The organism is Bradyrhizobium tropiciagri (assembly GCF_001189845.1).
GTDB lineage: Bacteria > Pseudomonadota > Alphaproteobacteria > Rhizobiales > Xanthobacteraceae > Bradyrhizobium > Bradyrhizobium tropiciagri.
In genome coordinates this window covers 1-56730 of record NZ_LFLZ01000006.1, presented here as the reverse complement: position 1 = coordinate 56730, position 56730 = coordinate 1, and the positions used below count along the sequence as shown (strand labels likewise).

54 protein-coding genes and 2 pseudogenes (1 of these 56 only partly in view) are annotated in these 56730 nt (G+C 65.0%); 24 read left to right on the top strand and 32 right to left on the bottom strand.

Annotated elements, in window-relative coordinates; all coding sequences use genetic code 11:
* The 3 genes in view from otnK to ltnD are tightly spaced (at most 12 nt apart) and all read right to left on the bottom strand, a layout consistent with a single transcriptional unit that may run on beyond the window.
* Positions 1–862, bottom strand: the 5' portion of a protein-coding gene (gene otnK / locus AKN84_RS07250; RefSeq protein ID WP_050420065.1) for a 3-oxo-tetronate kinase. The gene continues 428 nt to the left of window position 1, outside the view; 862 of the gene's 1290 nt are visible here — the first part of the coding sequence; the start codon lies at positions 860–862; its stop codon lies off the left edge, out of view.
* Positions 859–1641: a 2-oxo-tetronate isomerase gene (gene otnI, locus AKN84_RS07245; RefSeq protein WP_050420064.1), complete on the bottom strand. Its 783-nt coding sequence runs from the start codon at positions 1639–1641 to the stop codon at positions 859–861. Before otnI ends, otnK begins: the two co-directional genes overlap by 4 nt.
* Before the next feature lie 12 nt (positions 1642–1653).
* Positions 1654–2565 carry an L-threonate dehydrogenase gene (gene ltnD, locus AKN84_RS07240; protein WP_050420063.1) on the bottom strand — a complete coding sequence of 304 codons (912 nt, stop codon included), beginning with the start codon at positions 2563–2565 and terminating at the stop codon, positions 1654–1656.
* A gap of 185 nt (positions 2566–2750) precedes the next feature.
* On the opposite strand from ltnD, the gene otnC reads away from it, so the two are divergent.
* Together otnC and AKN84_RS07230 are read left to right on the top strand one after the other, a co-directional pair.
* Entirely contained in the window at positions 2751–3407 is a 657-nt protein-coding gene (gene otnC, locus AKN84_RS07235) for a 3-oxo-tetronate 4-phosphate decarboxylase (RefSeq protein WP_050420062.1), read from the top strand.
* A gap of 35 nt (positions 3408–3442) precedes the next feature.
* The gene (locus AKN84_RS07230; protein WP_244484972.1) at positions 3443–3727 is read left to right on the top strand and encodes a hypothetical protein; all 285 of its coding nucleotides are present in this window, start codon (positions 3443–3445) and stop codon (positions 3725–3727) included.
* Positions 3728–3907: 180 nt separating this feature from the next.
* Here the strand turns inward: AKN84_RS07230 and AKN84_RS07225 are convergent, their stop codons facing one another.
* The 6 genes from AKN84_RS07225 to AKN84_RS07200 form a co-directional block, all read right to left on the bottom strand.
* The gene (locus AKN84_RS07225; protein WP_050420060.1) at positions 3908–4612 is read right to left on the bottom strand and encodes an ABC transporter ATP-binding protein; all 705 of its coding nucleotides are present in this window, start codon (positions 4610–4612) and stop codon (positions 3908–3910) included.
* Complete coding sequence (locus tag AKN84_RS07220) at positions 4596–5342, bottom strand: ABC transporter ATP-binding protein (RefSeq protein WP_050420059.1); 747 nt, start codon at positions 5340–5342, stop codon at positions 4596–4598. Before AKN84_RS07220 ends, AKN84_RS07225 begins: the two co-directional genes overlap by 17 nt.
* Entirely contained in the window at positions 5339–6316 is a 978-nt protein-coding gene (locus tag AKN84_RS07215; RefSeq protein WP_050420058.1) for a branched-chain amino acid ABC transporter permease, read from the bottom strand. The genes AKN84_RS07220 and AKN84_RS07215 overlap by 4 nt, the downstream gene beginning before the upstream one ends.
* Entirely contained in the window at positions 6316–7194 is an 879-nt protein-coding gene (locus tag AKN84_RS07210) for a branched-chain amino acid ABC transporter permease (protein WP_050420057.1), read from the bottom strand. The genes AKN84_RS07215 and AKN84_RS07210 overlap by 1 nt, the downstream gene beginning before the upstream one ends.
* A gap of 192 nt (positions 7195–7386) precedes the next feature.
* Positions 7387–8634, bottom strand: a complete 1248-nt coding sequence (locus tag AKN84_RS07205; RefSeq protein WP_050420056.1) for an ABC transporter substrate-binding protein — start codon at positions 8632–8634, stop codon at positions 7387–7389.
* Positions 8635–8719: 85 nt separating this feature from the next.
* Positions 8720–9538, bottom strand: a complete 819-nt coding sequence (locus AKN84_RS07200) for a putative hydro-lyase (RefSeq protein WP_050420055.1) — start codon at positions 9536–9538, stop codon at positions 8720–8722.
* Between the two features lie 119 nt (positions 9539–9657).
* Here AKN84_RS07200 and AKN84_RS07195 point away from each other — a divergent pair, with 119 nt between their 5' ends.
* From AKN84_RS07195 to AKN84_RS07185, 3 genes are read left to right on the top strand one after another with little or no spacing between them, the layout of a single operon-like run.
* A complete protein-coding gene (locus AKN84_RS07195; RefSeq protein ID WP_050420054.1) occupies positions 9658–10590 on the top strand; it encodes a LysR family transcriptional regulator in 933 nt (310 codons plus the stop codon).
* A 14-nt stretch (positions 10591–10604) separates the two neighbouring features.
* Positions 10605–11855, top strand: a complete 1251-nt coding sequence (locus AKN84_RS07190; protein WP_050420053.1) for a Zn-dependent hydrolase — start codon at positions 10605–10607, stop codon at positions 11853–11855.
* A gap of 31 nt (positions 11856–11886) precedes the next feature.
* On the top strand, positions 11887–12798 hold the full coding sequence (locus AKN84_RS07185) for an NAD(P)-dependent oxidoreductase (protein ID WP_050420185.1): 912 nt from the start codon (positions 11887–11889) through the stop codon (positions 12796–12798).
* A gap of 272 nt (positions 12799–13070) precedes the next feature.
* On the opposite strand, the gene AKN84_RS07180 is transcribed toward AKN84_RS07185, so the two are convergent.
* Complete coding sequence (locus AKN84_RS07180; RefSeq protein WP_050420052.1) at positions 13071–14144, bottom strand: tartrate dehydrogenase; 1074 nt, start codon at positions 14142–14144, stop codon at positions 13071–13073.
* A 168-nt stretch (positions 14145–14312) separates the two neighbouring features.
* On the opposite strand from AKN84_RS07180, the gene AKN84_RS07175 reads away from it, so the two are divergent.
* A complete protein-coding gene (locus AKN84_RS07175; RefSeq protein WP_050420051.1) occupies positions 14313–15089 on the top strand; it encodes an SDR family oxidoreductase in 777 nt (258 codons plus the stop codon).
* A 139-nt stretch (positions 15090–15228) separates the two neighbouring features.
* Here the strand turns inward: AKN84_RS07175 and AKN84_RS07170 are convergent, their stop codons facing one another.
* Entirely contained in the window at positions 15229–16080 is an 852-nt protein-coding gene (locus AKN84_RS07170; RefSeq protein ID WP_050420050.1) for an alpha/beta hydrolase, read from the bottom strand.
* A gap of 88 nt (positions 16081–16168) precedes the next feature.
* Between AKN84_RS07170 and AKN84_RS07165 the strand changes: the two genes are divergently transcribed.
* On the top strand, positions 16169–17590 hold the full coding sequence (locus AKN84_RS07165) for an amidase (RefSeq protein WP_050420049.1): 1422 nt from the start codon (positions 16169–16171) through the stop codon (positions 17588–17590).
* A 6-nt stretch (positions 17591–17596) separates the two neighbouring features.
* Here the strand turns inward: AKN84_RS07165 and AKN84_RS07160 are convergent, their stop codons facing one another.
* The 3 genes from AKN84_RS07160 to AKN84_RS07150 form a co-directional block, all read right to left on the bottom strand.
* A complete protein-coding gene (locus AKN84_RS07160; protein ID WP_050420048.1) occupies positions 17597–18232 on the bottom strand; it encodes a TetR/AcrR family transcriptional regulator in 636 nt (211 codons plus the stop codon).
* A gap of 128 nt (positions 18233–18360) precedes the next feature.
* Positions 18361–19386, bottom strand: a complete 1026-nt coding sequence (locus AKN84_RS07155) for a histone deacetylase family protein (protein ID WP_050420047.1) — start codon at positions 19384–19386, stop codon at positions 18361–18363.
* Positions 19387–19434: 48 nt separating this feature from the next.
* Positions 19435–20139, bottom strand: coding sequence for a GntR family transcriptional regulator (locus tag AKN84_RS07150; RefSeq protein WP_050420046.1), 705 nt, complete (start codon positions 20137–20139; stop codon positions 19435–19437).
* A gap of 148 nt (positions 20140–20287) precedes the next feature.
* On the opposite strand from AKN84_RS07150, the gene AKN84_RS07145 reads away from it, so the two are divergent.
* The 13 genes and pseudogenes from AKN84_RS07145 to AKN84_RS07085 all read left to right on the top strand — a co-directional run bounded on the left by AKN84_RS07145 (position 20288) and on the right by AKN84_RS07085 (position 34515).
* The gene (locus AKN84_RS07145) at positions 20288–21061 is read left to right on the top strand and encodes a class II aldolase/adducin family protein (RefSeq protein WP_050420045.1); all 774 of its coding nucleotides are present in this window, start codon (positions 20288–20290) and stop codon (positions 21059–21061) included.
* Between the two features lie 69 nt (positions 21062–21130).
* Positions 21131–22681, top strand: a complete 1551-nt coding sequence (locus tag AKN84_RS07140; RefSeq protein WP_050420044.1) for an ABC transporter substrate-binding protein — start codon at positions 21131–21133, stop codon at positions 22679–22681.
* Between the two features lie 71 nt (positions 22682–22752).
* Positions 22753–23724 carry an ABC transporter permease gene (locus AKN84_RS07135; RefSeq protein ID WP_050420043.1) on the top strand — a complete coding sequence of 324 codons (972 nt, stop codon included), beginning with the start codon at positions 22753–22755 and terminating at the stop codon, positions 23722–23724.
* Complete coding sequence (locus AKN84_RS07130; protein ID WP_050420042.1) at positions 23721–24560, top strand: ABC transporter permease; 840 nt, start codon at positions 23721–23723, stop codon at positions 24558–24560. Before AKN84_RS07135 ends, AKN84_RS07130 begins: the two co-directional genes overlap by 4 nt.
* A gap of 3 nt (positions 24561–24563) precedes the next feature.
* Positions 24564–26181 (top strand): annotated as a pseudogene (locus AKN84_RS07125) (ABC transporter ATP-binding protein).
* A gap of 3 nt (positions 26182–26184) precedes the next feature.
* The gene (locus AKN84_RS07120; protein WP_050420041.1) at positions 26185–27114 is read left to right on the top strand and encodes a 2-hydroxyacid dehydrogenase; all 930 of its coding nucleotides are present in this window, start codon (positions 26185–26187) and stop codon (positions 27112–27114) included.
* A 22-nt stretch (positions 27115–27136) separates the two neighbouring features.
* Positions 27137–28201, top strand: coding sequence for a phosphotransferase (locus AKN84_RS07115; protein ID WP_050420040.1), 1065 nt, complete (start codon positions 27137–27139; stop codon positions 28199–28201).
* Positions 28202–28205: 4 nt separating this feature from the next.
* Positions 28206–29477, top strand: a complete 1272-nt coding sequence (locus tag AKN84_RS07110) for an aspartate aminotransferase family protein (RefSeq protein WP_050420039.1) — start codon at positions 28206–28208, stop codon at positions 29475–29477.
* 200 nt (positions 29478–29677) lie between these two features.
* Entirely contained in the window at positions 29678–29884 is a 207-nt protein-coding gene (locus AKN84_RS07105) for a ferredoxin (RefSeq protein WP_038387982.1), read from the top strand.
* A gap of 73 nt (positions 29885–29957) precedes the next feature.
* Positions 29958–31184 (top strand): cytochrome P450, encoded by a 1227-nt coding sequence (locus tag AKN84_RS07100; RefSeq protein ID WP_050420038.1) that lies wholly within the window; start codon positions 29958–29960, stop codon positions 31182–31184.
* A gap of 84 nt (positions 31185–31268) precedes the next feature.
* Complete coding sequence (locus AKN84_RS07095) at positions 31269–32591, top strand: MFS transporter (protein ID WP_050420037.1); 1323 nt, start codon at positions 31269–31271, stop codon at positions 32589–32591.
* 12 nt (positions 32592–32603) lie between these two features.
* Positions 32604–33266, top strand: coding sequence for a sulfite oxidase-like oxidoreductase (locus tag AKN84_RS07090; RefSeq protein WP_050420036.1), 663 nt, complete (start codon positions 32604–32606; stop codon positions 33264–33266).
* A 28-nt stretch (positions 33267–33294) separates the two neighbouring features.
* Positions 33295–34515 carry a bifunctional alpha/beta hydrolase/OsmC family protein gene (locus AKN84_RS07085; RefSeq protein ID WP_050420035.1) on the top strand — a complete coding sequence of 407 codons (1221 nt, stop codon included), beginning with the start codon at positions 33295–33297 and terminating at the stop codon, positions 34513–34515.
* 216 nt (positions 34516–34731) lie between these two features.
* Here the strand turns inward: AKN84_RS07085 and pdxR are convergent, their stop codons facing one another.
* Entirely contained in the window at positions 34732–36189 is a 1458-nt protein-coding gene (pdxR, locus tag AKN84_RS07080; protein ID WP_128970520.1) for a MocR-like pyridoxine biosynthesis transcription factor PdxR, read from the bottom strand.
* Between the two features lie 90 nt (positions 36190–36279).
* On the opposite strand from pdxR, the gene AKN84_RS07075 reads away from it, so the two are divergent.
* Both AKN84_RS07075 and AKN84_RS07070 read left to right on the top strand, forming a co-directional pair.
* A complete protein-coding gene (locus AKN84_RS07075) occupies positions 36280–37179 on the top strand; it encodes a DMT family transporter (protein ID WP_050420034.1) in 900 nt (299 codons plus the stop codon).
* 291 nt (positions 37180–37470) lie between these two features.
* Positions 37471–38616: a tetratricopeptide repeat protein gene (locus AKN84_RS07070; RefSeq protein WP_162240847.1), complete on the top strand. Its 1146-nt coding sequence runs from the start codon at positions 37471–37473 to the stop codon at positions 38614–38616.
* 289 nt (positions 38617–38905) lie between these two features.
* Here AKN84_RS07070 and AKN84_RS07065 read toward each other — a convergent pair whose 3' ends face one another.
* The 17 genes and pseudogenes from AKN84_RS07065 to AKN84_RS06985 form a co-directional block, all read right to left on the bottom strand.
* Positions 38906–39961 carry a YeeE/YedE family protein gene (locus AKN84_RS07065; protein ID WP_050420032.1) on the bottom strand — a complete coding sequence of 352 codons (1056 nt, stop codon included), beginning with the start codon at positions 39959–39961 and terminating at the stop codon, positions 38906–38908.
* A 153-nt stretch (positions 39962–40114) separates the two neighbouring features.
* Positions 40115–41127 (bottom strand): annotated as a pseudogene (locus AKN84_RS07060) (quinone oxidoreductase family protein).
* 123 nt (positions 41128–41250) lie between these two features.
* Positions 41251–42681: an indoleacetamide hydrolase gene (iaaH, locus tag AKN84_RS07055; RefSeq protein ID WP_050420031.1), complete on the bottom strand. Its 1431-nt coding sequence runs from the start codon at positions 42679–42681 to the stop codon at positions 41251–41253.
* A 32-nt stretch (positions 42682–42713) separates the two neighbouring features.
* On the bottom strand, positions 42714–44045 hold the full coding sequence (paaK, locus tag AKN84_RS07050) for a phenylacetate--CoA ligase PaaK (protein WP_050420030.1): 1332 nt from the start codon (positions 44043–44045) through the stop codon (positions 42714–42716).
* 19 nt (positions 44046–44064) lie between these two features.
* On the bottom strand, positions 44065–44520 hold the full coding sequence (paaI, locus tag AKN84_RS07045) for a hydroxyphenylacetyl-CoA thioesterase PaaI (protein WP_050420029.1): 456 nt from the start codon (positions 44518–44520) through the stop codon (positions 44065–44067).
* Positions 44521–44609: 89 nt separating this feature from the next.
* Complete coding sequence (gene paaE / locus AKN84_RS07040; protein ID WP_193399634.1) at positions 44610–45692, bottom strand: 1,2-phenylacetyl-CoA epoxidase subunit PaaE; 1083 nt, start codon at positions 45690–45692, stop codon at positions 44610–44612.
* Positions 45693–45816: 124 nt separating this feature from the next.
* Positions 45817–46320, bottom strand: coding sequence for a 1,2-phenylacetyl-CoA epoxidase subunit PaaD (paaD, locus tag AKN84_RS07035; protein WP_050420028.1), 504 nt, complete (start codon positions 46318–46320; stop codon positions 45817–45819).
* Positions 46314–47090 carry a 1,2-phenylacetyl-CoA epoxidase subunit PaaC gene (paaC, locus tag AKN84_RS07030; protein ID WP_050420027.1) on the bottom strand — a complete coding sequence of 259 codons (777 nt, stop codon included), beginning with the start codon at positions 47088–47090 and terminating at the stop codon, positions 46314–46316. Before paaC ends, paaD begins: the two co-directional genes overlap by 7 nt.
* 143 nt (positions 47091–47233) lie before the next feature.
* Positions 47234–47521 carry a 1,2-phenylacetyl-CoA epoxidase subunit PaaB gene (gene paaB / locus AKN84_RS07025; RefSeq protein ID WP_024579339.1) on the bottom strand — a complete coding sequence of 96 codons (288 nt, stop codon included), beginning with the start codon at positions 47519–47521 and terminating at the stop codon, positions 47234–47236.
* Between the two features lie 12 nt (positions 47522–47533).
* Positions 47534–48526, bottom strand: coding sequence for a 1,2-phenylacetyl-CoA epoxidase subunit PaaA (paaA, locus tag AKN84_RS07020; RefSeq protein ID WP_050420026.1), 993 nt, complete (start codon positions 48524–48526; stop codon positions 47534–47536).
* 76 nt (positions 48527–48602) lie between these two features.
* The gene (gene paaX, locus AKN84_RS07015) at positions 48603–49472 is read right to left on the bottom strand and encodes a phenylacetic acid degradation operon negative regulatory protein PaaX (RefSeq protein WP_050420025.1); all 870 of its coding nucleotides are present in this window, start codon (positions 49470–49472) and stop codon (positions 48603–48605) included.
* Positions 49473–49701: 229 nt separating this feature from the next.
* Entirely contained in the window at positions 49702–50472 is a 771-nt protein-coding gene (locus tag AKN84_RS07010; RefSeq protein ID WP_050420024.1) for an esterase/lipase family protein, read from the bottom strand.
* A gap of 202 nt (positions 50473–50674) precedes the next feature.
* Positions 50675–51958 carry a DUF445 domain-containing protein gene (locus tag AKN84_RS07005; protein ID WP_050420023.1) on the bottom strand — a complete coding sequence of 428 codons (1284 nt, stop codon included), beginning with the start codon at positions 51956–51958 and terminating at the stop codon, positions 50675–50677.
* 218 nt (positions 51959–52176) lie between these two features.
* Positions 52177–52653, bottom strand: coding sequence for a phasin (locus AKN84_RS07000; protein ID WP_050420022.1), 477 nt, complete (start codon positions 52651–52653; stop codon positions 52177–52179).
* A 181-nt stretch (positions 52654–52834) separates the two neighbouring features.
* On the bottom strand, positions 52835–53431 hold the full coding sequence (locus tag AKN84_RS06995) for a GNAT family N-acetyltransferase (protein WP_050420021.1): 597 nt from the start codon (positions 53429–53431) through the stop codon (positions 52835–52837).
* Positions 53428–54510, bottom strand: coding sequence for a PHA/PHB synthase family protein (locus AKN84_RS06990; protein WP_050420020.1), 1083 nt, complete (start codon positions 54508–54510; stop codon positions 53428–53430). The genes AKN84_RS06995 and AKN84_RS06990 overlap by 4 nt, the downstream gene beginning before the upstream one ends.
* On the bottom strand, positions 54507–54890 hold the full coding sequence (locus AKN84_RS06985) for a hypothetical protein (RefSeq protein ID WP_050420019.1): 384 nt from the start codon (positions 54888–54890) through the stop codon (positions 54507–54509). Before AKN84_RS06985 ends, AKN84_RS06990 begins: the two co-directional genes overlap by 4 nt.
* 181 nt (positions 54891–55071) lie before the next feature.
* On the opposite strand from AKN84_RS06985, the gene AKN84_RS06980 reads away from it, so the two are divergent.
* Positions 55072–55992, top strand: a complete 921-nt coding sequence (locus AKN84_RS06980; protein WP_050420018.1) for an alpha/beta fold hydrolase — start codon at positions 55072–55074, stop codon at positions 55990–55992.
* A 188-nt stretch (positions 55993–56180) separates the two neighbouring features.
* Complete coding sequence (locus AKN84_RS06975; protein WP_430649891.1) at positions 56181–56576, top strand: nuclear transport factor 2 family protein; 396 nt, start codon at positions 56181–56183, stop codon at positions 56574–56576.
* The last annotated feature ends 154 nt before the right edge of the window (positions 56577–56730 follow it).

Here is a 56730-nt window from a genome sequence, read left to right as displayed (position 1 = left end):
GCAGGACCGGCATCACCTTCTCGGCGCTGGCGATCTGGCGCAGCGTCGCCTGCGAGCAACTGCCGGCGAGGCAGGCCGCCGGGCCGCCGACCGGCGTCCCCAACACCGTGTCCGCGGCATCCGATTTGGCCTTGCCGGAATCGGCCAGGGCCCGCGCCAGTCCAAGCCCGATGCCGGAGGCGCCGACCGAGAGCCGGTGATCCAGTGCCACCTGCCCGATGGTCTCGAGGTCGCGGTCGAACACCGCATCGATGATGGCCGCACCGATGCCGCTCTGCGCGAGCTCGGCGAGCCTGGCACGGACGGCCTCGGCGCCGCGGGCGAGCGTGGCGAGATCGACCAGGCCGACCTTGGTCCTGCTCTGGCGCGCCAGCACACGGACCAGGTTGGAATCATGCATCGGGTTGAGCGGATGGTCCTTCAGCGGGCTCTCGTTCAGCGGCACTGGGCCTACGAACAGATTGCCCTGATAGACGGTGCGGCCGGTTTCCGGGAACGCCGGCGTCACCAGCACGATGCTGTCCTTTGAGTCGGCGCGCAGCGCGTCCATCACCGGGCCGATATTGCCGGCGTCGGTGGAATCGAAGGTCGAGCAGATCTTGAACAGGATGTGAGAAGCGCCGCGGCCGCGCAGCCAGGCCTCCGCCGCGCGCGAGCGCGAGACCGCAAGCCGCGCCTCGATCGAGCGGCTCTTCAGCGACACCACGACGGCATCGACCTCGGGCAGCGCGAGATCGTCCGCCGGGACGCCGATGGTCTGCACGGTGCGCAGGCCGGCGCGGGTCAGCGTGTTGGCGAGGTCGGAGGCGCCGGTATAGTCGTCGGCGATGCAGCCGAGCGACAGTTTCGCTGCTGATGTCACGGCTTCACTCCGGCATAGGGCTTGAACCAGGCAAGGCCATCGGTGGTCTTGCCGCGCGGATTGTATTCGCAGCCGACGAAGCCACCATAGCCGAGCCGGTCCAGCTCGCCGAACAGGAACGGATAGTTCAGCTCCTCGCCGTCAGGCTCGTTGCGCGACGGGATCGAGGCGATCTGGATGTGGCCGATGATCGGCATCATCTCGCGCAGCCGCATGGTAACGTCGCCATGGATGATCTGGCAGTGATAGATGTCGAATTGCAGCTTGAGGTTCGGGAGGCCAAGCTCATTGATCACATCGCGCGCGAAGATGAAGTCGTTGAGGAAGTAGCCGGGCACGTTGCGCGGATTGATCGGCTCGATCACGACGTCGAGGCCGTGCGGCGCGAAGAACTCGGCGGCATGGGCGATCGATTTGCGAAACGCCGCAACCGCTTTGGCCTCGGTGCGGTCGGCAATCCCGGCCATCAGGTGCACACGCTTGACGCCGGTCGCCTGCGCATAGGGCAGCGCGGTGTTCAGGCTCGCTTGCAGATCGGCGAAGCGATCCGGCAGCGCCGCAAAGCCCTTCTCGCCGGCGTTCCAGTCGCCCGGCGGCAGGTTGAACAGCGCCTGGGTCAGCCCGGCAGCCTTCAGCCGCTTGCCGACCTCCTCGGCCGGATGGTCATACGGAAACAGGAATTCGACCGCGGTGAAGCCCGCTTTCGCCGCCGCCTCGAAGCGGTCGAGGAACGGGACCTCGTTGAACATCATGGTGAGATTGGCGGCAAAGCGGGGCATTGCAGGATCCTCTTATTTCGCGCCGGGAAGCTTGGTGCCGGTGACCTGGGCATACATCCGCGCCACCGATGCATCGTCGTCGCGGCCCATGCCGGCCGCCGCCGTCATCAGGAACATCTGCAACGCCGCGGCCGACACCGGCACCGGAAAGCGCGCATTGCGCGCCATGTCCTGGATGATGCCGAGGTCTTTCACGAAAATCTCCACCGCGCTGCGCGGCGCATAGTCGCCGTCCAGCACATGCGGCATGCGGTTCTCAAACATCCAGGAATTGCCGGCGGAGGCCGTGATCACCTCATAGACCTTGCGGATGTCGAGGCCCTGCTTGGCGGCGAACGCGATCGCCTCCGAGGCGGCCGCGATGTGCACGCCGGCCAACAGCTGGTTGATCATCTTGAACGCGGCGCCCTGCCCGGCGGCATCGCCGAGCTCGTAGAGTTTTGCCGCCATTGCATCCAGCGCCGGCCGCGCCTTCGCGAACGCCGCCGCGCTGCCGGAGGCGAGAATGGTCAACTCGCCTTGCGCTGCGCGTTGCGCACCGCCGGAGATCGGTGCGTCGAGATAATGCCGGCCGGTCGCCTCGAGCTGCTTGGCGAGCCGTCGTGCGATATCGGGGTCCATGGTCGCCGAGGAAATGAAGACCGCGTCCTTGGCCAGCGTCTCGGCGGCGCCGTCCTTGCCGAACAGGATGGCCTCGGTCTGCGCCGCGTTGACGACGACGCTGACGACGATGTCAGCATCCCTGGCCGCCTCGGCCGGCGTTTTCGCACCCTTGCCGCCATCGGCCACGAAGCGCGCGACGGCTTCGGCCGAAACGTCGCAGCCGGTCACGACGAACCCGGCGCGCTTGAGCGAGGTCGCCATGCCATATCCCATCGAGCCCAGCCCGATGACGGCGATGTGCGGTGTTGCGGAACTGGACATAAGGCGATCCCTGAAGATTTTTGGTTGTTTGAGCATTTTCGGAAAACCGGCTTTCACCCTTCCCGATCATGCGCGTTGCTGCCTGCCTATCACGGCTTGGCCGCGCTGCCAAAGCATGAGACAAAGCTGGAAACGGATGGCGGCAAAGTTGGCGCCGAGAGCGAGACCGGAAGAGCGAAACCCGGATGAGCGAAACAAAGCTTCGTGAAGACATCTGCCGCTTCGGCCGCTCGCTGTTCGAGCGCGGGCTGACGCCGGGCTCGTCGGGCAATATCAGCGTTCGCCTCGACGACTGCGGCTGGCTGGTGACGCCGACCAATGCCTCACTCGGCTTCCTCGATCCGGCGAAAATGTCACGGCTCGACGGCAACGGCCGGCTGGTCTCCGGCGATGCTCCGACCAAGGAGGTGCCGCTGCACACCGCACTCTACCAGACGCGCGCGTCCGCCGGCGCCGTGGTGCATCTGCACTCGACCCATTCGGTTGCGCTGTCGATGCTGCCCGAGATCGATCCGCGCGCCGCGCTGCCGGCGATGACTGCGTACTACGTCATGAAGTGCGGCCAGACCGCGCTGGTGCCCTATTATCGCCCCGGCGACCCCGCCGTGGCTGACGCGATCAGGGGGCTGGCCGGGAAATATTCATCGGTGCTGCTCGCCAATCACGGCCCCGTCGTCTCCGGCGACACGCTGGAGGCGGCCGTGTTCGCGACCGAGGAGCTGGAAGAAACCGCCAAACTCTATCTGCTGCTGCGCGGGCTGAACCCGCGCTATCTCTCGCCCGAACAGGTCGCGGATTTGACCAGGACATTCGGGCTCGTGCTGCCGGACCACCCCCACTAGATCAAGCGGAGGATCGTATGCAAAGGACAGTCATGATGAGGTTCACAGGCTTGGCGTTAGCGGCACCGTTCGCCGTCGGCCTTGCGGCATCGGACGCACGGACCGAAGAGACCTTGCAAGGCATGCTGGCAACCCAGCTGCGCGCGCAGGGCTATGCCTGCGACAAGCCGCTCAAGGCCGAGCGGGACGACAAGCTCTCCAAGCCCGACAACGAGGCCTGGACGCTGACCTGCAGCAACGCGACCTACCGCGTCACCCGCGTGCCCGACCTTGCCGCGAAGGTCGAAAAGGTCGAAGAGGGCAAGGAACAGGGCAAGTAGGCTGAGCCTGCAAAAACGGCTTATTCGAGCTACGCGCCTCACACACCGGCGTCATCCTGAGGTGCGAGCGAAGCGAGCCTCGAAGGATGAGTCACAAGCGCCCGGGGCCCATCCTTCGAGGCGCGCCGAAGAGGCGCGCACCTCAGGATGACGAGAGAGTGCGTGGAGATATCCCTGTTGCTAGAGCCCCAGATACGCCTTGCGCACGTCGGGATTGCCGCTGATCTCGGCTGCGGTGCCCTGCATCAGCACCCGACCCGTTTGCAGGATGTAGGCGCGGTCGGCGATTTCCAGGCACTCGGCCATGCGTTGCTCGACGATCAGGACCGTCATGCCGGCGTCGCGGATGCGCTTCACGGCCTGGAAGATCTCATCGACGAGTTTAGGCATGATGCCCTGCGACGGCTCGTCGAGCATCAGGAGCCGCGGCCGCGTCATCAGCGCGCGGCCGATCGCAAGCATCTGCTGCTCGCCGCCGGACAGGGTCTCGGCACGCTGCTCGAGCCGTTCGCCGAGTCGCGGGAACAGCTTGAACACCAGATCGAGCGGCGCATCGCGGTCGGCCTTGCTGCGATAGAGATAGCTGCCGAGCCGCAGATTGTCGCTCACCGACAACCGTGGAAACAGCCGCCGGTTCTCCGGCACGAAGGCGATGCCTTCAGCCGTGATGACGTGCTGCGGCTGGCCGTCGATGCGCTTGCCGTCGAAGGTGACGGTGCCAGCGCGCGGACGCTCGGCGCCGGCGATCGATTTCAAAAGCGTCGACTTGCCCGCGCCGTTGGCGCCGGCGACGCAGACGATCTCGCCCTTGGTGACGTCGATCGACACCGAGGAGATCGCGACCAGACCCTGATAGGCGGTGGTGACTTCACGCACCGACAGCATGACGATCCCCGAGATAGGCAGAAATGACTTCCGGATTGCGGACGACCTCAGTCGGCTTGCCCTCGACCAGCACCTTGCCGAGATTGAGCACGATGGCGCGGTCGACCAGCGGCATCACGATTTCCATCACATGCTCGACCATCAGCACGGTGACGCCGGTGGCGCGCACCTTGCGCACCAGCTCGACGCCGGTCTGCGCCTCGACTGGTGTGAGGCCAGTGAGGACTTCGTCGAGCAGCAGCAATTTCGGCTCGGTCGCGAGCGCCCGCGCGACCTCGAGCCGGCGCTTCTCCGACGGCACGAGGTCGGCCGCCAGCTTGTCGGCGCGCGCGGCAAGGCCGCAGAACTCCAGCACCTCATAGGCCTTCTGCCGCGCGATCCGCATCTTGGTGTTGCGGATCAGCGCGCCGACGATGACGTTGTCGATCACGGTCATGGTCTCGAAGCTCTTGACCACCTGGAAGGTGCGCCCGACGCCGCGCTGGCAGCGTTCCGCCGCCGGCAGCCTTGTGACGTCCTCGCCGTCGAAGATGATCGAGCCCTGGGTCGGCGGCAGCACGCCCGCGATCAGGTTGAACAGCGTCGACTTGCCGGCACCGTTCGGGCCGATCAGGCCGACGATCTCGCCGCGCCCGACCGAGATCGAGACGTCGCTGTTGGCGACGAGGCCGCCGAAGCGCTGCCAGACGCCGCGCGTTTCCAAGAGCGGGGTTTGGGGAGACGCTGTCATCGCGCGGCCTCCTTGCGCCACGAGAACACGCTGACCAGGCCGCGCGGCAGCGCCAGCGAGATCACGACGATCAGCGCGCCGTAGACGATGAGGTCGACGCCGCGGCCGGATCCGCCGATGAACGAGCGCGTCAGCTCGGTGAGCGGGATCAGGATGACCGCGCCGAGCACCGGCCCCCACAAGGTGCCGATGCCCCCGAGCACGGCGGGCAGCGCCATCAACAGCGAGAACTGGAAGCCCATCACGCTCTCAGGATCGATATAGGACACGAACTGGGCGTAGAAGCTGCCGCCCACCGCGACCAGGAACGCCGAGACCGCCGCCGCGCCCATCTTGGAGTTGAACACGACCACCCCGAGGCTTTCGGCGGCATCGGGATTGTCCTTCACCGCACGCCACCAATAGCCCCATTTGGAATCCTCCAGCCACCAGGTGACGAACCAGGCGATGCAGGCCAGCGCCAGCGCAAAATAGAAGTACGGCAGCTTCGAGCGGGTGAACTGGAATTTCAGCCAGCTGTCGCCGCGCACCGGGATGTCGATGCCAAGCGCTGCGCCAGCCCAATCCCAGTTCTGGATCAAAACCAGCGCAATCTCGGCGATCACGATGGTCGCGATCACGAAGTAATGCCCGCGCAGGCGGAAGCAGGGATAGCCGAGCGCCATCGCGATCACGGCCGAGATCGCCCCGCCCGCCAGCATGCCGAACCACGGCAGCACGCCGAACTTGGTGAACAGCAGCGCGGTGGTGTAGGCCCCTAACCCGAAATACAGCGCATGGCCGAGCGAGATCTGCCCGCAATAGCCGGACAGGATGTTCCAGCTCTGCGACAGTGCCGCATACATCAGGGTCAGGACCATGATGTTCTGGACATAGACGTCCTTGACGAACAGCGGCACCAGCGCGGCGACTACGGCAAGGCAACCGGCCACGATCAGGTCACGCCTGCGGCGTTGGGCGAAGTGGGTGTCCATCACATCGATCCGAACAGGCCACGCGGGCGGATGAAGACGACCAGCAGATAGACGGCATAGATGCCGACCGATTTCAGCGACGGCGGCAGGATCAGTGCGGTGGTCGCCTCGACCAGGCCGACGATGATGCCGCCGGCAAAGGCGCCGAACACGCTGCCGAAGCCGCCGAGCGCCACGGTGACGTAGGCGATCAGCGCAAAGGAGGCGCCGACGTCGGGATAGATGTAGAAGAAGATCGCCATGATTGCGCCGGCGAGGCCGACCAAAGCAGCACCAAGGCCCCAGCCGAGTGCGAACACCCGGTTCTTGTCGATGCCGACGAGGGCCACCGCGCCGGCATCCTCGCGCGTTGCTTCCAGCGCGCGGCCGAAATCGGTGCGGTTGATGAAGAAGTAGAGCGCGACGAAGGCCGCGATCGACAGCATCGCGCCGATCAGCTGCGGCTCCGGCAGATAGATGCCGGCGATCGACACCGTCTTGCCGCCGAGCCAGGAATTGGTGACGCTGCGGTAGTCCGGCGTGAAGAAGAACTGGGCGAGGCCCCGCATCACGATCGCAAGGCCGAAGGTCGAAAAGATCTGCACCATGCCGGCATTGGCCTTGGCGCGCATCGCGAAGCGGACCACCAACAGATAGACCAGCGCGCCGAACACGAACAATGCCGCGGCGACTAGCGGCGCCGCCAGCAAGGGATCGATCGCGAAGAACGCGAACAGGAAGAAGGTCGCGTACATCGCGATCATCAGGAACTCGCCGTGCGCGAAATTCACGACGTCCATCAATCCGAAGATCAATGCGAGGCCGGCGGCGATCAGTCCGTAGAGCAGCCCCATCAGGAGGCCGCTCGCCAAACTCTGGATAATGGTCTCGGCTGTCACCGTTGACGCTCCATGTTCCAGGCGTTGTCGTTAGCCCCCGTCATTGCGAGCAGCGAAGCGACGAAGCAATCCATGCTTCCTTTTTGCGGAGAGATGGATTGCTTCGCTTCGCTCGCAATGACGGAACATGCGAGGCTCCGTGTGATGTCTTCGGCTCTCACCGCCCTCTGCCCCCCTCTAGCGTCCGACCGATCAGCTGTTCATCGGCCAGATCGCCTCGGAGACGGCGGCCTGTTCCGGGAAGATCGTCACGAAGTTCTTCGCGGAATATTGCAGCAGCACCGGATCGGCGAAGTTGTTCTGCCCCATCTCGTCGAACTTGACGCGCCGCCACGGCATGATGGTGACATCGCCCGGCATGTCGGTCGCGACCAGCGCCTCGCGGATCTTCTCGCCGTCGGTCGACTTGGCGCGGTTGACGGCATCGGCCATGATGATGAGGCCCATGAACTGGCGCGACGTATAGTCGTTGAAGTCCTTGCCGGATTTGGCGCGGTACATTTCGTTGATGAGACCGACCATCGGCCGCTTCTGCGCCAGGTCGAGCGAGAAGCTGCCGCGCGAGATCACGCCCTCGAGCTTGTCGCCGACGGCATCATAGGTCGCCTTTTCCGAGAAGCCGGCGTCCTGCGCCATGATGTTCTTCGGCTTGTAGCCGAGCTCGGCCATGGTCTTGACCAGCAGGATCGAGTCGGTGGTATAGCTCGACGGCATCAAGACGTCGGCATTGGCCGCCTTGAGCTGCTGCACCTCGGCGGTGAGCGACGGCGAGTTGGCGCGATACTTGATGTCGGCCACGATCTTGTAGCCCCGCTCGGCGGCGAGCTTGGTTTGCGCGTTCGCCGAATCGGTGCCGAAGATGGTGTCCTCGTGGAACAGCGCCAGCGTCTCGATCTTCTGGCCCTTCTTCTTCATCGCATCGAAGAAATCGAACATCGCGGCCGAGAACATCTCGTCATGCGGCGAGGCGCGGAAATAATACTTCAGGCCGCGGCGGTGCAGGCTCGGCGAGGAATTGTCGGCCGAGATGAACGGCACGCCGTAGCGCTCGCAGGTCTGGCTGACGGTGACGGCCACCGCGCTCTGATAGGTGCCGACGACGGCGCAGACTTTCTCCTGGGTGATCAGCCGCTCGGTCTCGGCGCGGCCCTTCTGCGGATCGGCCTGGTGGTCGGCGAACACGAGCTTGACCTTGGCGCCGCCGAGGCCGGACAGGCCTTCGCCCTTGGCGAGCGGCAGCGCGAAATCGTAGTTCTTGTTGATGATGTCGGCCGCGGTGTTGAAGGCATGCTGCGCGTCGACGCCGATCGCGGCACTGGAGCCGGACAGCGGATAGATCACGCCGATTGCCACTTCGCTTGTCTGTGCGCGTGCGGCGATCGGACCGAGCGCAGCGGCGGCAGTGGCTCCCAGCAATACGTTACGGCGAGAGATCGTCATCGAAATTTCCCCTTCAGCTTTGTTCTTATCGATGTGACGCTTGTAGCGCGCAGTAAAGCCTCAATGAATTGCACGAATTGCCTATTCAGAGCACAGCAAGCTGCTTGTTTCTGAGATCGGTCACCAGCATCAGCCCCGGTGCATGCGTGATCGCAAACGGCAGCTTCGCAGCTGCGATCACCGATTGCGGCGTCACGCCACAGGCCCAGAACACCGGGATCTCGTCATCGGCCACCGGCACCGCATCGCCATAATCGGGCTTGGCGATATCCTTGATCCCGATCGCATGCGGATGGCCGAGATGCACGGGTGCGCCGTGCACCGACGGAAAGCGCGAGGTGATCTGCACCGCGCGGATCGCATCCGCCGGCTTGAACGGGCGCATCGACACCACCATCGGTCCCGCGAACGGCCCGGACGGCTGGCAGGCGATGTTGGTCCGGTACATTGGCACACGCAGATTGCGCTCAATGTGACGGATCGGCAGCCCCTCTTCCAGCAGCGCCTCCTCGAACGAATATGAGCAGCCGAGCACGAAGGTGACGAGATCGTCGCGCCAGTATTTGGTGATGTCGGTCGGCTCGTCCGCCACCTCGCCGTCGCGCCAGACCCGGTAGCGCGGCACGTCGGTACGGATATTGAGGTCGGGGCCGAGCGCCGGGATCCGGAAATCGCCGACATCGGACATGCCGATGATCGGGCACGGCTTCGGATTGAGCTGGCAGAACCGGTGGAAGGCGCCGGCGAGCTTCTCCGGCAGGATCGCGAGATTGCCCTGGACGAAGCCGTTGGCGAGACCGGCGGTGGTGGCCGACGCCTCGCCGTCCCGACAGACACGCCGCGCTTCGACGCTCGCCAGCACTGGTTCCTCCTGAGATCGCTGCACTGCCGCAAAAACAGTCATGGGATTCTCCTGCCCATAATCTCGACAAGGACAAGCCAACACCAAGCGTGATATAATGTCTAATCGTCCTTTCTAATCAAAATCGATAAAGCAAATTTATCGACCGGGAAATTGCTTCCATGACGGACTTCCGCTCGATCGAAACATTTCTCTGGGTCGTCAAGCTCGGCAGCTTCCGCGGCGCCGCCGCGCGGCTCAACACCACCCAGCCGGCGATCTCCCAGCGCATTGCCCAGCTCGAGCGCGAGATGGGCGTCAAGCTGCTCAACCGCGACCACCGGGTGGCCTCGCCGACGCCGAGCGGGCGGCTGATGCTGATCTATGCCGAGAAACTGATCGGCCTGCGTTCGGAGATGATGGCCGAGGTCGGCGACCGTTCGGCGATGCGCGGCGCGCTGCGGCTCGGTGTCGCGGAGACCATCGTGCACACCTGGCTGCCGCGGCTGGTCAAGAGCGTCAACGAGATCTACCCGAACCTGTCGCTGGAGATCGAGGTCGACATCACACCGAATTTGACGCCGCGGCTGCTGGCGCAGGAGATCGAGCTCGCCTTCGTGCTCGGACCGGTCTCGGCATCCGGCGCGCACAACCATGTGCTGTGCGATTATCCGATCGGCTTCCTGGCAAGCCCGTCGCTCGGCCTCGGCTCTGGCCCGGTGGCGCGGCAGGATCTGGCGCGGTTTCCGATCATCACCTTTCCGCGCAAGACCCAGCCTTACGAGACCGTGCGCGCATTGTTCAATGCACCCGATCTGCCGCCGATCCGGCTGCACGCCTCCACCTCGCTCGCGACCGTGATCCACATGGCCAATGAAGGGCTTGGCATTGCCGTCATTCCATCGGCGATCGTCGAGAACGAGCTTGCCGACGGGCGCTTGCAACTGCTCGACACCGACCTCAAGCTGCCGCCCCTCACCTTCACCGCGAGCTGGCTCGCCTCCCCCGATGCGGTCGCCATCGAGCGCGTCGCCAATCTCGCCAGGCAGATCGCGCAGACCAGCGTGGCGGTTGACGGCGCGAGAGTGGCGCGTCATGAAAAAACGGTCGCGTAAAGGGAAGAGCCGCAATGAGCCGAGCCGCCACCAACCTGCAGATCGATTCCGCCCGCCTCTGGGGCACCATCCACGAAACCGCGCAGTTCGGTGCAACGCCAAAGGGCGGCGTGCGGCGGCTGACCCTCAGCGCCGAGGACAAGCAGGTGCGCGACTGGTTCCGCAAGGCCTGCGAGGACGCCGGCCTGGACGTGCATGTCGATGCGCTCGGCTCGATGTTCGGCCTGCGCAAGGGCCGGGACATGTCGAAGCCGCCGATCGGTGTCGGCTCGCATCTCGACACCCAGCCGACCGGCGGCAAATATGACGGCATCCTCGGCACGCTCGCCGGCCTCGAACTGGTGCGCACGCTGAACGACGCAGGGATCGAGACCGAGCTGCCGATCTGCATCTGCAACTGGACCAATGAAGAAGGCTCGCGCTTTGCGCCGGCGATGATGGCCTCGGCCGCCTATGTCGGCGATTTCACCACCGACGACATCCTGTCGCGCAAGGACGCCGAGGGCGTCACCGTGGCGCAGGCGCTGGACTCGATCGGCTATCGCGGCGATGCCCCGGTCGGCCGCCAGAAATTCTCAGGCTTCGTCGAATTGCATATCGAGCAGGGCCCGATCCTGGAGGCCGAGGGCAAGACCATCGGCGTGGTCGATTCCGGCCAGGGCGTGCTGTGGTACGACGGCAAGATCGTGGGCTTCGAGAGCCATGCCGGCTCGACCCCGATGCCGCTGCGCCGCGATGCGCTGGCGACGCTGTCGGAGATCGTGCTGGCGATGGAAAGCATTGCGAAAAAACACGGGCCGAAGGCGGTCGGCACCATCGGCGAGGCGGTGATCGCAAGCCCATCGCGCAACGTCATCCCCGGCGAGATCGCGTTCACGGTGGATTGCCGCAGCGCCGATGCCGCGATCATGGATGCGCTGGATCGCGACCTGCGTGCCGCCATCGTCGAGATCGCAGCAAGGCGCAAGGTCGAGGTTCAGCTCGATCTGGTCTGGCGCAAGGCACCGACGCATTTCGATCCGAAGCTGGTCGACGCGGTCGAGAACGCGGCCAATCAGCTCGGCTATTCGCATCGCCGCATCACCTCCGGCGCCGGTCACGACGCCTGCAACCTCAACACGGTGATCCCAGCCGCGATGGTGTTCGTGCCCTGCAAGGACGGCATCAGCCACAACGAGCTGGAAGATGCCACGCAGACCGATTGCGCCGCCGGCGCCAACGTCCTGATGCATACGGTGCTGGCGCTCGCCGGCGTCGCATCCTGATCTTCATATCTCCCCTTCGATGGAGGCTTTCGTGCGCGCAGTGTTTGTCGACGCCAATGAATCGCTCGCTGTCATCACGGAGCGCCTGGAGAAACCCGGCGATCCCGCGATGCGGATCAACCGCAACCCGGACATCAAGTCCGAGGACTATCCGGCGGTGCTCGACGGTGCCGAGATCGCGGTGGTCGATCACACCGCGTTGCCGACCGAAATTGCGAAGAAATGCGCCGGCCTGAAGCATGTCGTGTTCCTCGGCACCGGCGCGCGCAGCTACATGAACCCGGAGGAGCTCGCCGAGCTCGGCATCGCCGTGCATTTGATCAAGGGCTATGGCGACACCGCGGTCGCGGAGTCCGCGATCGCGCTGATGTGGTCGTCGGCGCGGGTGATCGCGCAGATGGACCGCGAGATGCGCGCCGGCAACTGGCTGCGCGAGGACGGCATGCAGCTCACCGGCAAGACGCTTGGCCTGGTCGGCTTCGGCGGCATCGCCGCCGAGGTCGCCCGCATCGCGCTCGGCAGCGGCATGAAGGTGATCGCCTGGAACCGGTCGCCCAAGAGCAATCCGGGCGTCGAATTCGTCGAGCTCGACACGGTGCTGGCGAACAGCGACGTGGTCTCGCTCCATCTGCTGCTGAACGACGAGACCCGCGGGATGATCACCAGCGACAAGATCGCGAAGATGAAAAAGGGCGTGGTGCTGATCAACACCGCCCGCGGCGCCATCGTCGACGAGCAGGCGATGATCGATGCGCTCAACTCCGGCCACATCCGTCACGCCGGCCTCGATGTCTACAACATCGAGCCGCTGCCGAAGGATCATCCGCTGACGAAAATCCCGAACGTGACGCTGTCGGCACATTCCGCGTTCCGCACGCCCGAGGCGAGCGAGAACCTGATCCATGCGGCGTGGGAGCATTGCCGACGGATCGTGAAACAGTAGTTTTCGACGTCGTCCTGGACAAGCGAGCGTAGCGAGCGCGATCCAGGACCCATTACCACCGCTTCCCGTTGTGGCGATGGCTGGGGCCACAGCAAGCCCTAACAACAGGACCCTGTGGTTGATGGGTCCCTGCTTTCGCAGGGACGACAGCAGAGGATTGGACGACGAGCCCCCTCTCCGACAAGAAGAGAGGATCAGACCCAGCAAGGCAACAAGCACTCGGGGTAATGGGTCCTGGCTTTCGCCAGGACGACCCCGATAGGCGGCGTGACCTAGTCCACCATCTCCGCCACCGCTTTGCCGCAGGCCGTGGTGTCGGCATTGCCGCCAAGATCCCGCGTGCGCAGCGTGCGTTCGCCAAGCGTGCGTTCGATCGCGCCGACGATGGCATCCGCGGCCTGCTTCTCGCCGAGATGCTCGAGCATCATCGCGCCCGACCAGATCATGCCGATCGGATTGGCGATGCCCTGCCCCGCGATGTCGGGCGCCGAGCCGTGCACCGGCTCGAACACCGAGGGGAAATCGCCTTCCGGATTGATGTTGCCCGACGGCGCGATGCCGATGGTGCCGGTGCAGGCTGGGCCGAGGTCGGAGAGGATGTCGCCGAACAGGTTGGAGCCGACCACAACGTCGAACCAGTCCGGATGCAGCACGAAGTTCGCGGTCAGGATGTCGATGTGGTACTTGTCCCACTTCACGCCGGGATACTTCTTGGCCATCGCCTCTACCCGCTCGTCCCAATAGGGCATGGTGATGGAGATGCCGTTCGACTTGGTCGCCGAGGTCAGGTGCTTCTTCGGCCGCGACTGCGCCAGGTCGAACGCGAATTTCAGGATGCGGTCGACGCCGATGCGGGTCATCACGGTCTGCTGCGTGACGAATTCGCGGTCGGTGTCCGGGAACATGCGGCCGCCGACCGAGGAGTATTCACCCTCGGTGTTCTCGCGCACCACCCAGAAATCGATGTCGCCGGGCTTGCGGTTCGCCAGCGGCGACGGCACGCCGGGCATCAGCCGCACCGGGCGCAGATTGACATACTGATCGAACTCGCGGCGGAACTTGATCAGCGAGCCCCACAGCGAAACGTGGTCCGGGATCTTGGCCGGCCAGCCGACCGCGCCGAAATAGATCGCGTCATGCTTGCCGATCTTGTCCTTCCAGTCGGCCGGCATCATCTCGCCGTGCTTCTCGTAATAATCATAGGAGGCGAAGTCGAAATGGTCGAACTTGACGTCGACGCCGTGCTTCTTCGCCGCCGCCTCGATGACGCGCAGGCCCTCCGGCATCACTTCCTTGCCGATGCCGTCGCCGGGAATGACCGCAATCCGATATTGCTTCTTGCTCATCGAGAACACCCTTGTGATTTGCCCGGCCGGCAATGCCGCCTATCCTGATCGCCCTGCAATGGACCAAACTTCGCGCGAGCGCAACGCTGCAGTGCAGTGTTGACCGCCGCGCCACCCTGCCCCACCAAATTCGCCGACATTCGTTCCTTCCAACCAGCGAGACATCCCATGGATCTACATCTGCGCGGCAAGCGTGTCCTGATCACCGGCGCCTCCAAGGGCATTGGCGCGGCCGCCGCCGAAGCCTTTGCCGAGGAAGGCGCAAATCTGCTGCTCGCGGCCCGCAACGGCGACCAGCTCAAGGCGCTCGCCGAACGGCTGCGTTCCGCGCACCAGATCGATGCCGCGATCAGCGTGGTGGATTTGCGCAAATCCGAGGACCTCGCGCGGCTGGCCAAGGAGGCCGCCGATATCGACATCCTGGTCAACAATGCGGGCGATATCCCGGGCGGCTCGATCGACAAGATCGACGAGGCGACCTGGCGGCATGCCTGGGAGCTCAAGGTGTTCGGCTACATCAATCTGACGCGCGCGATCTATGCCCAGATGAAGGCGCGCGGCGGCGGCGTGATCGTCAACGACATCGGCGCGGCCGGCGAGAAGTTCGACGCCAACTACATCTGCGGCAGCGCCGGCAATGCGGCGCTGATGTCGTTCACCCGCGCGCTCGGGGGAAAAAGCCTCGCCGACAACATCCGCGTCGTCGGCATCAACCCGGGCCCTGTCGGTACCGACCGCCACGTCACGCTGCTCAAGACCCGCGCCAAGAACCAGTTCGGCGACGAGAACCGCTACAAGGAATTCCAGAAAGGCCTGCCGCTCGGCCGCCCCGCGCATGCGCGCGAGATCGGCGACCTGATGGCGTTCCTGGCGTCTGATCGTGCGGGGTACACGTCGGGCGTGATCTACACGGTGGATGGCGGGCTGACGTCGGGGTGGGGTTAACGTCACCACTTGCTGCGACGTCATCCTGAGGAGCCGCGAAGCGGCGTCTCGAAGGATGGGCCACGGGCTGCGTCATCCTTCGAGGCTCGCAAGCGCTCGCACCTCCAGCGACAATGCTACGCATTGCGCGGGGATGACGTTAACTTCCCGTCCGCTCGAACAACTGCCGGATCAGCGTCGTGATCCGGCCCTGCGGCGCCAGCATCTCGTGCATGATCGAGAAATGATCGGCGCCGGCGATCTCCTCATAGGTCACCGGCAAGCCGTAGCGGGCGCGATGGCCGGCGAAATCGGCGGTCTGCTTGCGCAGCAGCGGCAGTTCGGCACTGCCGACCACCAGCGACAGCGGTTTTGCCGTGCCGCCCTCTTGCATCATCGGTGAACTACGCCGTGAGGCGGCTTCGTCGAGCCTCAGCTTCTCGTTGAGGTAGGAATGCCTGATCGGCTCGAGGTCATAGATGCCCGAGATCGCCATGCCGGCCCGGACATGGGCGTTCGACAGCGCCATCGAAGTCAGATGGCCGCCGGCCGACCAGCCGGACACGACGATGCCATGAGTAGCGGCACCGAGTGAGGGCAACTTCGCGGCAAGAAAATCGATGCCCGCGTGAATCTCGGCGACGATCTCATCGAGCGTCACATTGGGCGCCAGCGTGTAGCCGATCAGCGCCACATTGATGCCATGCGCCATCGGCCCTTCGGCAAAGGTCGTGAACACCTCCTTGGCGCGGGTCTGCCAATAGCCGCCGTGAATGAACAACAGCGTCGGCGCGCCGTCGCGCGCTTTCAGGAAATCGATCCGGTTGCGCTCACGCGGGCCATAGCGGAGGTCGAGATGGCCGGCGTGCTTCTGCCGCAGCGCCGCGGAGCTATGCTCCCAGCCGGCGGCGATCTCGGCACTGCCCTTGACGGCCACGCCGTTGTTCAAGCCGAGGTCGCGCTCCTGCTGGCTCATCGCGCGCCAGTCCAGCGCGGAAAACAGTGCTGCCATCCCTGCCCCTTCGGTTCTCGTCGCATTGCCACGGCGGCAGGAAATGTTCTACAGCACAAGCAAACAGAACACATAGGAGCAACGGCGCATGGCTGATCAGGGCTTGGTGAAGGAAACGGCGTGTGCCGTCGTCGACAAACTGAAAGCCGGTGAGGTCACGCCGCTCGATCTGCTCGATGTGCTGGAACAGCGCATCGCCGAGGTCGACGGCAAGGTCAACGCGTTGCCGACGCTGTGCTTCGATCGCGCCCGCAGCCACGCCAAGGCGCTGATGCAGAAACCGGCGAGCGAGCGCGGCCTGCTCGCGGGCCTTCCCGTTCCGATCAAGGACCTCACCGCCGTCTCCGGCGTGCTGACCACGCTGGGCTCGCCGATCTTCAAGGACAACGTCCCGACGAAATCCGACATCCTGGTCGAGCGCCTCGAACAGAACGGCGGCGTGATCTACGCCAAATCGAACACCCCGGAGTTCGGCGCCGGCGCCAACACCTTCAACGAGGTGTTCGGCCCGACCCGCAATCCCTGGGACACGTCGCGCTCGGCTGCCGGCTCGTCCGGCGGCGCCGCGGCGGCACTCGCCAGCGGCACCGCGTGGCTCGCCCATGGCTCCGATATGGGCGGCAGCTTGCGCAACCCGGCGAGCTTCTGCGGCATCGTCGGCCTCCGGCCGTCGATCGGCCGCGTCGCGCAGACGCCGAAGTTCGGCGTCGACCGTACGCTCGGCCAGCAGGGGCCGATGGCGCGCAATGTCGAGGACCTCGCGCTGCTGCTGGATGCGATGAGCGGCGAGCACGCCGCCGATCCGCTCTCGCTGCCCTCGCTGCCGACATCGTTCCTGTCGGCAGCACGCTCCAACCAGAAGCCGAAGCGCATCGCCTATTCGCCGGATTTCGGCATCACGCCCGTCGATCCCGAGGTCAAGGCCGTGACCCGTAAGGCGGCGGAGCGTTTTGCGGAAGCCGGCGCGATTGTCGAGGAGGCATCTCCCGATTTCAGCGAAGCCCATGAGTGCTTCCACGTGCTGCGCGCATTCGATTTCGCGATCACCAAGGCCGAATTGCTGCGCACCAAGCGCGACCTGCTGAAACCCGAGGTGATCTGGAACATCGAGGAAGGGCTGAAGCTCACGGTCGAGAAGCTCGAGCGCGCCGAGGCGCAGCGTGTCGCGATAACGCAGCGCGCGCTCGAATTCTTCGACAAATATGACCTGCTGCTCGCGCCCGCGACCATCGTGCCGCCGTTCCCGGTCGAGCACCGCTATGTCGCCGAATGCGACGGCAAGAAGTTCGACAACTACGTCGAATGGCTCGGCATCGTCTACGCGATCACGCTGGCCTGCTGCCCGGCGCTGTCGCTGCCCTGCGGCTTCACCGCGTCGGGCCTGCCGGTCGGCCTGCAGATGGTGGCAAGGCCCCGCGCCGAGGCGCAGCTTCTGGCCGGCGCGAAAGTGCTGGAGGACATTCTCGGCGTGCGCGGCACCACCCCGATCGATCCGCGGCCGCCGCGATAAGGCGGCCTACGCCTTATCTTCTTCCGTCGCCTGCAGCGCGACTGACAGTGCGAGCTTGGTCTGCTCGACGATCTCGTCCATCAGCTCCTCACGGCTGATCTGGGCGACCTCGCCGGTGAGCAGGCCCTGCTCGGCGAGCATCACGATTCCGTGCAGCCCGGCCCAGATCTTCAGCGCCTGCCGCTCACGCAGCAGCCCGACGGCCGGAGCCTCGAACGACTCGATCAAAAGCGCCAGCGTTTCCATCGCTGCAACGTGCAGCTCGCTGCCAACCGGCGCGCAGGCCATCGTGCGGGATGCGAACATCAGCCGGTAGATGCCGTGGCGCTCGAGCCCGAAGGCCAGCGCAGCCTGGGCAAAGCGCGACAGTTTCGAGCCCTTGCCGGGCAGCTCGATCGCCTCGCGCATGATCACGTTGAACTGCCGGAATGCTTCCGCGGTCACCGCCTCCAGCAGCGCCTCGCGGTCGGCGAAATGCCGGTACGGCGCCGGCTGCGAGACGCCGAGCTGCTTGGCGAGCGCCTTGATGCTGATCGCCTCGGGACCGCCGAGCTCGACCTCGCGCAACGCGGCCTGAATCAGCGCTTCGCGAAGGTCGCCATGGTGGTAGGTCTTGAATGGCTTACGAACGATTTGTCCCATTGCAGCAACGATTGTCGACCCATCAGACCGTAGCTGAGAACAGGATATCAGAGAAGTCAAACACTTACGTTATCCCTTCCCAACCGGTTCGCGAAGCCGGCCGGCGATTGGCCGGTTCCTGCAAGCCGCTAGCGCGCAGCCTCGAAGCCGCCGAGCACCGCCGTCAGATTGGCCCCGAGGATGTCGGAGAGATAGCCACCCTCCTGCACAAGCACCGTCGGCAGGCCGAACCGGGCCAGCCCCTCGCCGATCCGGCGGAAGCCGTCGGTGGTGACGGCGAGGCCCGCCAGCGGGTCCTTCTCGGAGGCATCGAGGCCGAGCGCGACCACGAGCGCGGTCGGCGCGAAAGAACGGATCGCCCGCTCCGCCGCCGCCAGCGCCTTCATGTAATCGTCGTCGCCGGTGCCCTTGGCGAGCGGAATGTTGAGATTGGCGCCGAGGCCGAGTCCAGCGCCGCGCTCGTGTGCGTAGCCCCAGACGAACGGATAAAAGAACGACGGATCGGCGTGGATCGAGACCGTGAAGACATCGCCCCGCTCGTAGAAGATGCCCTGCGTGCCGTTGCCGTGATGCACGTCGACATCGAGGATCGCGACGCGCTCATGCTTCTGGCGCAGATGCTCGGCCGCGATCGCGCTGTTGTTGAGGAAGCAGAAACCGCCGGCCATGTCGCGATAGGCATGGTGGCCGGGCGGACGGCACAGCGCATAAACCGCGTCCTCGCCGTCCAGCACCATCTGCGCGGCGGTGACCGCGACGTCGCTCGAGGCGCAGGCGCCGGCCCAGGTGCCCTTGCCGATTGGTGCTGCGGTATCCGCCGTGTGCCAGCCGAGCTTGCCGACGATATGGGTCGGATAGGTGGCGGCGTTGCGCACCGGGTGGATGTTCGCGATCATCTCCGGCCCGGCATCGCCGAGCGCGGTCCACGCATCCCAGGCCTCGGCGAGAAAGCTCAGATATTCCGGACTGTGCACGCGCGCGCGCGGTCCCTGCCCGAATTTGGTCGGCTCGATCAGGGTGTGCTTGCCGGCCTTGAGGCCTACCAGCAGGCGATCGGCGCGCTCGGGCTGCTCGGTGGTGCGCTGGACCACGCCGCGGACCAGGAAGAACTGCGGATCATGGCTGCGGTGCAGATCACTGTAGACGGCCTTCACGGGACACTCCTGTTGGATGAATCAGAAAGATCGCAACATCACGCGCTGCTATTTCGCCGCCGCCGGCCACGGCGGAATTTCGCGCACCAGCCGTCCGACTTCGCGCCAGGCATGACCGATGTGATAGTCGACATGCGCGACGATGCGTTCGGGGTGACCGGCCTCGATCGCGGCGAGCACCGGTTCGTGCGTGCGCGCGATCTCATGCGGATCGTCATAGAGGCGGCCGATCAGGCCGATCACCATGCGCAGCTCGGAGGCGAGATCGTCGAACAGCCGCAGCATCCGCCGGTTGCCGGCGATCTCGCAGATCAGGCGATGGAAGCGGTAGTCCTCCTCGACCTGCCGCGCCGGATCGTCGAGATCGGCGGTCTCGTGCAGCACCTCGATCTGCCGGCGCAACTTGTCGCGCGTCTCCGGCGTCAGGTTGCGCGCGGCGAGCACTGCGGCATGACGCTCGACGCACAGACGCAGGTCGTAGATCTCGTCGATATCATCGGCGGCGAACTGCCGGACGAAGAAGCCGCGGCGCGGATTGGCTACCAGCAAGCCCTGCTGCTCGAGCAGCCGCGCCGCCTCGCGCACCGGCGCCCGGCTCACCCCCAGCTCGCGCGCGATGCCGGCTTCGACCACCTTTGATCCCGGCGGCAGCCGCCCCTGAACGATGGCCTCGGTCAGGCGACGGGCGACCTGGCCGACGAGGTCGATCTCATTGAGGGCCGGCAAGCCGACCGGAGGGGAAATCGTGCGCATCAAATGGGTCCGTTTCGACCCTTGTACATTATTTAATCGTCGATTGTCGACAGTTTGATCTTGATCAATTCTTAGATTGTCGACAGTTTAGTGGCGCGGGCATTGCAACGCAACAAAAACGGCCCGCGGACAGGGACTAGCAGCAACGATGACGACGCATGTGCGGCCCGACGCCGTGAAGGACCAGAACCAGCAATTTCGCATCGACCTCGCGGCGGCCTACCGGCTGATCCACCGGCTCGGGCTCGATGACAGCATCTACACCCATATCTCGGTGCGGCTGCCCGGCAGTCATGACCGCTTCCTGATCAATCCCTACGGCATGCGCTTCGAGGAGGTGACGGCGTCCAACCTCGTCACCGTCGATCTCGACGGCATCGTGATCGACGATCCGCTCGGGCTCGGCATCAATCCGGCCGGCTTCACCATCCACAGCGCGGTGCATGCGGCGCGGCCGGACGTCGCCTGCGTGCTGCACACCCACACGGTGGCCGGCGTCGCAGTGTCCTGCCAGAAGCAGGGACTGCTGCCGCTCAATCAATGGTCGATGCAGTTCACCGGCTGCCTCGCCTATCACGACTACGAAGGCATCGCGCTCGATCTCGACGAACGCGAACGCCTGGTCGCCGACCTCGGCGACAAGTTCGTGATGGTGCTGCGCAATCACGGCATGCTGACCTGCGGCCGCTCGGTCTCGGAAGCCTTCAAGCTGATGCACAATCTGGAGCGCTCCTGCCGCGCGCAGCTTGCGATCCAGTCCGCCGGCGCCGAGATCGCGCCGCTGTCGGACGCGGTCGCGCACAAGACCGCCGGGCAATACGCAACCTTCTACGACAGCATCGAGAGCAACGGCGTGCCCGATACCGAATGGGCGGCCTTCAAGCGCATGCTCGCGCGCACCGACCCGGATTTCGTGAACTAGAGCGTTTTCAAGCGAAGTGCACACCGGTTCGGAGCTGCGGCCGGGCAAATCGAACAAGAGAGCCTGAACATGTTGAAGCGAGTTCTGTTGAGTCTTTTGGTGGCGAGTGCCCTGAGCACGGCGGCATTTGCCGAGGAGCCGAAATCCGGCGGCGTGATCAACGCGGTGATCCAGCCGGAGCCGCCGGGCCTGATGGTCGGCCTGGTGCAGAACGGCCCGACCCAGATGGTGGCCGGGAACATCTATGAAGGCCTGCTGCGCTACTCGCCCAAGCTCGAGCCGCTGCCAGGCCTCGCCGAAAGCTGGAGCGTCAGCGAAGACGGCAAGATCTACACTTTCAAGCTGCGCAAGGGCGTCACCTGGCACGACGACAAGCCGTTCACCTCGGCCGACGTCGCGTTCTCGATCGAATTCCTCAAGCAGACCCATCCGCGCGCCCGCGGCAACCTTGCCCAACTCGACAAGGTCGAGACACCTGACGACTATACCGTGGTGTTCACGCTGAAGCAGCCGTTCGGCCCGTTCCTCGGCATCTTCGAGGTCGGCTCGCTGCCGATGATCCCCAAGCACATCTACGAAGGCACCGACTACAAGACCAATCCGGCGAACAACACCCCTGTCGGTACCGGCCCCTTCATGTTCAAGGAATGGCAGAAGGGCTCGTTCATCCGCCTGGTCAAGAATCCGAACTACTACATCAAGGGCCTGCCGCATCTCGACGAGATCTACTGGCACGTGATCCCCGACGCCGCCGCGCGCGCGGTGGCGTTCGAAACCGGCAAGGTCGACGTGCTGCCGGGCGGCTCGGTCGAGAATTTCGATGTGCCGCGTCTCACCAAGCTGAAGAATGTCTGCGTCACCGGCGCCGGCTGGGAATTCTTCAGCCCGCACTCCTGGCTGTGGCTCAACAACCGGCAGGGCCCGACCGCGAACAAGAAATTCCGCCAGGCGCTGATGTATGCGATCGACCGCAACTTCGCCAAGGACGTGATCTGGAACGGCCTCGCCAAGGTCGCGACCGGCCCATCGGCCTCCACGATCAAATACTACACCGACAAGGTGACCACCTACGACTACGATCCGGCCAAGGCCAAGGCGCTGCTGAAGGAGGCCGGCTACAAGGGCGAGAAGGTCCGCCTGCTGCCGCTGCCCTATGGCGAAACCTGGCAGCGCTGGGCTGAAGCGGTGAAGCAGAATCTGCAGGATGTGGGCATCAATGTCGAGATGATCGCAACCGACGTTCCCGGCTGGAACCAGAAGGTTTCCGATTGGGACTACGACATCGCCTTCACCTATCTCTATCAGTATGGCGATCCTGCGCTCGGCGTCGGCCGCAACTACATCTCGAGCCAGATCTCCAAGGGCTCGCCGTTCAACAACGTCGAAGGCTATTCGAACGCCGAGATCGATCAGCTGTTCGCCGACGGCGCCACCGCCTTCCCCGACTCCAAGCGCGAGGACATCTATCTCAAGGCGCAGAAGATCCTGACCGACGACGTTCCGGTGGCCTGGCAGCTCGAGCTCCAGTTCCCGACCATCACCCGTTGCAACGTCAAGAACCTCGTCACCACCGCGATCGGCGTCAACGACGGCTTCCGCGACGCCTGGCTCGACAAGTAACGACGCTTCCCGCCGCGGCGCCGTCCAGCGCCGCGGTTTCTGCCGTTTCCTCGAACGCAACGACGTCACCCATGCTCTCTTTCATTGCCCAGCGACTTGCCAAGGCCGTCGTCGTGCTGCTCGCGATCGTGGTCTTCAACTTCATGCTGATCCGCATGGCGCCGGGCGACCCGGCGATGGTGATGGCCGGTGAGGCCGGCGCCAGCGACCAGATCTTCGTCACCCAATTGCGCGAGAAATTCGGGCTCGACCAGCCGCTGCCGGTCCAGCTCTATCGCTACGTCAAGGGCATCGTGACGCTCGATCTCGGTTTCTCGTTCCGCCAGCAGATGCCGGTCGCCAAGCTGATCGCCGACCGGCTGCCGGCGACGCTGCTGCTGACTGTCACGGCCTTCGTGATTTCGCTGCTGCTCGGCGTCCTGTTCGGCACACTCGCCGCGCGCTTTGCCGGCACCTGGGCCGATACTGCGATCACGATACTGGCGCTGATCTTCTACGCCACGCCATTGTTCTGGGTGGCGTTGATGGCGATCCTGCTGTTTTCAGTCGCGATGGATTGGCTGCCGAGCTTCGGCTACGAGACGGTCGGCGCCAACTACACCGGCTTCGCCCATGTGCTCGACGTCGGCGCCCATTTGATCCTGCCGGCGACGACGATGGGCCTGTTCTTCATGGCCACCTATGCCCGCATGACCCGCGCCTCGATGCTGGAAGTGAAGCGGCATGACTTCGTCAAGACCGCGCGCGCCAAGGGCCTGCGCGACGCCGTGATCCAGCGCCGACATGTGCTGCGCAACGCGCTGCTGCCGGTGGTGACGCTGGCGGGCTTGCAGGCCGGCACGCTGGTCGGCGGCGCTGTGCTCACCGAGACCGTATTCGCCTGGCCCGGCATCGGCCGGCTGATGTACGAGGCGCTGTTGCAGCGTGACTACAACCTGCTGCTCGGCGTCTTCGTGGTGTGCTCGGCGATGGTGCTGGCCTTCAACCTGATCACCGACCTGATCTACCGCGCGGTCGATCCCCGCATCGAGTTCGCCTCATGAGCAAGTTCTGGCGCACCATGCTGCGCAACCCCGGCGGCGTCATCGGGCTTACGATCCTGCTGCTTGCGATCGCGATCGCGATTTTCGGACCCCTGCTGTTTCCGACCTCGCCCTGGCGCATGGTGCAGCGGCCGTTCCTGCCGCCGTTCACGGTGCCCGGCCTGCCGCTCGGCACCGATGCGCTCGGCCGCGACGTGCTCGCCGGCATCATCTATGGCGCCCGCGTCTCGCTGCTGGTCGGCCTCGTTTCAACCATGGCCGCCCTCGCGGTCGGAATTCCCGTCGGCGCCCTCGCCGGCTATTTCGGCGGCAAGGTCGGCGACGCCCTGATGCGCTTCACCGAATTCTTCCAGACCGTGCCGAGCTTCGCGCTCGCCATCGTGCTGGTCGCGATCCTGCAGCCCTCGATCGTCTCGATCGTGCTGGCGATCGCGATCGTGAGCTGGCCGCCGGTCGCTCGCCTGGTGCGCGGCGAGGTGCTGTCGCTGCGGACGCGCGAATACGTCCAGGCCGCGATCGTCACCGGACAGAGCCACAGCTGGATCATCTGGCGGGAGATTTTGCCCAACGCGCTGTCCCCGGTCATCGTGCTGGCCTCGCTGATGGTCGCGACCGCGATCCTCCTGGAATCGTCGCTCTCCTTTCTTGGCCTCGGCGACCCCAATCTGATGTCCTGGGGCTACATGGTCGGCGCCGGCCGCACCGTGATCCGCCAGGCCTGGTGGATCACCGTGTTCCCCGGCATCGCGATCCTGCTCTCGGTGTTGGCGCTGAACCTGATCGGCGAAGGGCTCAACGACGCGTTCAATCCGCGCCTCAACAAGGAAGGGCGTTGACGCATGTCGGCCGCACCCGTCGTCTCGATCAAGAACTTGAAGCTCGCGCTGCCGCCGGGCTCCGACCGCCCTTACGCGTCGACGCGTCTCCTTCGATCTCGTGCCCGGCAAGATCCTCTGCGTGGTCGGCGAGTCCGGCTCCGGCAAGTCGATGTGCGCGCATGCGCTGATGGGGCTGTTGCCGGACACCATCATCCGCGAGGCCGGCGAGATTGCGTATGACGGCCGGAACCTGCTCACCCTCGACGACACCGGCTGGCTTGCGCTTCGCGGTCGCCATATCGCGATGGTCTTCCAGGAGCCAATGACCGCGCTCAATCCCTTGATGCGGGTCGGCGACCAGATCGCCGAAATGTTCGAGGCGCACAATCTGTTGACGCCCCGGCAACGCAAGCAGAAGGCATTGCAGCTGCTGCGCGAGGTCGGCCTGCCCGAGCCCGAGCGTTCGGCGCGCGCCTACCCGCATCAGCTGTCCGGCGGCCAACGCCAGCGCGCCATGATCGCGATGGCGTTGGCGCTGGAGCCGACCGTGCTGGTGGCCGACGAGCCGACCACCGCGCTCGACGTCACCACACAGGCGCAGATCCTCGAGCTGATCCGCGACTTGCAGCGCCGCCGCAACATGGCAGTCATGTTCATCACCCACGATTTCGGCGTCGTCTCCGACATCGCCGACCGCGTCGTCGTGCTCCAGCACGGCAAGGTGGTCGAACAGGGCGCGGCCGACGATGTGTTGCGGCGACCGCAACACGCCTACACGCGGGCGCTGCTCGCGGCGGTGCCCTCGATGCAGCCGCCGCCGCGCGCGCCGCTTGCGGATCGCGCCAAGGCGGTCGAGGTGATCGGTCTCGACAAGACCTATGTCAGCGGCGGCGGCTGGTTCCAGCCGGAGCGGCGGGTACGCGCCGCGAACGAGGTCAATTTCGACATCCTGCAGGGCGAGACCGTCGGCCTGGTCGGCGAATCCGGCTCCGGCAAGTCATCCGTCGCCCGCCTGGTGATGCGCCTGATCGAGCCGGACCAGGGCACGGTCCGCCTCGGCGACACCGATTTCACCCGCGTCGCCGGCCGCGCGCTGCGCAAGGAGCGCAGCCGTATCCAGATGATCTTCCAGGATCCGTTCGCCTCGCTCAACCCGCGCCGCAAGGTCGGCAACATCATCGCTGACGGGCCGATCGCCCACGGCACCGATCCCGCTGTCGCACGTCAGCGTGCCGCTGAGCTGCTCGGTCTGGTCGGCCTCAATGCCAGCGCGATGGAACGCTATCCGCACGAATTCTCAGGTGGCCAGCGCCAGCGCATCGGCATCGCCCGCGCGCTTGCGCTCGAGCCGGAAATCATTGTCGCCGACGAAGCCGTCTCGGCACTCGATGTCTCCGTGCAGGCGCAGGTGCTGAACCTGCTGGAAGACCTCAAGACGCGGCTTGGCCTGTCGATGCTGTTCATCACCCACGATCTGCGGGTGGCGGCGCAAATCTGCGACCGGATCGCGGTGATGCAGCGCGGCGCGATCGTCGAGCTGAAGCCGACCGCCGCGCTGTTCTCGGCGCCCGAACATCCCTACACAAGCGAGCTGCTCGCCGCGGTGCCCGGGCAGATTTCCTCATCGCGTGCGGCCTGAACCATGCGTTGTGCCCTGATCAGCAGCAGCCTCGATCTGCATGACTATTTCGGTGCGGAGCTCGCGCGCATTGCGCCGCACATCGAGGTGGTCGATCATGCCGGCGATGCCGCGGATGTGCGTCTCGCTTTGGCCTGGCATCCGCCCGACGACGCGTTCGAACGCTATCCCGATTTGCAGGCGGTATGCTCGATCGCCGCCGGCGTCGACAACATCATGGCCTGCCCGAGCCTGCCGCCCGGCGTCGACGTGGTGCGCGTCGTCGATCCCGGACAGGGGCAGATGATGTCGGGCTTCATCGCCTGGCATGCGATCGGGCATCAGCGCGGCTTTGCCGCCTTCAGCGCCCAGCAGCGCGACCGGATCTGGCAACGCCGCGCGCAGCGGCGCACGCAGGATGTGCCCGTCGGCATCCTCGGCAATGGCGAGATCGGCCGGCGCGTTGCCGTCGACCTCGCCCATCTCGGCTTTCCCGTGCGGTCCTGGAGCCGGACCGCCAAGGCCATTTCGTCGGCGAGCCGGAGTTTTCACGGGCCCGCCGGTCTTGCCGCGATGCTCGGCGAGACCGAGGTGCTGGTCAATCTGCTGCCGCTGACACCCGAGACGCGCAACATCCTCAATGCCGATCTGTTCGGCCGGATGCGCCGCGGCGGCTACCTGATCCAGGTTGGCCGCGGCGAGCATCTGGTGGAAGCCGATCTGCTCGCAGCACTCGACAAAGGTCAGCTGGCCGGAGCGGCACTCGACGTGTTCGCCACCGAACCGTTGCCTGAGGCACATCCGTTCTGGCATCATCCGCGGATCGCCATCACGCCGCATGATGCGAGCGACGTCAGCATCAGCGCCGTTGCGACGACGCTTGCCATGACGGCGGACGCGATCCGCGCCGGACGGCGTCCCCCGCATGCGATCGACCGCACACGCGGCTATTGATTGCGATACGGAGCAGCGTCAGATGCAGATCCCCCGTTCGTCCGCCGATGCCGCGCACCCGCTCGACGGGCTGCGCGCCGCCGGGCCGATCGCGGAGGCGCGAGCGCAGGCGCTCGTCATGGAGCATTACGGCCTGTCGGCCGACATCCGCCGGCTCGACAGCGAGCGCGACCAGAATTTCCGGCTGCGCGCGCCAAATGGATGCGAATACGTCCTCAAGATCGCCAATCCCGACGAAGATCGGGCCGTCACCAATCTGCAGACCGAGGCGCTGCGGCACGTCGCGGTCCGTGATCCGCTGCTGCCGATTCCGCGCATTATTCCGACGCGCGATGGCGCGGCTGAGCTCGATATCGGCTTCGACGACGGCTCGATGAGGGTGGTGCGGCTGCTGACGTTCCTCGCGGGAACGCCGATGCATCAGGCGCCGCCGTCGGCGGCGTTGCGCGGTGACGTCGGCCGCTGCGCGGCACGGCTCGCCGTTGCGCTGCGCGACTTCGTTCATCCCGGCGCAAACCACAAATTGCTCTGGGACATCCAGCATGCCGCCGAACTGCGGCCACTGCTCGACGCGGTGCCTCCCGCCCAGCGCGTACTGGTCGAACGCGTCCTCGATCATTTCGTGGCCGACGCCGTGCCCGTATTGGTGCAGCTTCCAAAGCAACCCCTGCACAACGATCTCAATCCGCACAACATCGTCGTCGACGCGGACTCACAAACCCGCGTCTGCGGCATCATCGATTTCGGCGACATGACCGCGACGGCCCGCATCAACGACCTGGCGATCGCCGCGGCCTATCAGGCGACCGACAGCGACGAGCCGCTGGCGCCGGCGCTCGATCTGATTGCGGCGTATCATGCGGTCTCGCCGCTGGAGCCGCGCGAACGCGCCATCCTGTTCGACCTGATCGCGACCCGCATGGTGATGACGATCGTGATCAGTAACATCAGGGCCGCTCGCTATCCGGAGAACAGCGGGTATATTCTGCGCAACAACAAGCAGGCGTCGGCCCGGCTCGCCCGGATCGCGACACTGACGCGAACACAGGCCACGCAGCAGATCGAGCGTGCCTGCCAGGGAGAGTGACACGATGCCGGCCGAAACCTCGACCCAGCAGCTGATCGCGCGCCGCAACCGCCTGCTCGGTCCCGCCTACCGGCTGTTCTACGAGCAACCGGTGCATGTGGTCCGCGGCGAAGGCATCTGGCTGTACGATGCCGCAGGCAAGCGTTATCTCGACGCCTACAACAACGTCGCCTGCGTTGGCCACTGCCATCCGCGGGTCATCGAGGCGATCGCGCGGCAGGCTGCCGTGCTCAACACCCACACCCGCTATCTGCACGAGACGATCCTCGACTACGCCGAGCGGCTGCTCGCGACCTTCCCGGCCGAGATCGGCCAGGTGATGTTCACCTGCACCGGCAGCGAGGCCAACGATCTGGCGCTCCGCGTCGCTCGCACCTGCACCAGCGGCACCGGCGTCATCGTTACCCGGACCGCCTATCACGGCGTGACGGGCGCGCTGGCCGAACTGTCGCCGTCGCTCGGCCTGCCCGAGCCGACCGCGCCCCATGTCCGTCTGGTGCCGGCGCCGCAGTCCGCCGGCGATGAGACCGGGGAGATTTTTGCCAACCACGTCCGCACAGCGTTCGCGGATATGGCACGCAACGGCATTCGCCCAGCCGCGCTGCTGGTCGATACGATCTTCTCCAGCGACGGCGTATTCGCCGACCCGCCGGGCTTCCTGCGGCCGGCGGTGGAGGCCGCGCACGCGGCCGGCGCGCTGTTCATCGCCGACGAGGTGCAGCCCGGCTTCGGCCGCTGCGGCCAAGGCCTATGGGGCTTTGCCCGCCACGGCATCGTTCCCGACATGGTCACGATGGGCAAGCCGATGGGCAACGGCCATCCGATCGCCGCGATGGCCGCGCGCCCGGACCTGCTCCGGGAATTCGGCGCCCGCTCGCGCTACTTCAACACCTTTGGCGGCAACCCCGTGTCGGCCGCCGCCGGCATGGCCGTGCTCGACGTGATCGAGCGGGAAGGCCTGGTCGAGAACGCCGGGCGCACCGGTGCGCTTCTGCGCCAGCGGCTCGATGCATTGCGCGCGCGCCATGAACTGGTGGCGGAGGTCCGCGGTGCCGGCCTGTTCATCGGCGTCGAATTGCGCCATGGCGGCGCTCCTGCCGGCCAGCAGGCGGCGCGGATCGTGAATGCGCTGCGCGAGACAGGCGTGCTGATCAGCGCGGCAGGGCCAGGCGGCAATGTCCTGAAGATCCGGCCGCCGCTGGTATTTGGTGCTGAGCATGTCGACCTGCTGGTCGACGCCCTCGACCAGGCCCTGCTGGAAAATTCGCCGGGCTGACGGTCCGCTCGATCCCGATCACCGGCGCCCGGCTGGCTGAATTTTCGCTTGACGTCCGTGCCCGACGATAATGTAATAGGCTATAACTTGGTGATCCGGCTTTGAGGCCGGCCGCCCAAGCAAGCTAGAACTTGCATAAGATGAAAATTGAGGAACCCGGCGCGCCCCGCAGCGCGCCTGAGCCGAGGGAGAGTGCTTGCATGTCCAAGCTCAAGATCCGCGTCGACCAGGACAAATGCCAGGGTCACGCCCGCTGCAAATCGCTCGCCCCCGAACTGTTCGAGCTCGACGAATACGGCAACGCCCATGAGGTCGGCGACGGGACCGTCCCGGCCGGGCTCGAGGACAAGGCCTGGCTCGCGCAGACCAACTGCCCGGAAATCGCGATCGAAGTCACCGAGGAATAGCGGCCGGCAGGGATGGCCGCGCGCCTCCCGCTCCGCCAACCAGCGTCTGATCGAACGAGAAGGAAACGAGCTGATGTCCGATTCCCCGTCCGCAAGCTACCTGCCCGAACATCCCCCGGTGACCGACTGGGTCCATGATTTCGACCACACCGATCCGGTCTGGACCGACGATCCGTTCCCGATCTGGGAGACGCTGCGTGCGGCCTCGCCGGTCGTGCATACCGAGCGTTTCCTCGGCTGCTACATGCCGACCACCTATCAGGCGGTGAAGGAGATCGCCTACGACACCGAGCATTTCTCCTCGCGCCGCGTCATCGTGCGCGACGTCCGCCCCGAGATCTCCGCCCGCGCACCGCCGATCACCTCCGACCCGCCGGAACACAAGCCCGCCAAGCAGGTGCTGCTGCCGCCGTTCACGCCGGACGCGATGAAGCGGCTGGAGCCGCGGGTGCGCGCGATCTGCAACGAGTTGATCGACGAGTTCATCGCCGATGGCCATTGCGATGCCGCGGCGCGCTACACCAAGCACATCCCGGTGCGCGCCATCGCGCATATGCTGGGCATTCCGGAGAAGGACGGCGACCTCTTCATCAAATGGATCCACCAGATCCTCGAGCTCGGCATCAAGAATGAAGAAGAGCTGATGAACGGCGTGCGCGAGATGACCGGCTATTTCATGGCCCATCTCGAACAGCGCAAGCTTGAGCCGGGCGATGATCTGATCTCGCAACTGCTGCGGGCCAAGGGCCCCGGCGGCCAGCCGCTGACCGACGAGCACGTGCTCGGTTCGCTGCGGCTGCTCCTGATCGCCGGCATCGACACCACCTGGAGCGCGATCGGCTCCTCGCTCTGGCATCTCGCCAGGACACCGGCCGATCGCGAGCGCCTGACTGCGGAGCCGGCGCTGATCCCGACCGCGATCGAGGAATTCCTCCGCGCCTACTCGCCGGTGACGATGGCGCGCGAGGTGATGAAGGAGACCACGATCTCCGGCTGTCCGGTGAAGGCCGGCAACATGGTATTGTTGTCCTTCCCCGCGGCCAACCGCGACCCGGCCATGTTCCCCGATGCGGACAAGGTGGTGATCGACCGCAAGGAGAACCGCCACGCCGCCTTCGGCCTCGGCATCCACCGCTGCGTCGGTTCCAATTTGGCGCGGATGGAGATGCAGGTGGCGATCGAGGAATGGCTGAAGCGGATTCCGGACTTCCGCCTCGACCCGGCCGGCAAGGTCACCTGGTCGGAAGGCACGGTGCGCGGCCCGCGTCAACTGCCCGTCCTGTTCGGCAAGAACGCCTGAAGAACAGGACAGCAGTTACATCGCACCACGCAAATGAGTTAGGTTGCCCCGGAATCGAGCCAGAGAATCCGGGGAGGCCTGCCAATGTCCGAACAAACCGCTCAACCCGCGAGCGATCATCTCGACATCCATGACGTCGAGCGGCGGGTGAAGGCGATCTTCATCGGCTCGGTCGGCAATCTCGTCGAGTGGTACGATTTCTACGCCTACACCGCATTCGCGCTGTATTTCGCGCCGGCGTTCTTCCCGCACAGCGATCCGGTGGTGCAGCAGCTCAATGCCGCGGTGCTGTTCGCCGCGACCTTCCTGATGCGCCCGCTCGGCGGCTGGCTGTTCGGCTTCATCGCCGACCGCTATGGCCGTCGGCTGTCATTGACGCTTTCGGTGGTCTGCATGTGCTTCGGCTCGCTGATCATCGCGGTGACGCCGACCTATGCCACGATCGGCTTTGCGGCCCCGGCGATCCTGGCGCTCGCCCGCGTCATCGAGGGCCTCAGCCTCGGCGGCGAATACGGCGCAAGCGCCACCTATCTCAGCGAGGTCGCCGATCCCAAGCATCGCGGCTTCTATTCCAGCTTCCAGTACGTCACGCTGATCGGCGGCCAGCTCACCGCGATCATCGTGCTGCTGTTGCTGCAGAAGGTGTTCCTGACCCCGGACGAGCTGAAGGCCTGGGGCTGGCGGATTCCGTTCGTGATCGGCGCGATGCTCGCGATCTTCGCAGCGGTGATGCGGCGCGGCCTGCACGAGACCGAGGCGTTCGAGGAGGCGAAGAAGGTCTCCAAGCCGACCGGCTCGATCGTCGGCCTCCTGAACTATCCGCGCGAATTGCTGCTGGTGGTCGGCCTCACCGCCGGCGGCACCGCGGCGTTCTACACCTTCACCACTTACATGCAGACCTTCGTGAAACTGTCGGTCGGCCTCACCGAAGACCAGACCACCTTCGTGATCTTCGGCTCGCTGATCTTCGCGACCTTCCTGCAGCCGATCTATGGCGCGCTGTCCGACCGCATCGGTCGCAAGCCGCTGCTGATCTTCTTCGGCATCGCCGGCACGCTGGCGACGGTCCCGATCCTGACCACGCTGAAGGAGACCAAGTCGCCCTTCACCGCCTTCCTCCTGATCTGCGGCGCCTGGATCTTCGTCGCCGGCTACACCTCGATCAATGCGATCGTGAAGGCCGAGCTGTTCCCGACCAATGTCCGCGCGCTCGGCGTCGGCCTGCCCTACGCCATCACGGTGTCGATCTTCGGCGGCACCGCACCCGCGGTTGCGCTCTATTTCAAGAGCATCGGGCACGAGGACTGGTTCTACTATTATCTCAGCGGCATGATCTTCCTGTCGCTGTTGATCTACTCGACCATGCGCGACACCAAGCACGACTCCGCGATGCATCGCCACGAGTGATGGACCGACGCCATGTCTGACGATAACGAACCGCCTGACAGCAAGCTGACGCGTAGCAAGCAGCGCTGGGCGCGCGAGGGCAAATTCCTCACCGGCAAGGTCACAAGGCCGGAGGAGCAGCGCCTGCCGCCGGGCCAGCATCTGACGGCGGACTGGCCGGTGCTCGATCTCGGGATGCTGCCGAACGTCACGCGGGAGCGCTGGCGGCTCGACGTCTACGGCGCGGTCGAGCAGACGCTCTACTGGGACTGGCCGCAATTCATGGCACAGCCGCAGACCCAATTCGTCTCCGACATTCACTGCGTCACGACCTGGTCGCGCTACGACAATCAATGGGAGGGGCTCGCGACAAGCGACCTGCTCGCCGCCTGCCAGCCGCGTGAGGATGCGCGCTTCGTCGTGCTGCATTCGTATGACGGCTATACGACGAACCTGCCGCTCGAGGACTTTGCCGCCGAGGACGCGCTGCTCGCCCATAGCTGGTCGGGCACGCCGCTCGAGCAGGAGCACGGCGGCCCGGTGCGGCTGGTGGTGCCGCATTTGTATTTCTGGAAGAGCGCAAAATGGCTGCAGCGCATCGAATTCCTCACCGACGATGCGCCGGGCTTCTGGGAGGTGCGCGGCTATCACAATCGCGGTGATCCCTGGGCCGAACAGCGCTATTCTGGCGACTGATGAACCAACGCAATGATGGAGCCCGCCTGTGCCGCATGAACGTTTTCAATTCACCGGTGTAGGCGGCCATCAGCTTGCTGCCGCCCTTGATACGCCCGACGGTCCGATCAAGGCCTACGCGCTGTTCGCGCATTGCTTCACCTGCGGCAAGGACGTGCTGGCGGCAAAGCGCATCGCCGCCGCGCTCGCGGCCAAGGGCATCGCCACGCTGCGCTTCGACTTCACCGGCCTCGGCTCTAGCGAAGGCGACTTCGCCAACTCGACCTTCTCCTCGAACGTCGCCGATCTGGTGCGCGCCGCGGACCATCTGCGCGAGACACGCAAGGCGCCGGCAATCCTGATCGGCCATAGCCTCGGCGGTGCCGCGATCCTCGCGGCAGCGGGCCGGATCCCCGAGGCGAAGGCGGTCGTTACCATCGCCGCGCCGTCCGATCCCGTCCATGTCACGCATCTCTTCAAGGACCGGATCGAGGACATCCGCGCGCAGGGCGAAGGCGAGGTATCGCTCGCCGGCCGCCCGTTCCGCATCAAGCGCGAATTCCTCGACGACGTCGCCGAGCAGAATTTGATGGCGCAGGTGAAGCAGCTGCACAAGGCGCTGCTGATCATGCACTCGCCGACCGACGACACCGTCGGCATCGACAACGCCACCAACATCTTCATCGCGGCCAAGCACCCCAAGAGCTTCGTCTCGCTTGCGGGCGCCGATCATCTCCTGAGCGGCAAGCAGGATGCCGCCTATGTCGCCGATGTGATCGGCGCCTGGGCCGAGCGCTACGTCGATCTCACGCCGCAGCCGGCTGCCGACACCGGCAGCGCGTCGCGCAACGTCGTGGTGCAGGAGACCCGCAACGGCAAGTTCCAGCAGATCGTCACCACCGGTCCGCACCGGCTGATCGCCGACGAACCGGTCGCCGTCGGCGGCAACGACACCGGCCCCGGACCGTACGATTTCCTGCTCACCGGCCTCGGCGCCTGCACCTCGATGACGATGCGGATGTATGCCGACCGCAAGTCGCTGCCGGTCGATCGCATCACCGTGACGCTTCAGCACAACAAGATCTATGCGAAGGATTGCGAGGAGTGCGAGACGCGCGAGGGCATGCTGGACCAGATCGACCGCGTCATCAGGATCGAGGGCAACCTCGATGCCGACCAGCGCAAGCGGCTGATGGAGATCGCCGACAAATGCCCGGTGCACAAGACGCTGACATCCGAGGTGCGGATCGTCACCAAGGCGGCGGAGTAGCTATTGGCGTAGAGGAACTTGGTCGACTCGTACCGGCATCGGAGCTGCGTTCCTCTCCCGCTTGCGGCCCTCCGCAGGCGGGCGCCGCCAAAATATCGAAAACAACCTCATGCAAAGGAGTCGGCGGCTGCCGGCGTTCGACCAAGCAACTTGACACGTCGGGCAACTCAGGGATATATTTCTAATATTCCGAAATCATGCGAGCCCCCTCACCGTCTACCCGCGCGCGGCGCGCTTGCCGGTCAGGCAGTTCGCCATGGTCCGCACCGCGGCGCCGATCTCGTTCTCGCGCCAGGCGGCGAAGCCGAGCAACAGGCCGTGGTCGCGTGGCCGCTGCAGCGCGAGGCTTGAGAGCGCGCGCACCTCGACGCCGGCCGCCACCAGCCGCGCGACCGCATTCTGGTCCGCGGCGCCATCCTTGAAACGGGCGATCAGCTGCATCCCGCCCGGCGGGACCTCGGCGGTGAGCACCGGCGCAAGGTGCCGCGCCAGCGCCGCGGCAAGATGGTCGCGGCGCACGCGGTAGACGCGCCGCATTCGCCTGACATGCGCCAGGAAGTGCCCGTCGGCCATGAAGTCGGTCAATGCCTCCTGGACGTGGACGGACGCAATCAGTCCGAGGTGGCGCTGCGCGATTTCCATCGTCTGCGCCAATGATGGCGGCACCACCAGATAGCCGATACGGATATCGGCGGTCATCGCTTTTGCAAACGTGCCGAGATAGAGCACGCGCCCCTCGCGATCGAGCCCCTGCAGCGCAGGCATCGGGCGGCTGTCATAGTGAAACTCGCCGTCGTAATCGTCCTCGACGATCCAGGTCTTGCCGGACGCGGCCGACGCCAGCAACTCGGTGCGGCGCGCAACCGGCATCACCCGTCCGGTCGGATGCTGATGCGAGGGCGTCGTGAAGATCAGTTTCGGCGCGCGCGCCTCGCGCATCCGCATCATGCCCCATTGATCGAGCCTGACGCCGACGACGTCGGCGCCGGCCGCGCGAAACGCTGCCGCGGCGCCGGGATAGCCGGGATCCTCGGTCCACACCGCATCGCCGGGCGCGACGAGGGTCGCGGCGATCAGCGTCAGCGCCGCCTGCGCGGTCGGCAGGATCAGGATCTGATCTGCCTCGGCGCGCACGCCGCGGCTGATTTCGAGGTAATCGCGCAAGGCTGCGCGCAGGCTCGACCGATTGACCACGGTCTGGTCGTTGAAGCGGCGGCGCAGCGCGCTACGGCGCAGGCAGCGCGCCCAGATCTCATGCGGAAACTCGCGCGCATCCGCCAGTCCGGAACGCAGCGGCCGGAACTTCGCCTGGTAGGACAGCGGCCAGTCCGTGTCGGAGAGCTGCAAGGCCCAGGGCGACAACAGCGGTTTGCGGGGCGCCTCGCGCCTCGGCGCACCTACAGGTTTGGCGAAGCGCACCTCGATATCGTCTGACACCACCGGCCGCCGCCGCGCGGCGACACGCAGATAGCCCTCGGCCGCGAGCTGCTCATAGGCATGCGTCACCGTGTTGCGCGACACGTCGAGCTCGGCCGACAGCGTGCGGCTCGACGGCAGCACAGCCCCGCTCCTGATCCGGCCGCTCGCCATCAGCGCGCGCAGCTGCTGGGTCAGTTGCGCAGTCAACCCGGCATCATCGGCCCGCTTCAGCGCGAGCAGTTCGGCGAGGATCAATCTGGCTCCTTTGTTCTATCTAATCTGGCTCTTTCGAGAGAGCCAGGGTGATCCTATTCACAGGGGGTTATCGCCTGCAAGGATTCTGTCGTGAACCAGTCACTCTCGCCCGCCAAGGCCGCCGCCCTGTTCATCGTCGTGGTGCTGGCCTGGGGCATCAACTGGTCGGTGACGAAAACGCTGGTCGAGGCGGTGCCGCCGCTGTGGACCGCATCGATCCGCAGCTGGGTCGCCCTGATCGCGCTGCTGGTGATCCTGCGCGCCAGCGGCAATCTGATCATTCCGCGGATTGCCGATGTCCCGGTCGTGCTCAGCGTGGCGCTGCTGCATATGACGTTCTTCTCGACGCTGGTCGCCGCGGGCTTGCGCTATTTGCCGGCCAGCAAGGGCATCGTGCTGGGCTACACCACGCCTCTATGGGTGGCGCTGGCCGCCGGCGCCGCGCGAACCGAACGGCTCGGCATGCTCAAGCTGGTCGGCGTTGCCTCCGGACTCGCGGGCCTCTGCGTGATCCTCAACCCGACATCGCTGGACTGGAGCAATCTGCACGTGATCGCCGGTGCCGGCATGATCATCCTCGCCGCGATCTGCTGGGCCGCCAACATCATCTATATCCGCTCACACCGCTGGATCGCGACGCCGCTGCAACTCCTGCTGTGGCAGGTGCTGGTCGCAACGCTGGTGCTGACCATCAGCGCGCTGGTCACCGAAGGCGTACCCACAGTGACCTGGTCACCACACCTCGTGCTGCTGTTCCTCTACTCCGGCTTCATCGGCACGGCGCTGGCCTATTGGGCGATGTCGATGGTCAACAAGAGCCTGCCGGCACTGACCACCTCGCTCGGCACGACCGGGACGCCGATCGTCGGCATCGTGACCGCGGCGCTGCTGCTCGGCGAACCGATCGATCTCTCGCTGGCGATTGCCGCTGCCCTGATCGTCGGCGGCATCGCGCTGAGCTCGCTCGCGGATGCGCCGGCGCGGGCCTAGAGCAGGATGAAGTTAAGTTGAAACGGTTTGACCACGGATTCGGTCCACCTCTCCTGACGGGGAGAGGTGAACATCCGTCGCGACTTTAGCTCAGCTCAATCTAGGGCGGTACCCATAAATCCGGGATACCACTTTTCGAGGTAAAGCCGACACGCGACTCCGCCCTTAGGAACGCCGGCTTGTGACCCCGAAGCTGACCTGCCCGCGGAAACACCTTGCAGGAATAAGTGTTTCATCCTTAGATTGCTGCCATCGATGTTCTGCTCGTGTAGCGGGTCCGTGAGGATGTATATGAAAGCTATTGTCCTGGCCGTGGTGCTTGCACTTGGCACACCGCCGGCGCTGGCTCAGAGCGGCGAGAACCATAGCTCCTGCAATGCGGCCGACGATACATCGGAACGCGCCGTCATTTCCGACTGCACGCAACTGCTCGATAGCGGCAGGCCGGATCAAGGCGAGCGCGCGGTCATCTATTACAGCCGCGGAGCCGCTCACTGGCGCAATGGCGATTTCGATGCTGCGATCAATGATGAGAACGAAGCCATCAAAATCAATCCTAGCTTCGCGGATGCCTACATGAGACGGGGCGCGGCCTATTTTAGAAAAGACGACTACGATCGGGCGATTGCCGACAGCTCGAAGGCTATCGAAATCAATCCCCTGAACATACGAGCATATTCCAATCGTGGTCTTGCGCGTGAAAAGATCGGAGATCATCGTGGTGCGTTGGCGGACGAGGACAAGGCAATCGCGCTTGATCCAAAATTTCCAGTTGCCTATATCATCCGGCAGGAGATCCACGCCGCGATGGGACACCAGAGCGAAGCGTTGGCCGACCTCGATACGGTAATAGGGATCGAGCCGGAAGGTGGCTTTGAAGGTTACCGTGTCCGGGCCACCGCCTATCAGCGGAAGGGCTACTACGACCGCGCCGTTGCAGACTTCGATCGTTGGATCGCTATAAATCCGGATAGCGGGCTCGCCTATGAGCTTCGTGCATATTCTTACTTGAGCAAAAATGACAATACGCGGGCGATTGCTGATGCGAGCAAGGCGATCGAGCTAAGTCCGAAGCTGGAATATGCGTACCGCACCCGGGGCATTGCACACATGCGCAATAACGGTCTCGACGTTGCGATTGCCGACTTTACCGCCAGCATTGCAATCGCTCCTAGCGGAGCGGCCGGCTACCAGCTTCGCGGCCAGGCTTATGCGCTAAAGGGTGACCTCGATGATGCGATCGCTGATTACACGAGGTGGATTTCGCTCGATCCGAAGAACGCAAAAGCTTATCGCGCACGTGGTCTGCTTTACGAGAAAAAGAAGGATGATGCCGCGGCCAGCGCAGACTATGCTGCAGCAACTGCGATTTCGACGAAGTCTGCTCCAAGCTTCGTCATCCCGTCATCTCCAGCGAGTGCAGGTGACAGGAAATGATTGTTGGGGCTATGCGAAGCGAATGAACCCGCGAGCGCAATTCTCTCGTTATTTCGCGAGACCTTGACTTCTGCTGTTGGGCCCTTAGCGGACATTCACTTGGGCATCTTCAATGTCAGTTTTTGACGGCAATCCGGAATCTCGCAATCCCGCACGCGCGTACCCGATTGAGATTTATACGTACACGCCCTAATCCCATCATGTTCCAAAGCATGGTCCGGAAAAACGAAGCGGTTTCCCTCGCGGCAAACGCGAACGCGTTTGCGCGGAGATCATTGCTCTTTTAGCTTCAGGCCGTCGCGAGCGGCCTGACACGGAGCGCGCCGCGCAGGCCGGCGCCGGTGCCGAGCATGATGCCGGCGATGGCGATGAAGGACGACAGCGACAGCGTCGACAATCCGGTCAGCCCCTGCCCGACCGAGCAGCCGAACGCCATCACGCCGCCCGCGCCCATCAGGGCGGCGCCGCTGGCCGAGCGCAGCATGTGCTGCGGCGAGCGGTAGCCTTCGAGTTCGAAGCGTCCGGTGGCAATCGCCGTGAGCAGGCTGCCGGCGAACACGCCGAACACGGTGACGATGCCGAAATTGAGCGTCGAGCCGGTCGACAGCATGACATATTGCAGCGCGTCGGCGATCGGGGCGATGAAGGTGAGCGACGTCACCGGCACCGGATTGAAATCGTCGGCGCCGAGATAGCCGGTCGCGTACCAGCCGCCCGCGACCAGCAGGCCGACGATCAGGCCGGCCGCGATCTGGCCCGGCGACTTGCGGAACGGGGCATGGGCAAAGGCGAAGATGATCAGGATGGCCGCGAGCACCGAGGCCGCGACCATCCGCGCCGGCACCGCGCCGAGGCCGATGTTCGCGAACAGCGCCGGCACCGAATTGGCCGATACCGTGGCCTGCGAAGCCTGCACCATCGCGATCCGGACCGGGGCGATCAGGCCCTTCAGCGTCATCTCGGCGAAAATGCCGAGCACGATCACGACCACGAAGGACCGTAGGTTGCCGCGCCCAAGCAGCACCAGCGCCCGCGAGCCGCAGCCGTTCGACAGCACCATGCCGTAGCCGAACAGCAGCCCGCCGAGGAACATAACCGGCGCCGAGAATGACGGCTGCAGATAGATCGACTTGCCGAGATCGACGAGGCCGGCCGCCGCCAGCAGTTGCGAGGCCGCGATCGCAACCCCCATCGCCAGCGCATAGGTGCGCACCAGCCGGCCGTCGCCCTCCGCCCACCAGCCGCGCAGGCCGCTCATCATGCAGAAGCCGCTCAGCAACCCGACCGAACCGTAGATCAGGCCGATGATCAGGGCAGCGAGGATGACAATGGTGGCGGAGTCCATGCTAGTTCCTCAAGAGTTCTCGTCATTGCGAGGAGCCAACGGGTCCGGCCTTCGGCCGGCCCGATGATAAACTCCGCGACGAAGCAATCCATTCCATTGCATCTGCACGCGAGGAACGATGGATTGCTTCGCTTCGCTCGCAATGACGGCAGGTCATGGCCGCAAAATCACGCGGTCGCGCGACGAACCTGCCACAGCAACGAAAGCCGCTCTGGCCTGCTCCAGCGGATAGATTGCGCTCGGCGTGATCGGAAACGGCTTCAGATGCCCGCTGGCAAAGCCCGGCGTGAGCTCGCGCAACACCTCGCCGGTCGCAACCGACGACAGCGCGAGCGTGTCGATGCCGACATAGGTGTGCTGGCCGCGGTAGAATTCGAGGATGTTGAACTGGACGATGCGGTCGACCGCCGCGATCAGGATCTGGCGGCCGCGCAACGCCAGCGACTTGTGCGCGGCCTGGAAATAGGGATCGCCAACCGTGTTGTAGACGATGTCGGCGCCCTTGCCGCCGGTCAGCTCGCGCACCCGTGTCGCAACATCGACAGCGGAAGCGTCGATCACCTCGACCGGCGAATTGCTATGGCCCTCATAAGGCTCGCTCTTGCGCACCACGCCGATCACGCGTGCGCCGTGCCAGCTCGCGATCTGCACCGCGGCCTGACCGACCTTGCCGTTGACGCCCATCACCAGCACGGTCTCGCCCGCCTTCGGAATGCCGGCGCGGCGCAGGCCTTCCATCGCGGTGACAAAGGGCACGCCGATCCCGGCGGCTTCGTCCCAGGAAATGGTGGCGGGTTTTTCCACCACGGCATCGGCCTCGACAACCAGATGGGTGGCATGGGTGCCGTCGCGGCGGATGCCGAGGTCGCCGGATGAGCCGAACACCTCACGGCCGATCAGGCTGAAGGCCCATCGATTACGACGCCCGCATAATCGCGGCCGGAGGTGCGCGGGAACACAGCATAGGGCATCAGCCCGGTCGCGGCCTTGACATCGGACGGATTGACCGCCGCCGCTTTCACCTCGATCAAGACGTCGTTGTCCCCGCGCGACAGCACATGCGTCTCGATCGCCAGCGCCACCGCCGCCGCGTCCTCCGCCTTCGTCAGCAGGCGGACGCAGCGGGCGTCGACAGGATGACGGTTTGCGTGCTGGGCCGGCGGCATGAATATTCCAGTCCTGGTCGTGAAGCGCGCCGCAAAGCGCGCGGATCGTGGCGGCCAATCGGCCTCACGTCATGACTAATCGACTGACCGATCAATTCAAGAGGCTTGTTTCGGCCGACGGTGTCAGAGCTTCGGTGGCGGGGCCGCGCCCAGAATCGCCTCGATCGACAGACCGAGCCCAAGCAGCCTGGCGTCGCTGCCGACGGGACCGTCGAGCTCAAGCCCTACCGGCAGGCCATCAGGCGTCATGCCGGCATAGAGCGACAGCCCGGGAAGGCCGGCGTTGCTGCCGGGATCGGTGTTGCGGATCATGGCGCCGAAGGTCGGCACCGGCTCGCCGCCATTGACCGACATTTCGCCGGACCCGGTCTTTTCGTCGATGACAGGTGCCGGCGCGATCGTGGTCGGAAACAGGATGGCGTCCAGTCCGTTGTCGCTGAGATACGCGGCATAGATCGCCTGCAGCGCCGGCCGCTGCACCTTGATCGCATCGTCATAGGCGGCACCGAAGGCGTCCGCGGTGATGGCGCCGAAAGCGCCGACGACATCGGGACTGGCGACACCGGCCGCGACGTCCGACAGCGTAATCCCCTCGATCCCGGAGGCGGCGAGCCAGGCCGGGATATCGGCGATCGGCTCATGCAGCGCAACGACGAACGACACCTTGCCGTTCTGCTCGAACAGGTCGGGCATATCGACGTCGACCAGCACCGCGCCATCCGCCGTGAGCCGGGCGCAGGCCGCGCGGGCAACGGCCTCGACATCGCGATCGAGGCCGCTCCAGAAACAGGCGGGAACGCCGAGACGCACGCCGCGCAGCGGAATGGCTGCGGCCTGCGGCGTGCCTGTGATCACGGCATCGAGCAGCGCGACATCGGCGACGGTGCGTCCCATCGGGCCGACGGTGTCGCGGGTATGGCTGATCGGAACCACCTGGTTGTCGTCGTGATAGCGCCGCTCGGCACCGCCATTGCCGACCGAAGGCCTGAGGCCAACGGTCCCGGTCAGCGCCGCCGGCACGCGGGTCGAGCCGCCGGTATCCGATCCGAGGCCGCAGGTGGTGATCCGCGCAGCGATTGCCGCCGACGTTCCGCCCGACGACCCGCCGGGAATCCGGCTGGTGTCATAGGGATTCCGCACAGGTCCCGCGAAGGGTGCGAGATTGGTGCTGGTGATGCCGAAGGCGAGCTCGTGCAGATTGGTCTTGCCGATGACGACGGCGCCGGCGTCGAGCAGCTTTTGCAGCGACGGCGCATTGCGCGCGGGCCGGGCGTGCTGCAGGGCCGGCGTGCCGCCCGATGTCGGAAGGTCTGACGTGTTGATGTTGTCTTTCACCACGATCGGAAGGCCGGCCAGCGCGCCGGTCCGCTTCCCGGCATCGACCTCGCGCGCCGCGGCCAGCGCGCCGTCGCGGTTGAGCACGATGAAGGCGTTGAGGTGCTTGAGCCGCTCGGCACGATCGAGCGCCGCCTCGACGACGCTGACTGCCGTCACCTTGCCGTCGCGGATGTCGGCCACGATCGCCGCAGCGGTTGCTTCGTTGGTATCGGCCATGCCCTGCGCCCTCTTGGATTGCGGGCGAAAGGCTATTCTTTCGGCCGCTTGTCGTAAACGCGTTTCGCCTTGCCGAGCGAACGCTCCAGCGTCTCGGGCGCGACGACGCGGACGCGGGTGGAGATGCCGATCGTGTTCTTGATGAAGGCCGAGACCTTCTCGGCATGCGCGGTCAACCCCGCGCCGTCCCAACTCTCCGGCCGGGCTTCGGCGAGCACCGTCATCTCATCCATACGGCCCTCACGCGTGAGCTCGATGACGAAGTGGCCGCCGCACCAATCGGTCGCCAGCAGCGCTTCCTCGATCTGGGTCGGGAACACGTTGACGCCACGCAGGATGATCATGTCGTCGGAGCGGCCGGTCACCTTCTCCATCCGCCGCATGCCGGGCCGCGCCGTGCCGGGCAGCAGCCGCGTCAGGTCGCGGGTGCGGTAGCGGATGATCGGGAAGCCTTCCTTGGTCAGCGAGGTGAACACCAGCTCGCCCTTCTCGCCATCACCGAGCACCTTGCCGGTCAGGGGATCGATCACCTCGGGGTAGAAGTGATCCTCCCAGATGTGCAGGCCGTCCTTGGTTTCCACGCATTCCTGTGCGACGCCGGGGCCGATCACTTCGGACAGGCCGTAGATATCTGTGGCATCCATATCGAAGGCCTGCTCGATCTCGACGCGCATCGCGTTTGTCCAGGGCTCGGCGCCGAAGATGCCGAACTTCAGCGACGATTTGCGCGGGTCGAGGCCCTGCCGCTTGAACTCGTCAAGGATCGCTAGCATGTAGCTCGGCGTCACCGTGATGATGTCGGGCCGGAAGTCGTTGATGAGCTGCACCTGCCGTTCGGTCATGCCGCCGGAGATCGGGATCACCGTGCAGCCGAGCCGCTCGGCGCCGTAATGTGCGCCGAGGCCGCCGGTGAACAGGCCATAGCCGTAGGCGTTGTGCATCAGCATGCCCTTGCGGCCGCCAGCGGCGCGGATCGAGCGCGCCATCACATCGGCCCAAGTGTCGATATCGGCCCTGGTGTAGCCGACCACGATCGGCTTGCCGGTCGTGCCCGAGGAGGCATGGACCCGCACCAGCTGCTCGCGCGGCACCGCGAACATGTTGAAGGGATAATTGTCGCGCAGATCGGTCTTCACCGTGAAGGGAAATTTGGCGAGGTCGGAAAGCTGCTTGAAATCTGACGGGTGCACGCCCGCGGCGTCGAAGCTTTTCTTGTAGTGCGCGACATTGTCATAGGCATGCTTGAGCGACCAGGCGAGCCGCTTGGTCTGCAGCGCCATGATCTCATCGCGCGAGGCGCGTTCAGCCGCATCGAGCTCGGCGCGATAGCCGCTGTCACTAACCCTGAGCTTTGCCGTTGCCATCGACGTTTCCTCTGAAGCCTTACGCCTTGATGTCGGTGTCAGGCAACCAGGTGCCTGGTATCACCCGCGAATGTCCGCGAAACTCGGCGATCACGCTGTCGCCGGCGGTGACGCGCACGTCGTAGATTCCCGAGCGGCCGCTGCGTGAGATCTCGCGCGCGGTCGCGACGAGGCGATCGCCGAGCTTGCCGGGCCGAATGAAGGTGATGTTGCCCTGCGCCGCGACCGCGCGATCGTTATGGCTGTTGCAGGCAAAGGCGAAGGCGGAATCGGCCAGCGTGAAGATGTAGCCGCCATGGCAGATGCGCTGGCCGTTGACCATGTGCGGCTGCACGGTCATCGCCATCGTCGCGTGCCCCGGCTTGATCTCGACAAGCTCCATGCCGAGACCCTTGCTGGCGTCGTCTTCCTTCCACATCGCATCCGCGCAGGCGCGGGCGACATCCTCTGATGATAGCGTGGCCTTCACGTTCACATCGAACTCCCTGTGCACGGACCCATTGCGATGGGCCTCTTGGTGTCAGTGTTGGGCGCGACACCTTGGGTGTCAACGCGCGCGTAGAATTAGACGTGGTCGTAGTCGACCACGACCTTCTCCGAGCACGGCTTGGCCTGGCAGGTGAGGATGAACCCCGCCTTCAGCTCCCACGGCTCCAGCGAATAGTTCAGATCCATCGGCGCCTCGCCTTCCACGAGCTTGGCGCGGCAGGTCGAGCACATGCCGCCCTTGCAGGCGAACGGCAGGTCCATGCCGGCGCGCAGCGCGGCGTCGAGGATCGACTCGCCGTCGGCCACCGGCACCTCGCGGCGCTTGCCGTCGATGATCAGTCCGGCAATCGCCTTCGGCGGCGCGCCGGCGGGAACGACGACCTTCGGACGCGGCTTGCCGCCGAATTCCGACACGAAGCGTTCGACATGGATGCACTCGTCGGCGATGCCGATCTCGCGGCAGGTCGCCTCGATGGTCTCGCTCATCGCGGCCGGGCCGCAGATGAAGACATGATCGACCGTTGAGGCCGGCACCAGCGAGCGCAGCAGCACCCGCACCTTCTCGCCGTCGAGCCGGCCGTGCAGGATCGGGATGTCCTGCTCCTCGCCGGAGATGACGTGGAACACCGACAGCCGCTGCATGAAGCGGTCCTTCAGCTCCTCCAGCGCCTCGCGGAACATGACGCCTTCGGTCGAACGGTTGCCGTAGAACAGGAAGAAGCGGCTGTCCGGCTCGCGCGCCAGCACGCCCTTGATGATCGAGAGGATCGGCGTGATGCCGCTGCCGGCGGCGAAGCCGACATAGGTCCGCGCCTCGCCAGGCGCGTTGGCGACGCCAAAGCGTCCGGTCGGCGTCATCACGTCGAGCTCGTCGCCGGCCTTCAATTCGTCGGCGGCCCAGTTCGAGAACGCGCCGCCGTCGACCTTCTTCACCGCGATGCGCAGCTCGCCGTCGTCGGGGCCGGAGCAGATCGAATAGGAACGGCGGACTTCCTCGCCGTCCATCGTGGTGCGCAGCGTCAGATACTGGCCGGGCGTGAAGCGGTAGTCGCCTTGCAGATCGGCGGGGATCGCAAAGGTCATCGAGATGGCGTCCGACGCCTCGCGGCGCAGATCGCTGACGGAGAGACGGTGAAAGCGCGGGGTAAGGGACATCATCTATCTCCGCCGTCATTGCGAGGAGCGAAGCGACGAAGCAATCCATCGGTCCGCAAGCGCGGAAGCATGGATTGCTTCGCTTCGCTCGCAATGACGGGGTGCTTCTTGACGGCCTCGGGCATGGTCAATGACACTTGAAGTAGTCGAAGGGTTCACGGCAGCTCTTGCAACGCCACAGCGCCTTGCAGGAGGTCGAGCCGAATTCGGACAACAGCTCGGTGTCGACGGAGCCGCATTGCGGGCACGCCACCTGCTGCTCGCCGAACAGCGCGCGGCGCGAGGAGCCCGGCAGCGGCGGCGCAATGCCGTATTCTTTCAACTTGCGGCGGCCGTCCTCGCTCATCCAGTCGGTGGTCCAGGCCGGCGACAGCACGGTGCGAACCTTCGGCCGGTGAATGCCTTCGCGCTCCAGCGCGAGCTCGATCTCGAGCGCGATCATGTTCATGGCGGGGCAGCCGGAATAGGTCGGCGTGATCGCGACCTCGACATGGCCGTCATGGACCGCGACATCGCGTAACACGCCGAGGTCGGCGATAGTCAGAACAGGGATTTCGGGATCGACCACCTGCGCAGCCGCGCTCCAGGCACGCCGGCGCAGGTCGGCATCGCTGAGCGCAACCGTCACCATGTTGCCCCCGGGAAGGTGCGCTGCAGGGACTGCAATTCACTGAGCAGATGGCCGAGATGCTCGCTATGGCTGCCGACGCGGCCGCCCTGCTGCATCCAATCGCTCTTTGGCAACGCCAGCGTCGCCTCGTTGACGATGCCGGTCACGGTCTTCAGCCAGCGCGACTTGAGCGTTGCCGGATCGATCGCGATGCCGGCGTCGATCAGGCCGCGTTCGCCGTCGTCGACCGCGAACATCTCGCCGGTATAGGCCCAGAGGTCGTCGATCGCATTCTGCACGCGGCGATGGCTCTCCTCGGTGCCGTCGCCGAGCCGGACGATCCATTCCGAGGAATGCCGCAGATGATAGGCGCACTCCTTCTCCGACTTCGCCGCGATCGCAGCAAATGTCGGATCGGAGGAAGCCATCATCGCGCGCCAGTACAGATCGGCGAACGCCGCGTAGAAGAACTGCCGCACCATGGTGCGGGCGAAATCACCGTTCGGCTGCTCGACCAACAGCAGATTGCGATACTGCCGGACGTCGCGCAGATAGGCGAACTTGTCCTCGTCGTTGCCGCGGCCTTCGACCTTGGCGGCATAGGTATAGAGCTCGCGGGCCTGGCCGAGCAGGTCGAGCCCCATATTGGCGAGCGCCATGTCCTCTTCCATCGCGGGCGCATGGCCGCACCATTCGGACAGCCGATGGCCGAGGATCAGCGCATCGTCGGCACGGCGCAGTGCGTAGAGCACCAGCGGCGTTTCGGAGACTTCGATGTTGGCAACTGCCATTTTTCTATTCCACCTGCATCCACTTGCTCGACGTCATCCTGAGGAGCCTGAGCAGTAGGCGTCTCGAAGGATGGTCGCGGTTACGATCGGAGCGTCATGGTTCGAGACGGCGCTGCGCGCCTCCTCACCATGACGGGTGAAAATCACATATGCCCGACTTCGTCGGGAACGTCGTAAAACGTCGGGTGGCGGTAGATCTTGGATTCCGCCGGCTCGAACATCATGCCCTTCTCGGAGGGATCGGACGCGGTGATCGCGTTCGACGGCACCACCCAGATCGACAGTCCCTCGCCGCGGCGGGTGTAGATGTCGCGCGCGGCCTGCAGCGCCAGCGTCGAGTCGGCCGCATGCAGCGAGCCGACATGCTTGTGCGCGAGGCCGTTGCGGCTGCGGATGAAGACTTCCCAGAGCGGAACGTTCGGCGTGGCCATCTCTAGCCTCCCTTATTCTGCGGCTTGCGCGAGCTGGCGGCTCTTGCGCTTCTCGGCATAGGCCATCGCGGCCTCGCGCACCCAGGCGCCCTCCTCATGCGCCTTGCGGCGCGCGGCGAGGCGTTCGCGGTTGCACGGGCCGTTGCCGGCCAGCACCTGCTTGAACTCGTCCCAGTCGATCGGGCTGTGCACCCAATTGCCGTTCTCGTTCTGCTTCATGCCGGGATCTGGAATCGTGAGCCCAAGGAACTCGGCCTGCGGCACGGTGGCGTCGATGAATTTCTGCCGCAGTTCGTCGTTGGAGAAGCGCTTGATCTTCCACTTGGTCGAGGTGTCGCTGTGCTGGCTGACCTGGTCGGGCGGGCCGAACATCATCAGCACCGGCCACCACCAGCGATCGAGCGCGTTCTGCGCCATCGCCTTCTGCTCGACGGTGCCGCGGCACAGCGTCACCATGATCTCGAAACCCTGACGCTGGTGGAACGATTCCTCCTTGCAGACGCGGATCATCGCGCGCGCATAGGGACCGTAGGAGCAGCGGCACAGCGGGATCTGGTTCATGATCGCCGCGCCATCGACCAGCCAGCCGATGGTGCCGATGTCGGCCCAGGTCAGGGTCGGGTAATTGAAGATCGAGGAATATTTTGCCTTGCCCGAGAGCATGGCGTCGACCAGTTCCTCGCGCGAGGTGCCGAGCGTCTCGGCGGCGGCGTAGAGATAGAGGCCGTGGCCGCATTCGTCCTGCACCTTGGCGAGCAGCGCGGCCTTGCGGCGCAGCGACGGCGCGCGGGTGATCCAGTTGCCCTCGGGCAGCATGCCGACGATTTCGGAATGGGCGTGCTGGGAAATCTGCCGGGTCAGTGTCTTGCGGTAGGCGGCGGGCATCCAGTCGTTGGGCTCGATGCGCTCATCGGCATCGATGCGGGCCTGGAACTGACTGGCACGGGCAACATCCTCGACGCCGCGATCGTCGCCGTCGGATGAGTTGAGCGCCTGCGTATACATGGCCGACCTCCCGGTGTGTTGTTAGGCGGGAATATATAACACAATTTTCAAAATGCAATATGTTTTTGTAATATATTCAGATGCCCTCGAAACGCCGCGCCACCGCCCCGTTGGGCTTCGGCAGCGGCCCGTCCTCGTTGGTTGCATGGTCGTCAAGCCATTGTTCCGACGACGAAAGCAGCCCGCGATAGATTTCGCCGCAGAGTTTGCGCGCGGCCCTGCCCGGCCAATCCTTCGGCAAAAGCTGATACGGCAGCAGCGGATCGCGCAGCACGACCCGGCGGTAGTGATGGATCAGCAGGATGCGCGCGGTGAAGGCGTCGGCGTCGCTCAGCGTCTCGCCTCGCACGATCCAGCCGTGCAGCGGCTCGAAGGTCTTCATGAACTTCAGATAGGCATCCGCGGTGCGATCGAGCGGCCAGCTTTCGCTGAGCAGCCGGCGCCCGCTGTCGTCTTCTGCGGAGACTTCCAGACGGATCGCGCGCGCCGCTTCATCCGGGATCGGCGCGCCCGACGGTGCAACCCACACGCCGGGCAGCGGGCTGCCGAAGCCGGCATTCTTCAGTGCCTCGCGCGCGGCGTCGCGGTCCTCGGCATTGCCGATCAGCAGCAGCTCGAAGCGGCCGGTCCAGTCCGACGGCGGCGGATCGTAGATGTGCCTGGTCGCGGTGTCGAAGGTCTGCCGGCCTTTTGCATTCAACCGATAGAAACTGTTGCGGCCGACCTTGCTGCGCTCGAGCCAGCCGTCGGCGGCGAGCCGCGACATCGCGGTGCGCACCACATTGCCGTCGATGTCGAGCGACTTGAAGAATTCGAGCAGCGTGCCGAGCCACACCGAACCGCCGCGCGGCACGATGGAATCGCCGAACACAGTGATGATGATCGAGCCGGTGCGAGACGGCTCGCGCTTCAGCTGATCGACGATGCGGGCAAGCGGCTGCGGCATGCCTCAACGCATAGCGCGTTTTGTCGATTCACGACAATGCGGAGGTCTACCCCTTCTCCCCGCGCGCGGGGCCGAGGCGAGCGAAGCTCGCTCTGAGAAGGTCGGGATGAGGGGGACTCTCCGCATACACGGTGAAAGTTGCCCTAGCGGCGACTCCCCCTCACCCGGATTGCTTCGCAATCGACCTCTCCCCGCAAGCGGGGCGAGGTGAAGAGAGAGCTCGCAAGACTCAGCGATTGGGATTCGGATAGACGAGGCTGCGCCAGCCGCTGCGATCGAACGGCGCCCATTCGCCGTCCTTCTGCGCGAGCCGATCGGCGACCGCGTAGACGACGGCCGGGTGATGGCCCATGCCGCAATGGCTGCTCTCGACCTCGATGCTGTCGGTCATCGGCGAGTTCTGCTCGCGGCAGCCCTGCCAGGCGCAGACGCCGTCGGTGCGGCTGAAGATCGCGGTGGTCGGCACCGGCGGCGCGCTGGCGAGCGAGCCGCCGAAACGCGAATCCTCCTCGTCGGCGCGGCGGCCGCTGGCCATCTCGTAGACGCGCCAGGCGTTGGTCGATTTCGGGCCTGCAGCGAACGGGCTGCCGAGTGTGATCACCTGGCGTACGCGCTCCGGCATCATCTTGGCGAGCTGGCGCGCATAGAGGCCGCCGAGGCTCCAGCCGACCAGCGAGACCTTGCGGCCGCTGGTCTCATTCATCTCCTGCAGCAGATCGACCATCCCGTCCTGCACGCCGGAGCGCAGCCCGAGGTTGCGGCCCTGGCGCCAGCCGCTGACGGCGTAGCCCTTGCTCTTGAGGAAGTCGCGCAGCGGACGCGTGGACATGTCGGAGGCAATCAGCCCGGGCAGCACGAGTACCGGATGCCCGTCGCCGCGCGGCGCGAGGCTCAACAGCGGCAATGCACCAAGAAAGGCACCGAGCTCATGAATGGCGCGGCCTTCCAGGAACATCAGCGTCCTGGACGGCGGGCGTAGCGTCTGCGCAGCAACGGACATTTCAACTCCTCTTCAGACGGCCCCTGACGTCCCGGCGGCCGGCAATGGAATCAACGAGAATAGGTCAACGGAGTTGACGCAAACCCGGCGGAATCGTTCCGCAACGCACAATCAACCTTGAAAAGCTAGGGAAGCGATCACTTTCGTGCAAGCGGCCCAAGTCACACTTGCCACAACTATTGTGACGTCCGTGCCCAATCGGTCACAGCAGCCGCAGCACGTATTCCAGCGTGTAAAGCGCGAGCCCGGCAAGCCCACCGATCAGCGAACCGTTGAAGCGGATGTATTGCAGGTCCTTGCCGACATTGACCTCGATCAACGAGATCAATTGCTCCATGTCCCAGCTCTTCATCTGGTCGGCGATGAAGCTCGAGACACCGCTCTTCTGCTCGGCGACGACGGTGCGCAGGATCGCGACCAGGCCTTGATTGATCTCACCGCGCAGCTCGGCATCTCCGTGGAGAGCATCGCCGGCCTCGACGAACATCCTCGCCAACTGATGCTGCAGCACCTGCGACTCGCCCGAGGCGCTGCGCTCGATGAAGTCCTTGACGTTGGCCCAGATGGTGCGCCCGAGATTGGCAAGCTCCGGCCGCGCCATCAGATCGCGCTTCAGACCGTCGATGCGATCGGCGAATGCCTTGTCGCTGCCGAGCCGATCGACGAACGACAGCAGCATGCGGTCGAACTCGCCGCGGAACGGATGCTTCGGATCGTTGCGCACTTCCTCGAAGAATTTCGTGGCCGAGGCGATGATCCGGTTCACCACGAATTTGTCGGCACGATAGAGCCGAAGCAGCGTCGGCATCTCCGCGCGGACCTTGTCGCGGATCACGGTCATGGTCTCCTGCTGCGTCAGCGTCTGGTGCAGCACGCGCAGGATGTCGTCGAGCAGGCCGCTATGCTTGCCCTCCTGCACGAAACCGCGCAGCGCGCCGGCCGCGAGCGGGGCGAGATCGATCGCGAGCACCTGCGTCGTGATGCGGCGGCTGATGAACTGCATCAACCCCGAGCTCTCGGTCGCCGCGAACGCTTCGGGCAGCATCCGCAGCACGAAGCGGGCGAGATCCTCGGACCGCTTGCGGTCGCGCAGCCAGTCGGCGATGAACGAACCGAAATCGATCTCGCGGAGCTTGGCCTCGACCGGCCCGGATTCCAGAAAATTGTTCTCGATGAACTCGCCGAGCTTCTCGGCGATGCGCTCCTGATTGCTCTGGATGATCGCGGTGTGCGGGATCGGCAAGCCCAGCGGCCGCTTGAACAGCGCGACGACGGCATACCAGTCGGCGAGCCCGCCGATGGTCGCGGCTTCGGCAAATGCCGCGATGAAGCCGAACACGGGATGCACCGGCAGCAGCGCCTTCGAGACGATGAAGATGATGAGGGTTGCCGCCAGCACCCCGGTCGCCAGCCACTTCACGCGGCGCAGCTCGGCTGCGCGTTCGGCATCGACGGGCGTTGAGGTGAGGGCGACGGGAAGGGTCATGACGGCTTTCAATTAAATAGATGCCGCACGCACGGACGTCATCCTGAGGTGCGCGCACTTTGCGCGCCTCGAAGGATGGCCACAAGCACCGTCGCTCGTGGCCATCCTTCGAGCTCGCCGAAGACGGCTCGCACCTCAGGATGACGACTGTGGGGCAAAAAAGAAGGCCCGCGAAATGGCGGGCCTTCGAAAAGGGCAGTTGGTCAGTGCAAGCGCGATCAGGCGGTCTTGCCGTAGACCTTGGCGAAGTTGTCCTGCGCGGTCTTCGCACCGTCGGTGACGAGCTTGCCGAGATACTCTGACGTGGCCTTCGCCCGCGAGACGAACAGTTCGCCACGCGCACGGACCAGGTCCGACTGGATCTGGGCGGCTTCGCTCAGCGACTTGGCGGAAGCGAGCTTGTCGATGCCGGCGAAGAACGCCTCGGCGTCCTGGTAGATCGCCTGCTGGATGTTGCGGCTGATCTTGGCGGCTTCGGTCACCGAACCGGCAACAGCGGTCTCGATCACGTTGGTCACCTTCTCGGAGCCGGCATACGCATCGGCAGCGCGGGTCTTGGCGGCCTCGGCCTGCTTCTTCACGAACTCACGGGCGGCTTCCGGAACTTCCAGGTTCTGCAGCTTGGTGAACGCCTCGGTGACGGGCGCGAAGGCTTCCTTGACGCTGTTCAGCACGGAATTGGTTTCGGTGGTCATTGGGGTCTCTCCATCCTCAGGTTTGAGCTATGGGCTCACCCCGTCCGGATTGGCCCGGGGCAAAAGTGTTATGTCACAATCCATGGTGCGTCGCAACATCGATGTTGCAGCGCGATATCACGAACTCGTGAATAGCATGAATAACCGGCAGATTGCCCGCGGAACCGGCAACTAGAGGTATTTAGTCACCACCAACCGCTCCGGGTAGCCCGTAGGCCTCCATCTGCGCCCGAACCTGCGCCACATTGTGCCCGAGCACGACGATGTCGTGGGTCTTGCCCTCGACGTCGCGGACATGGTCGCGCAGCAGGGCCTCCGCCTTGAAGCCGAGGCTTTCGAACAGCGCGATCGCCGCCCGCTGGTCGACGGTCATCTGCACCGAGAACTTCTCCAGCCCGGCGCCAAGGGCGATAGCGAAGGTCTCCTGCGACAGCGCCCGGCCGACGCCCTGCCCGCGCACGTCGAGCGACACCACCATCCGGATCTCGCCGACATGCGGCGACCAGGAGTGCGGATCGCGCACCAGGGTGCCGCAGCCGACCACCGTGCCGTCCTTGACCGCGAGCAGGCTCGTGATGTCGCCGCGCTCGATCTCGTTGATCCAGGCCGACAGCACCTTCGGCTGGCTGATGTTGCGCGGCAGGAACAGCAGATCATGCGTCGGCAGTTTCTGTGCGAAGGCCAGCACCGCGGCCTCGTCGGCCCGCTTCATCAGCCGGAACTCGATGTCGCCCGCCTCGGTCTTGACGTGGCGCGGATAGGAACGTTGTTCGGTCATGTCGATCTCTTGCCCAACCAGGAGTCCAGTTTCGGCCACAGCCGCTTGATTGCATTGGCGCCGGCGACCAGCGAGACGTGACCGCCTTTCAGCATCACTTCCTCCTTGTCCGCCGAGCCGATCTTGGTGATGAGGTGCTTTGCCGCGTCATACGGCACGATGTGATCGTGCTCGGCGACCGCATGCAGGATCGGCACCTTGATGTTGGCAAGCTTGGCCTCGCGGCCGCCCACCGTCATGGTGTCGTTGTAGAGCTTGTTGTCCCACATCAGATCTTTGGTGATGGCGCGGAAATACTCGCCGGCCAGCGGCAGCGTGTCGGTCGCCCAGCGGTCGAACATCCGGTACGATTTGACGAACTCGTCGTTCCAGATGTTGTCCCAGAGCTGGATCTGGCCGACGACGCGCGCGGCCGGCCGCAGCATGTCGAACGACTGCAGGATCAGTTCGGGCGGCATGTTGCCGGTGCTGTCGATCAGGCGGTCGACGTCGAAGTAGCGGCGATCGGCGAAATTCGAGAACAGCTTCATCTCGCGGAAATCGATCGGCGTGGTGAAGCAGATCAAATTCTTCATCGGCCCGTCGTTGAAGATCGAGCCATAGAGCAGCGACAATACGCCGCCGAAGCAATAGCCGATCACCGAGACGTCCTTTTCGCCGGAATCCTGCTGCACGCGGCGGACCGATTCCGGGATGAAGTCGAGGACGTAGTCCTCCATGCGCAGCGATTTCTCCTCGGGCTTCGGCGCGGTCCAGTCCAGCATGTAGACGTCGAAGCCGCGCTTGAGCAGGAATTCGATGAAGCTCTGCCCCGGCACCAGGTCGAGGATGTAGCCGCGGTTGGTGGTCGCCATCACGATCAGCACCGGCACGCGATAGACTTCGTCGGACATCGGCCGGTAGTGATAGAGGTTCATGGTGCCGCGTGAATACAGCACGTCCTTCGGCGTCTCGCCGAGCGTGGGGCCCGAGCTCGAGAAGTACTCGACGCCCTTGATGCTGCGCTGGATCGCGCGCTGCACCTCGGACTGGACCCGCTCGGAGATCGAGGCGAAATCAAACGGGGTGGGAGCATTCATTTGCTGTCTCCCTGCGATGGCGGGCGCCTGGTGCGCGGCGGCCGTGGCGTCGCGCCGTGGCCATCGCCCGGCGCCAGCGAATTGTGATGCACCTGCTGCAGCAGCGTCTTGATCTCGTTGAGCTGGTTCTCCATCGACTGCAGGCGCTCGGCCATGCCGACCAGCTGCGCGCGGCTCGGCAGGTTCATCGCCAGCAGATATTTCTCCATCATCTCGCCGAGCTGCTTCTGCGCGCCCGCCGCAGCGCCGCCGGCTTGATTCATCACCTTCGAGAATTCAGGCGAGCTCATCAGCTGGTTGCCGAAGGAGTTGAACCCCTTCTCCATCTCGCCAATCATCGTCTGCCAGATCACGGCAGGGTCGTTGCCCTTGTCGGCCATGTGGCCCTCCTCCACAGCAATTTCGAGCGCTTGTCGCGCTTCGGTTTGTTTGCGCCATACGACACTGTTGCCAATGATCGGTCAACTGCGCGGCGCGTCCAGCGACGTCGAAGCTCTTCTGCGCTGCGTCAATCCATGGCAGCATGCAGGTTCCTGACCGCGAATCCAGGAGAGGACGCCCGTGACCACGCTCGCCCACCAGTTGCCGCAAATAACCCGCGCGAACGGCATAGACATCTGCTACGAGATATTTGGCGATGCGAATGCGGAGCCGCTGCTTCTCATCATGGGCCTTGGCGCCCAGATGATCCATTGGGACGACGAATTCTGTCGCCGGCTCGCCGCGCGCGGTTTTCGCGTGATCCGGTTCGACAACAGGGATATCGGCAAGTCCTCCCGCATGAGCGGCGGCAAGCGGCTGACTGCGCTCGAGCTCATCAAGCTGCGCTTCCTGAAGATTCCCGTGGCAGCGCCCTACCGGCTGGCCGACATGGCGCGGGACACGATCGGATTGATGGACGCGCTTGGCATCCGCACCGCGCATCTGGTCGGCGCCTCGATGGGCGGCATGATCGCGCAGGAGGTTGCGATCACCTTCCCCGAGCGCGTGCGTTCGCTGACCTCGATCATGTCGACCACGGGCAATCCGAAGATACCGGGACCGACCCGCGAGGCGACCGCGGTGCTGATGGCGCCGCCGCCGAAGAGCAAGGAAGAGTATTTTGTCCGCTACGGGCAGACCTGGAAGGTGCTGCGCAACGGCTCGTTCCCTGAAGACGAGGCGCTCGATCCCGAACGCGCGCGGCGCGCCTTTGAGCGCGGCCTCAACCCGGAGGGCGTCGGCCGCCAGCTGCGCGCCATCCTCGCCTCCGGCAGCCGCAAGGAACGGCTGCGCAGCGTCAAGGCGCCGACGCTGGTGATCCACGGCACCATCGATCCGCTGGTGCACCCCGAGGGCGGCAAGGACACCGCGGCCTCGATCCCGGGCGCGAAGCTCCTGATGGTCGAGGGCATGGGCCATGCGCTGCCGATCCCGATGTGGCCAGTGATCATCGACGCCATCGACAAGCATGCGCATGGCGCCGCGGCGAAGGCTGCATAAAGCCGGTATCTCCTGGTGACCATGTGAGCCAGGGGTGCGTTCTTTCGGCCGTATCACGGAGGCGGTAGAGAGCAGGATGCGCCGCGCGGGCGCGCGCCATCAGCCTCGGGAGCCACCAGATGAAGACCCTTCTCCGGCCACGGACAGCCGTCGCCGCTCTCCTCCTCGCGCTCGCGTCGTCGTCCGCGATGGCGGCCACCAGCGAGGCGCAGCAGGAAGCCAACCGCAAGGCGGTGCTGGCGTTCTACGACAAGGGACTGAACCAGAAGGACGCTGACGCTGCGCTCGCCTATGTCGGCAACCGCTATGTGCAGCACAATCCCGGCGCCGCCGACGGCCCCGAAGGCTTCCGCAAGTTCATCGGCTTCCTGCGCGACAAGTTCCCGAACTCGCACAGCGAGATCAAGCGTTCGTTCGTCGACGGCGACTACGTGATCCTGCATGTCCACGCGGTGCGCGAGCCCGGCACCCGCGGCAACGCGATCGTCGACATCTTCAAGCTCGAGGACGGCAAGATCGTCGAGCATTGGGACGTGGTGCAGCCGATTCCGGAAAATCCGGCGAACAACAACACGATGTTCTAATCTGTTGCTGCCGGATCTGAATCGGTCTTGCGCGGTCTCGGTTCACCTCTCCCCTCCGGGGAGAGGTCGGATTGCGAAGCAATCCGGGTGAGGGCTCTTGCTCTCTCGATACACCGGGACCCCTCACCCGATTTGCTACGCAAATCGACCTCTC

What these genes read in the sequence shown, in the direction of transcription:
- otnI (WP_050420064.1), bottom strand. Translation starts at nt 1,641, where the DNA reads ATGCCCCGCTTTGCCGCCAATCTCACCATGATGTTCAACGAGGTCCCG.
- AKN84_RS06995 (WP_050420021.1), bottom strand. Translation starts at nt 53,431, where the DNA reads ATGACCGAACAACGTTCCTATCCGCGCCACGTCAAGACCGAGGCGGGC.
- AKN84_RS07170 (WP_050420050.1), bottom strand. Translation starts at nt 16,080, where the DNA reads ATGGCAGCACTGTTTTCCGCGCTGGACTGGCGCGCGATGAGCCAGCAG.
- AKN84_RS07065 (WP_050420032.1), bottom strand. Translation starts at nt 39,961, where the DNA reads ATGGACTCCGCCACCATTGTCATCCTCGCTGCCCTGATCATCGGCCTG.
- AKN84_RS07100 (WP_050420038.1), top strand. Translation starts at nt 29,958, where the DNA reads ATGTCCGATTCCCCGTCCGCAAGCTACCTGCCCGAACATCCCCCGGTG.
- paaD (WP_050420028.1), bottom strand. Translation starts at nt 46,320, where the DNA reads ATGGTGACGGTTGCGCTCAGCGATGCCGACCTGCGCCGGCGTGCCTGG.
- iaaH (WP_050420031.1), bottom strand. Translation starts at nt 42,681, where the DNA reads ATGGCCGATACCAACGAAGCAACCGCTGCGGCGATCGTGGCCGACATC.
- AKN84_RS07135 (WP_050420043.1), top strand. Translation starts at nt 22,753, where the DNA reads ATGCTCTCTTTCATTGCCCAGCGACTTGCCAAGGCCGTCGTCGTGCTG.
- AKN84_RS07220 (WP_050420059.1), bottom strand. Translation starts at nt 5,342, where the DNA reads ATGACAGCGTCTCCCCAAACCCCGCTCTTGGAAACGCGCGGCGTCTGG.
- AKN84_RS07195 (WP_050420054.1), top strand. Translation starts at nt 9,658, where the DNA reads ATGACGGACTTCCGCTCGATCGAAACATTTCTCTGGGTCGTCAAGCTC.
- AKN84_RS07010 (WP_050420024.1), bottom strand. Translation starts at nt 50,472, where the DNA reads ATGTCCGTTGCTGCGCAGACGCTACGCCCGCCGTCCAGGACGCTGATG.
- AKN84_RS06975 (WP_430649891.1), top strand. Translation starts at nt 56,181, where the DNA reads ATGGCGGCCACCAGCGAGGCGCAGCAGGAAGCCAACCGCAAGGCGGTG.
- AKN84_RS07225 (WP_050420060.1), bottom strand. Translation starts at nt 4,612, where the DNA reads ATGCTGTCGGTGCGTGAAGTCACCACCGCCTATCAGGGTCTGGTCGCG.
- paaX (WP_050420025.1), bottom strand. Translation starts at nt 49,472, where the DNA reads ATGCCGCAGCCGCTTGCCCGCATCGTCGATCAGCTGAAGCGCGAGCCG.
- AKN84_RS07150 (WP_050420046.1), bottom strand. Translation starts at nt 20,139, where the DNA reads ATGCGCACGATTTCCCCTCCGGTCGGCTTGCCGGCCCTCAATGAGATC.
- AKN84_RS07000 (WP_050420022.1), bottom strand. Translation starts at nt 52,653, where the DNA reads ATGACCACCGAAACCAATTCCGTGCTGAACAGCGTCAAGGAAGCCTTC.
- AKN84_RS07095 (WP_050420037.1), top strand. Translation starts at nt 31,269, where the DNA reads ATGTCCGAACAAACCGCTCAACCCGCGAGCGATCATCTCGACATCCAT.
- paaA (WP_050420026.1), bottom strand. Translation starts at nt 48,526, where the DNA reads ATGTATACGCAGGCGCTCAACTCATCCGACGGCGACGATCGCGGCGTC.
- AKN84_RS07230 (WP_244484972.1), top strand. Translation starts at nt 3,443, where the DNA reads ATGAGGTTCACAGGCTTGGCGTTAGCGGCACCGTTCGCCGTCGGCCTT.
- AKN84_RS07120 (WP_050420041.1), top strand. Translation starts at nt 26,185, where the DNA reads ATGCGTTGTGCCCTGATCAGCAGCAGCCTCGATCTGCATGACTATTTC.
- paaK (WP_050420030.1), bottom strand. Translation starts at nt 44,045, where the DNA reads ATGGCAACGGCAAAGCTCAGGGTTAGTGACAGCGGCTATCGCGCCGAG.
- AKN84_RS07160 (WP_050420048.1), bottom strand. Translation starts at nt 18,232, where the DNA reads ATGGGACAAATCGTTCGTAAGCCATTCAAGACCTACCACCATGGCGAC.
- AKN84_RS06990 (WP_050420020.1), bottom strand. Translation starts at nt 54,510, where the DNA reads ATGAATGCTCCCACCCCGTTTGATTTCGCCTCGATCTCCGAGCGGGTC.
- AKN84_RS07200 (WP_050420055.1), bottom strand. Translation starts at nt 9,538, where the DNA reads ATGACTGTTTTTGCGGCAGTGCAGCGATCTCAGGAGGAACCAGTGCTG.
- AKN84_RS07110 (WP_050420039.1), top strand. Translation starts at nt 28,206, where the DNA reads ATGCCGGCCGAAACCTCGACCCAGCAGCTGATCGCGCGCCGCAACCGC.
- paaB (WP_024579339.1), bottom strand. Translation starts at nt 47,521, where the DNA reads ATGGCCACGCCGAACGTTCCGCTCTGGGAAGTCTTCATCCGCAGCCGC.
- AKN84_RS07090 (WP_050420036.1), top strand. Translation starts at nt 32,604, where the DNA reads ATGTCTGACGATAACGAACCGCCTGACAGCAAGCTGACGCGTAGCAAG.
- AKN84_RS07130 (WP_050420042.1), top strand. Translation starts at nt 23,721, where the DNA reads ATGAGCAAGTTCTGGCGCACCATGCTGCGCAACCCCGGCGGCGTCATC.
- AKN84_RS07005 (WP_050420023.1), bottom strand. Translation starts at nt 51,958, where the DNA reads ATGACCCTTCCCGTCGCCCTCACCTCAACGCCCGTCGATGCCGAACGC.
- AKN84_RS07140 (WP_050420044.1), top strand. Translation starts at nt 21,131, where the DNA reads ATGTTGAAGCGAGTTCTGTTGAGTCTTTTGGTGGCGAGTGCCCTGAGC.
- paaC (WP_050420027.1), bottom strand. Translation starts at nt 47,090, where the DNA reads ATGGCAGTTGCCAACATCGAAGTCTCCGAAACGCCGCTGGTGCTCTAC.
- AKN84_RS07105 (WP_038387982.1), top strand. Translation starts at nt 29,678, where the DNA reads ATGTCCAAGCTCAAGATCCGCGTCGACCAGGACAAATGCCAGGGTCAC.
- AKN84_RS07190 (WP_050420053.1), top strand. Translation starts at nt 10,605, where the DNA reads ATGAGCCGAGCCGCCACCAACCTGCAGATCGATTCCGCCCGCCTCTGG.
- AKN84_RS06985 (WP_050420019.1), bottom strand. Translation starts at nt 54,890, where the DNA reads ATGGCCGACAAGGGCAACGACCCTGCCGTGATCTGGCAGACGATGATT.
- AKN84_RS07145 (WP_050420045.1), top strand. Translation starts at nt 20,288, where the DNA reads ATGACGACGCATGTGCGGCCCGACGCCGTGAAGGACCAGAACCAGCAA.
- AKN84_RS07070 (WP_162240847.1), top strand. Translation starts at nt 37,471, where the DNA reads ATGAAAGCTATTGTCCTGGCCGTGGTGCTTGCACTTGGCACACCGCCG.
- otnC (WP_050420062.1), top strand. Translation starts at nt 2,751, where the DNA reads ATGAGCGAAACAAAGCTTCGTGAAGACATCTGCCGCTTCGGCCGCTCG.
- ltnD (WP_050420063.1), bottom strand. Translation starts at nt 2,565, where the DNA reads ATGTCCAGTTCCGCAACACCGCACATCGCCGTCATCGGGCTGGGCTCG.
- AKN84_RS07165 (WP_050420049.1), top strand. Translation starts at nt 16,169, where the DNA reads ATGGCTGATCAGGGCTTGGTGAAGGAAACGGCGTGTGCCGTCGTCGAC.
- paaE (WP_193399634.1), bottom strand. Translation starts at nt 45,692, where the DNA reads ATGATGTCCCTTACCCCGCGCTTTCACCGTCTCTCCGTCAGCGATCTG.
- AKN84_RS07175 (WP_050420051.1), top strand. Translation starts at nt 14,313, where the DNA reads ATGGATCTACATCTGCGCGGCAAGCGTGTCCTGATCACCGGCGCCTCC.
- AKN84_RS07215 (WP_050420058.1), bottom strand. Translation starts at nt 6,316, where the DNA reads ATGGACACCCACTTCGCCCAACGCCGCAGGCGTGACCTGATCGTGGCC.
- AKN84_RS07205 (WP_050420056.1), bottom strand. Translation starts at nt 8,634, where the DNA reads ATGACGATCTCTCGCCGTAACGTATTGCTGGGAGCCACTGCCGCCGCT.
- AKN84_RS07180 (WP_050420052.1), bottom strand. Translation starts at nt 14,144, where the DNA reads ATGAGCAAGAAGCAATATCGGATTGCGGTCATTCCCGGCGACGGCATC.
- AKN84_RS07115 (WP_050420040.1), top strand. Translation starts at nt 27,137, where the DNA reads ATGCAGATCCCCCGTTCGTCCGCCGATGCCGCGCACCCGCTCGACGGG.